The organism is Brevundimonas sp. SPF441 (assembly GCF_009661015.1).
GTDB classification, from domain to species: domain Bacteria; phylum Pseudomonadota; class Alphaproteobacteria; order Caulobacterales; family Caulobacteraceae; genus Brevundimonas; species Brevundimonas vesicularis.
Map to the genome: position 1 here is coordinate 169,095 of NZ_WJWX01000002.1, position 55,463 is coordinate 224,557.

60 protein-coding genes and 1 tRNA gene (2 of these 61 cut by a window edge) are annotated in these 55,463 nt (G+C 66.9%); 39 read left to right on the plus strand and 22 right to left on the minus strand.

Annotated elements, in window-relative coordinates:
- Positions 1-132, minus strand: the 5' portion of a protein-coding gene (locus GGC30_RS02435) for a response regulator (protein WP_369796268.1). It extends 600 nt beyond the left edge of the window; only the first 132 of its 732 coding nucleotides appear in the window; the start codon lies at positions 130-132; the stop codon falls past the left edge of the window.
- A gap of 88 nt (positions 133-220) precedes the next feature.
- On the opposite strand from GGC30_RS02435, the gene GGC30_RS02440 reads away from it, so the two are divergent.
- Together GGC30_RS02440 and GGC30_RS02445 are read left to right on the plus strand one after the other, a co-directional pair.
- Positions 221-1,099, plus strand: a complete 879-nt coding sequence (locus tag GGC30_RS02440) for a branched-chain amino acid aminotransferase (protein ID WP_045810405.1) — start codon at positions 221-223, stop codon at positions 1,097-1,099.
- A 133-nt stretch (positions 1,100-1,232) separates the two neighbouring features.
- The gene (locus tag GGC30_RS02445) at positions 1,233-2,504 is read left to right on the plus strand and encodes a NupC/NupG family nucleoside CNT transporter (RefSeq protein ID WP_055803812.1); all 1,272 of its coding nucleotides are present in this window, start codon (positions 1,233-1,235) and stop codon (positions 2,502-2,504) included.
- Positions 2,505-2,511: 7 nt separating this feature from the next.
- On the opposite strand, the gene GGC30_RS02450 is transcribed toward GGC30_RS02445, so the two are convergent.
- Positions 2,512-2,943: a PaaI family thioesterase gene (locus GGC30_RS02450; protein WP_153922571.1), complete on the minus strand. Its 432-nt coding sequence runs from the start codon at positions 2,941-2,943 to the stop codon at positions 2,512-2,514.
- Between the two features lie 47 nt (positions 2,944-2,990).
- Between GGC30_RS02450 and GGC30_RS02455 the strand changes: the two genes are divergently transcribed.
- From GGC30_RS02455 to GGC30_RS02525, 15 genes are all read left to right on the plus strand, one after another.
- Positions 2,991-3,293: a DUF3253 domain-containing protein gene (locus GGC30_RS02455; protein ID WP_153922572.1), complete on the plus strand. Its 303-nt coding sequence runs from the start codon at positions 2,991-2,993 to the stop codon at positions 3,291-3,293.
- A complete protein-coding gene (locus GGC30_RS02460) occupies positions 3,283-3,924 on the plus strand; it encodes a uracil-DNA glycosylase family protein (RefSeq protein ID WP_153922573.1) in 642 nt (213 codons plus the stop codon). The genes GGC30_RS02455 and GGC30_RS02460 overlap by 11 nt, the downstream gene beginning before the upstream one ends.
- 22 nt (positions 3,925-3,946) lie before the next feature.
- Positions 3,947-4,966: an alpha/beta fold hydrolase gene (locus tag GGC30_RS02465; protein ID WP_228763549.1), complete on the plus strand. Its 1,020-nt coding sequence runs from the start codon at positions 3,947-3,949 to the stop codon at positions 4,964-4,966.
- Between the two features lie 88 nt (positions 4,967-5,054).
- Positions 5,055-6,695, plus strand: a complete 1,641-nt coding sequence (gene fliF, locus GGC30_RS02470) for a flagellar basal-body MS-ring/collar protein FliF (RefSeq protein ID WP_370451840.1) — start codon at positions 5,055-5,057, stop codon at positions 6,693-6,695.
- Positions 6,695-7,729, plus strand: a complete 1,035-nt coding sequence (gene fliG, locus GGC30_RS02475) for a flagellar motor switch protein FliG (RefSeq protein ID WP_039246914.1) — start codon at positions 6,695-6,697, stop codon at positions 7,727-7,729. The genes fliF and fliG overlap by 1 nt, the downstream gene beginning before the upstream one ends.
- A gap of 1 nt (position 7,730) precedes the next feature.
- Positions 7,731-8,393: a flagellar assembly protein FlbE gene (locus GGC30_RS02480; protein ID WP_153922575.1), complete on the plus strand. Its 663-nt coding sequence runs from the start codon at positions 7,731-7,733 to the stop codon at positions 8,391-8,393.
- A complete protein-coding gene (gene fliN, locus GGC30_RS02485; protein ID WP_039246916.1) occupies positions 8,393-8,725 on the plus strand; it encodes a flagellar motor switch protein FliN in 333 nt (110 codons plus the stop codon). The genes GGC30_RS02480 and fliN overlap by 1 nt, the downstream gene beginning before the upstream one ends.
- Positions 8,726-8,765: 40 nt before the next feature.
- Positions 8,766-10,178, plus strand: coding sequence for a sigma-54-dependent Fis family transcriptional regulator (locus GGC30_RS02490; protein ID WP_153922576.1), 1,413 nt, complete (start codon positions 8,766-8,768; stop codon positions 10,176-10,178).
- Positions 10,179-10,182: 4 nt separating this feature from the next.
- Entirely contained in the window at positions 10,183-11,088 is a 906-nt protein-coding gene (bla, locus tag GGC30_RS02495; protein WP_153922577.1) for a class A beta-lactamase, read from the plus strand.
- A gap of 13 nt (positions 11,089-11,101) precedes the next feature.
- On the plus strand, positions 11,102-13,198 hold the full coding sequence (gene flhA / locus GGC30_RS02500) for a flagellar biosynthesis protein FlhA (protein WP_153922626.1): 2,097 nt from the start codon (positions 11,102-11,104) through the stop codon (positions 13,196-13,198).
- A gap of 62 nt (positions 13,199-13,260) precedes the next feature.
- Positions 13,261-14,787 carry a CHASE3 domain-containing protein gene (locus GGC30_RS02505; RefSeq protein WP_228763550.1) on the plus strand — a complete coding sequence of 509 codons (1,527 nt, stop codon included), beginning with the start codon at positions 13,261-13,263 and terminating at the stop codon, positions 14,785-14,787.
- Positions 14,784-15,206: a response regulator gene (locus tag GGC30_RS02510; protein WP_231868686.1), complete on the plus strand. Its 423-nt coding sequence runs from the start codon at positions 14,784-14,786 to the stop codon at positions 15,204-15,206. Before GGC30_RS02505 ends, GGC30_RS02510 begins: the two co-directional genes overlap by 4 nt.
- 35 nt (positions 15,207-15,241) lie before the next feature.
- The gene (locus GGC30_RS02515; RefSeq protein ID WP_370451844.1) at positions 15,242-16,246 is read left to right on the plus strand and encodes a sensor histidine kinase; all 1,005 of its coding nucleotides are present in this window, start codon (positions 15,242-15,244) and stop codon (positions 16,244-16,246) included.
- Positions 16,247-16,260: 14 nt separating this feature from the next.
- Positions 16,261-16,704, plus strand: a complete 444-nt coding sequence (locus GGC30_RS02520; RefSeq protein WP_153922579.1) for an NUDIX domain-containing protein — start codon at positions 16,261-16,263, stop codon at positions 16,702-16,704.
- A gap of 84 nt (positions 16,705-16,788) precedes the next feature.
- Positions 16,789-16,968, plus strand: coding sequence for a CsbD family protein (locus tag GGC30_RS02525; protein ID WP_055803844.1), 180 nt, complete (start codon positions 16,789-16,791; stop codon positions 16,966-16,968).
- A 66-nt stretch (positions 16,969-17,034) separates the two neighbouring features.
- On the opposite strand, the gene GGC30_RS02530 is transcribed toward GGC30_RS02525, so the two are convergent.
- From GGC30_RS02530 to GGC30_RS02540, 3 genes are read right to left on the minus strand one after another with little or no spacing between them, the layout of a single operon-like run.
- The gene (locus GGC30_RS02530) at positions 17,035-17,532 is read right to left on the minus strand and encodes a hypothetical protein (RefSeq protein ID WP_153922580.1); all 498 of its coding nucleotides are present in this window, start codon (positions 17,530-17,532) and stop codon (positions 17,035-17,037) included.
- A 44-nt stretch (positions 17,533-17,576) separates the two neighbouring features.
- The gene (locus GGC30_RS02535; RefSeq protein ID WP_153922581.1) at positions 17,577-18,755 is read right to left on the minus strand and encodes a VWA domain-containing protein; all 1,179 of its coding nucleotides are present in this window, start codon (positions 18,753-18,755) and stop codon (positions 17,577-17,579) included.
- A gap of 20 nt (positions 18,756-18,775) precedes the next feature.
- Entirely contained in the window at positions 18,776-19,303 is a 528-nt protein-coding gene (locus tag GGC30_RS02540; RefSeq protein WP_153922582.1) for a GNAT family N-acetyltransferase, read from the minus strand.
- A gap of 73 nt (positions 19,304-19,376) precedes the next feature.
- Here GGC30_RS02540 and GGC30_RS02545 point away from each other — a divergent pair, with 73 nt between their 5' ends.
- From GGC30_RS02545 to dxs, 5 genes are all read left to right on the plus strand, one after another.
- On the plus strand, positions 19,377-20,267 hold the full coding sequence (locus GGC30_RS02545; protein ID WP_153922583.1) for a histone deacetylase family protein: 891 nt from the start codon (positions 19,377-19,379) through the stop codon (positions 20,265-20,267).
- Between the two features lie 41 nt (positions 20,268-20,308).
- Positions 20,309-20,971, plus strand: coding sequence for a histidine phosphatase family protein (locus GGC30_RS02550; protein ID WP_153922584.1), 663 nt, complete (start codon positions 20,309-20,311; stop codon positions 20,969-20,971).
- A 48-nt stretch (positions 20,972-21,019) separates the two neighbouring features.
- Positions 21,020-21,271, plus strand: coding sequence for an exodeoxyribonuclease VII small subunit (locus tag GGC30_RS02555; protein WP_017504472.1), 252 nt, complete (start codon positions 21,020-21,022; stop codon positions 21,269-21,271).
- A 79-nt stretch (positions 21,272-21,350) separates the two neighbouring features.
- Positions 21,351-22,226: a polyprenyl synthetase family protein gene (locus GGC30_RS02560; protein ID WP_038293630.1), complete on the plus strand. Its 876-nt coding sequence runs from the start codon at positions 21,351-21,353 to the stop codon at positions 22,224-22,226.
- Positions 22,227-22,283: 57 nt separating this feature from the next.
- A complete protein-coding gene (gene dxs, locus GGC30_RS02565) occupies positions 22,284-24,197 on the plus strand; it encodes a 1-deoxy-D-xylulose-5-phosphate synthase (protein ID WP_153922585.1) in 1,914 nt (637 codons plus the stop codon).
- 5 nt (positions 24,198-24,202) lie between these two features.
- On the opposite strand, the gene GGC30_RS02570 is transcribed toward dxs, so the two are convergent.
- Complete coding sequence (locus GGC30_RS02570; RefSeq protein ID WP_055754124.1) at positions 24,203-24,934, minus strand: NYN domain-containing protein; 732 nt, start codon at positions 24,932-24,934, stop codon at positions 24,203-24,205.
- 46 nt (positions 24,935-24,980) lie between these two features.
- Positions 24,981-25,910, minus strand: a complete 930-nt coding sequence (gene gcvA / locus GGC30_RS02575) for a transcriptional regulator GcvA (RefSeq protein WP_066626336.1) — start codon at positions 25,908-25,910, stop codon at positions 24,981-24,983.
- 124 nt (positions 25,911-26,034) lie between these two features.
- Here gcvA and cysG point away from each other — a divergent pair, with 124 nt between their 5' ends.
- Genes cysG through GGC30_RS02600 form a run of 5 tightly spaced genes read left to right on the plus strand, consistent with a single transcriptional unit; the run spans position 26,035 to position 31,457 of the window.
- Positions 26,035-27,420 (plus strand): siroheme synthase CysG, encoded by a 1,386-nt coding sequence (gene cysG, locus GGC30_RS02580; RefSeq protein ID WP_153922586.1) that lies wholly within the window; start codon positions 26,035-26,037, stop codon positions 27,418-27,420.
- Positions 27,417-27,692 carry a DUF2849 domain-containing protein gene (locus GGC30_RS02585; protein WP_370451841.1) on the plus strand — a complete coding sequence of 92 codons (276 nt, stop codon included), beginning with the start codon at positions 27,417-27,419 and terminating at the stop codon, positions 27,690-27,692. The genes cysG and GGC30_RS02585 overlap by 4 nt, the downstream gene beginning before the upstream one ends.
- Positions 27,692-29,359, plus strand: a complete 1,668-nt coding sequence (locus tag GGC30_RS02590) for a nitrite/sulfite reductase (RefSeq protein ID WP_153922587.1) — start codon at positions 27,692-27,694, stop codon at positions 29,357-29,359. The genes GGC30_RS02585 and GGC30_RS02590 overlap by 1 nt, the downstream gene beginning before the upstream one ends.
- Positions 29,346-30,422, plus strand: a complete 1,077-nt coding sequence (locus GGC30_RS02595; RefSeq protein WP_153922588.1) for a phosphoadenylyl-sulfate reductase — start codon at positions 29,346-29,348, stop codon at positions 30,420-30,422. The genes GGC30_RS02590 and GGC30_RS02595 overlap by 14 nt, the downstream gene beginning before the upstream one ends.
- A gap of 36 nt (positions 30,423-30,458) precedes the next feature.
- Entirely contained in the window at positions 30,459-31,457 is a 999-nt protein-coding gene (locus tag GGC30_RS02600; protein WP_153922589.1) for a cysteine synthase A, read from the plus strand.
- Positions 31,458-31,467: 10 nt separating this feature from the next.
- On the opposite strand, the gene GGC30_RS02605 is transcribed toward GGC30_RS02600, so the two are convergent.
- The 7 genes from GGC30_RS02605 to flgF all read right to left on the minus strand — a co-directional run bounded on the left by GGC30_RS02605 (position 31,468) and on the right by flgF (position 37,284).
- Complete coding sequence (locus GGC30_RS02605) at positions 31,468-33,255, minus strand: DUF885 family protein (protein WP_194943507.1); 1,788 nt, start codon at positions 33,253-33,255, stop codon at positions 31,468-31,470.
- Between the two features lie 49 nt (positions 33,256-33,304).
- Positions 33,305-33,805 (minus strand): hypothetical protein, encoded by a 501-nt coding sequence (locus GGC30_RS02610; RefSeq protein WP_228763552.1) that lies wholly within the window; start codon positions 33,803-33,805, stop codon positions 33,305-33,307.
- Between the two features lie 11 nt (positions 33,806-33,816).
- Positions 33,817-34,245 (minus strand): hypothetical protein, encoded by a 429-nt coding sequence (locus GGC30_RS02615; protein ID WP_153922590.1) that lies wholly within the window; start codon positions 34,243-34,245, stop codon positions 33,817-33,819.
- A 141-nt stretch (positions 34,246-34,386) separates the two neighbouring features.
- Positions 34,387-35,109 (minus strand): flagellar basal body L-ring protein FlgH, encoded by a 723-nt coding sequence (flgH, locus tag GGC30_RS02620; protein WP_153922591.1) that lies wholly within the window; start codon positions 35,107-35,109, stop codon positions 34,387-34,389.
- A gap of 12 nt (positions 35,110-35,121) precedes the next feature.
- On the minus strand, positions 35,122-35,730 hold the full coding sequence (locus tag GGC30_RS02625) for a flagella basal body P-ring formation protein FlgA (RefSeq protein ID WP_153922592.1): 609 nt from the start codon (positions 35,728-35,730) through the stop codon (positions 35,122-35,124).
- A 10-nt stretch (positions 35,731-35,740) separates the two neighbouring features.
- Positions 35,741-36,529: a flagellar basal-body rod protein FlgG gene (gene flgG / locus GGC30_RS02630; protein WP_055754135.1), complete on the minus strand. Its 789-nt coding sequence runs from the start codon at positions 36,527-36,529 to the stop codon at positions 35,741-35,743.
- A gap of 14 nt (positions 36,530-36,543) precedes the next feature.
- Positions 36,544-37,284, minus strand: coding sequence for a flagellar basal-body rod protein FlgF (gene flgF, locus GGC30_RS02635; protein ID WP_370451842.1), 741 nt, complete (start codon positions 37,282-37,284; stop codon positions 36,544-36,546).
- A 180-nt stretch (positions 37,285-37,464) separates the two neighbouring features.
- Between flgF and GGC30_RS02640 the strand changes: the two genes are divergently transcribed.
- The 8 genes from GGC30_RS02640 (at position 37,465) to GGC30_RS02675 (ending at position 42,901) form a co-directional block, all read left to right on the plus strand.
- A complete protein-coding gene (locus GGC30_RS02640) occupies positions 37,465-38,139 on the plus strand; it encodes a flagellar basal body-associated FliL family protein (protein ID WP_153922593.1) in 675 nt (224 codons plus the stop codon).
- A gap of 2 nt (positions 38,140-38,141) precedes the next feature.
- Positions 38,142-39,185, plus strand: coding sequence for a flagellar motor switch protein FliM (gene fliM, locus GGC30_RS02645; RefSeq protein WP_017504455.1), 1,044 nt, complete (start codon positions 38,142-38,144; stop codon positions 39,183-39,185).
- On the plus strand, positions 39,185-39,766 hold the full coding sequence (locus GGC30_RS02650; RefSeq protein WP_153922594.1) for a DUF6468 domain-containing protein: 582 nt from the start codon (positions 39,185-39,187) through the stop codon (positions 39,764-39,766). The genes fliM and GGC30_RS02650 overlap by 1 nt, the downstream gene beginning before the upstream one ends.
- A 17-nt stretch (positions 39,767-39,783) precedes the next feature.
- Positions 39,784-40,704: a MotE family protein gene (locus tag GGC30_RS02655; RefSeq protein ID WP_194943508.1), complete on the plus strand. Its 921-nt coding sequence runs from the start codon at positions 39,784-39,786 to the stop codon at positions 40,702-40,704.
- An 86-nt stretch (positions 40,705-40,790) separates the two neighbouring features.
- Positions 40,791-40,931 (plus strand): hypothetical protein, encoded by a 141-nt coding sequence (locus GGC30_RS02660; RefSeq protein WP_153922595.1) that lies wholly within the window; start codon positions 40,791-40,793, stop codon positions 40,929-40,931.
- Positions 40,932-41,027: 96 nt separating this feature from the next.
- Complete coding sequence (locus tag GGC30_RS02665; RefSeq protein ID WP_045810378.1) at positions 41,028-41,267, plus strand: DUF3297 family protein; 240 nt, start codon at positions 41,028-41,030, stop codon at positions 41,265-41,267.
- A gap of 43 nt (positions 41,268-41,310) precedes the next feature.
- Entirely contained in the window at positions 41,311-42,756 is a 1,446-nt protein-coding gene (locus tag GGC30_RS02670) for a M20/M25/M40 family metallo-hydrolase (RefSeq protein WP_153922596.1), read from the plus strand.
- A gap of 58 nt (positions 42,757-42,814) precedes the next feature.
- A tRNA-Leu gene (locus tag GGC30_RS02675) sits at positions 42,815-42,901 on the plus strand.
- 23 nt (positions 42,902-42,924) lie between these two features.
- Here the strand turns inward: GGC30_RS02675 and GGC30_RS02680 are convergent.
- Genes GGC30_RS02680 through GGC30_RS02705 form a run of 6 tightly spaced genes read right to left on the minus strand, consistent with a single transcriptional unit; the run spans position 42,925 to position 47,773 of the window.
- Positions 42,925-43,554, minus strand: coding sequence for an isoprenylcysteine carboxylmethyltransferase family protein (locus GGC30_RS02680; protein ID WP_153922597.1), 630 nt, complete (start codon positions 43,552-43,554; stop codon positions 42,925-42,927).
- Between the two features lie 11 nt (positions 43,555-43,565).
- Positions 43,566-44,213 (minus strand): lipopolysaccharide assembly protein LapB, encoded by a 648-nt coding sequence (locus GGC30_RS02685; RefSeq protein ID WP_153922598.1) that lies wholly within the window; start codon positions 44,211-44,213, stop codon positions 43,566-43,568.
- Positions 44,214-44,237: 24 nt separating this feature from the next.
- Entirely contained in the window at positions 44,238-44,990 is a 753-nt protein-coding gene (locus GGC30_RS02690; RefSeq protein WP_153922599.1) for an SDR family NAD(P)-dependent oxidoreductase, read from the minus strand.
- The gene (locus GGC30_RS02695; protein WP_153922600.1) at positions 44,980-45,657 is read right to left on the minus strand and encodes a TenA family transcriptional regulator; all 678 of its coding nucleotides are present in this window, start codon (positions 45,655-45,657) and stop codon (positions 44,980-44,982) included. The genes GGC30_RS02690 and GGC30_RS02695 overlap by 11 nt, the downstream gene beginning before the upstream one ends.
- 8 nt (positions 45,658-45,665) lie before the next feature.
- Positions 45,666-47,090: an AMP-binding protein gene (locus GGC30_RS02700; RefSeq protein ID WP_153922601.1), complete on the minus strand. Its 1,425-nt coding sequence runs from the start codon at positions 47,088-47,090 to the stop codon at positions 45,666-45,668.
- Positions 47,087-47,773: a thermostable hemolysin gene (locus GGC30_RS02705; RefSeq protein ID WP_153922602.1), complete on the minus strand. Its 687-nt coding sequence runs from the start codon at positions 47,771-47,773 to the stop codon at positions 47,087-47,089. The genes GGC30_RS02700 and GGC30_RS02705 overlap by 4 nt, the downstream gene beginning before the upstream one ends.
- Before the next feature lie 122 nt (positions 47,774-47,895).
- Here GGC30_RS02705 and GGC30_RS02710 point away from each other — a divergent pair, with 122 nt between their 5' ends.
- From GGC30_RS02710 to GGC30_RS02725, 4 genes are all read left to right on the plus strand, one after another.
- A complete protein-coding gene (locus GGC30_RS02710; RefSeq protein ID WP_370451843.1) occupies positions 47,896-48,459 on the plus strand; it encodes an RNA polymerase sigma factor in 564 nt (187 codons plus the stop codon).
- A gap of 85 nt (positions 48,460-48,544) precedes the next feature.
- The gene (locus tag GGC30_RS02715) at positions 48,545-49,516 is read left to right on the plus strand and encodes a FecR domain-containing protein (protein WP_153922603.1); all 972 of its coding nucleotides are present in this window, start codon (positions 48,545-48,547) and stop codon (positions 49,514-49,516) included.
- 21 nt (positions 49,517-49,537) lie between these two features.
- Positions 49,538-51,913, plus strand: a complete 2,376-nt coding sequence (locus GGC30_RS02720; RefSeq protein ID WP_153922604.1) for a TonB-dependent receptor — start codon at positions 49,538-49,540, stop codon at positions 51,911-51,913.
- 85 nt (positions 51,914-51,998) lie between these two features.
- A complete protein-coding gene (locus GGC30_RS02725) occupies positions 51,999-52,736 on the plus strand; it encodes a helix-turn-helix domain-containing protein (protein WP_153922605.1) in 738 nt (245 codons plus the stop codon).
- Here the strand turns inward: GGC30_RS02725 and GGC30_RS02730 are convergent.
- Both GGC30_RS02730 and cydD read right to left on the minus strand, forming a co-directional pair.
- Positions 52,733-54,379: an amino acid ABC transporter ATP-binding/permease protein gene (locus tag GGC30_RS02730; protein ID WP_153922606.1), complete on the minus strand. Its 1,647-nt coding sequence runs from the start codon at positions 54,377-54,379 to the stop codon at positions 52,733-52,735. The two genes, GGC30_RS02725 and GGC30_RS02730, sit on opposite strands and share 4 nt — an antisense overlap.
- Positions 54,376-55,463, minus strand: partial view of a thiol reductant ABC exporter subunit CydD gene (gene cydD / locus GGC30_RS02735; RefSeq protein WP_153922607.1) — the 3' portion only. 517 nt of this gene lie beyond the right edge of the window; 1,088 of the gene's 1,605 nt are visible here — the last part of the coding sequence; its start codon lies off the right edge, out of view — the gene reads right to left on this strand; it ends in the stop codon at positions 54,376-54,378. Before cydD ends, GGC30_RS02730 begins: the two co-directional genes overlap by 4 nt.

Below are 55,463 nucleotides of genomic sequence, written 5' to 3' on the forward strand. Positions count from 1 at the left end.
ATAGCCTTCGCGCGCCAGGAATTCCTTCAGCAGTTCGCGGATGCGATCGTCGTCATCGACAATCAGCAGATGGCGGCCGACGCCGGGGCCGGCGATGGGGCCTGAGCGGCCATGCGAGCGCGATTCCGTCATGCTCATGCGACGTTTCCCCCGCTTGCGGCGTTGACCTGAGCGATTCGTGCGGCTCTAAGACCGTCAGTTTCGCGGGAGACGTATTTCAATGGCCTTCGTTCCTTTCGACGATCGTGACGGCTTCATCTGGGTGAATGGCGATTTCGTCCCCTGGAGGGAAGCGAAAACGCACGTTCTGACCCATGCCCTTCACTATGGCTCGTCGGTCTTTGAGGGTGAGCGTATGTACGGCGGCGAAATCTTCAAGCTGACGCAACATTCCGAGCGCCTGAAGCGGTCCGCCAACCTGCTCGATTTCGAGATACCCTACAGCGTCGCTGAAATCGACGCCTTCTGTAAGGAAACCTGCGCCAAGAACGGTCTGACGGACTGCTATGTGCGTCCCGTCGCCTACCTCGGCCCGGAACAGACCAGCGTTTCGGCCCTGAACAACAAGGTGCACCTGGCCATCGCCGTGTGGGACTGGCCCAGCTATTTTGACCCGGAGGTCAAGGCGCGCGGCCTGCGTCTGGAATGGTCCAAGTGGCGTCGTCCCGATCCTGCGACAGCCCCGACGACGGCCAAGGCGGCGGGTCTGTACATGATCTGCACCATGTCCAAAAACGCCGCCGAGCGTCGCGGTTTCGCCGACGCCCTGATGCTGGACTGGCGCGGCTATGTTGCCGAGGCGACCGGCGCCAACGTCTTCTTTGTCAAGGACGGCGTCATCCATACGCCGAACGTCGAGCACATCCTGGACGGCATCACCCGCCAGACCGTGATCGAGATCGCTCGTGAGAAGGGCATCGAGGTCGTGGTGCGTGAGATCAAGCCGGAAGAGCTTTCGGACTTCACCGAATGCTTCCTGACCGGCACGGCCGTCGAGGTGACCCCGGTCGCCGAGGTGGGCGAATATCGCTTCACCCCCGGCGCGCTGTCGCTGGATCTGATGGATCACTACGGCAAGCTGGTGCGCGGCCAACTGTAAGCCGGGGCGCGACGACAGGATGAGGGCGGTCCCTTAAGGGGCCGCCCTTTTTCGTTTCGCTTGCCAGCCGCGTCACTTTGTCCTTGAAGCGAATAAAGACCGGCAGGCGCGCCGGGTGCGGGGATCGTTTTCCATGTTCAGCCTCCTGAACCTCCAGAGCCTTCTGGGTCTGGTCGTCATCGTCGCGGTCTGCTGGGCGATCTCGGAAAACCGCAAGGCCTTCCCCTGGCGGCTGACCATCGGCGCGATCCTGGTGCAGGCGGGGCTGGTGTTGGCCCTGTTCGCCATTCCGGGCTCGCAGGCGGTGCTGGCGGCGGTGACCGGCGCGGTGGATGGTCTGGCGGTCGCGACGACCGAGGGGACCAAGTTCGTCTTCGGCTATCTGGCCGGCGGGGACCAACCCTATACGGTCTCGAACCAGGGCGCGCTTTTCACCTTCGCCTTCCAGGTTCTGCCGCTGATCCTGGTGATTTCCGCCCTGTCGGCCCTGCTGTGGCACTGGAAGATTCTGAAGTGGATCACGCTGGGCTTCGGCTTTCTGTTCCAGAAAACGATGGGTTTGGGCGGCGCGTCGGCCCTGGCGGTCGCGGCCAACATCTTCCTAGGCATGATCGAAAGCCCGATCGTGATCCGCGCCTATCTGGATAAGCTGACGCGGTCCGAGATCTTCCTGATGATGGTGGTGGGCCTGGCGACGGTCGCCGGTTCGACCATGGTGGCCTATGCGACGATCCTGTCGCCGGTGCTGCCCAATGCGGCAGGCCACGTGCTGGTGGCCTCGATCGTTTCGGCGCCGGCCGGCGTGCTGCTGGCGCGGATCATCATTCCCGAGAAAGAGGGGATGGGCGGCGCGGTCGCCGACTATGACTCGGCGCTGAAGTACGACAGCGCCATCGACGCCATCGTCAAAGGCACATCCGACGGCCTGATGGTCGTGTTGAATATCTCGGCCGTGCTGATCGTGTTCGTGGCCTTGGTCGCTTTGGTCAACGTCATGCTGGGCGGGTTCGTCGTGTTCGATGCGCCCCTGACCGTCGAGCGGATGCTGGGCTGGATCTTCGCGCCGGTCGCCTGGCTGATCGGGGTCGAGTGGAAGGACGCCGATGTCGCCGGCTGGCTGCTGGGCGTGAAACTGACCCTGACCGAGTTCGTCGCCTTCATCGACCTGGGCAAGGTGCCGGCCGCAGACATGACCGAGCGCACGCGGATGCTGATGACCTACGCCCTATGCGGCTTCGCCAATATCGGCTCGGTCGGCATCACCGTCACCGGCCTGTCTGTCCTGATGCCCGAACGCCGTGAGGAGGTGCTGGGCATGGTCTGGAAGGGCCTTTTCGCCGGCTTTTTAGCCACCTTGATGACCGCGGCCATCGTCGGCGCTATGCCCAGCGTTGTCTTCGGCTAGGACACGCTCAGCGCGGCGTGAACTTGCGGATGACGCCGGAGAAGGTCATCAGCAGGCGCTCGCCGGTATTGATCTGGCCCCGCACGAAGATCAGGCTCTTGCCAGCCTTGGTGACCTGGCCGGTGGCTTCGATCAGTTCGCCGACATATCCGCCGTCGATGAAGGTGGAGTCCAGCTGGACCGTGACGCCGGAGGCGCCTTCCATTTCCTGATAGGCGATCTGGAACATGGCGATGTCGGCGAAGGTCATCAGACAGCCGCCGTGCATCCGCCCGCCGGCGTTCATATGCTTCTGCTCGGCGCGGAAGGCGCAGCGCATGTGCCCGTCGGGGTCCGGCTTGCCGTAGAAGGGGCCGACCACCGTGTCGAAGGTGTCGTGCAGATCGTAGGTCTGCCAGCCGGCGAACTCGCCTTCGCTGATGGTGATTTTCTTGGGCATGCAGACTCGGCCTTACTTATGGGCGTGCGTTGCAGCATATAGGCGCAATGAGCGACCCGATCGAAACCGCAATCCTGAACAAAATCGCCGCGCTTGAGGCCGGCAAGAGCATTGAGCCGGCGGAAGTGGCCAAAGAGCTACAGCCCGAGCAGTGGCAGCGCATGCTGCCTAAGGTTCGCGCGACCGCTTTGGGCCTGATGCGCCAGGGCAAGCTGACCATCACCAAGAAGGGCAAGGCGGTCGATCCGGATAACTTCCGAGGCGTCACACGCCTGCGTCAGGCGACCGAGGAAGAAACGGCCCTGGCGTTGAGTCGCCGTCCGCCGGTCGTCGAGGGCGATGACGACTGATCTCGACGAGATCCTGAGCGACATCCGCGCCTGCCGCGCCTGCGCGGGCGTCCTGCCGCACACGCCGCGCCCGGTAGTGCGGGTCTTTCCCGAGACGCGGCTGCTGATCTGCGGCCAGGCGCCGGGACGACGCGTCCACGAGAGCGGCCTCCCGTTCACGGATCCTTCAGGCGATCGTCTTCGTGACTGGATGGGCGTGGACTATGAGACCTTCTACGCCGACCCGCGCATCGGGGTGGCGGCCCAGGCCTTTTGCTATCCGGGCACCGCGCCGAAAGGCGGCGACTATCCACCGCCGACACGCTGTGCGGAACTGTGGCGACCGCAGTTGCTGGACGCCCTGCCGCAGATGGAGCTGACCCTGCTGGTCGGCGGCTATGCCCAGGCGTGGGCGCTGGGCGATGACTCCAAGCGGACCATGACCGAAACGGTCCGAGCGTGGCGGGAGTATGCGCCGGATCTGCTGGTGTTGCCGCATCCGTCTTGGCGCAATACGGCCTGGCTGAAGAAGAATCCGTGGTTTGAGGCGGAGGTGCTTCCCTATCTGCGGGAACGCGTTCGGCGCATTCTGACTTCTGCAAATCCGGCGGCCGTTCGCTCCAGCGAGAACGAATTGCCGGTGGTATCGTGAGCGCTGCTTGGGACACATGGCCTTGATCGCCTCCAGACTTATGCCGCTGACCGCCGCGCTCATTCTGTCGGCCTGCGCCGCACCCCACATTCAGCCGCCGTTGACGCCGCCGCCGGGCTTTGTCGGCGCCCATGTCGAGGATCGGGCGCTGGTCATGTCGGACGGCGCGCGCCTGCCGTATCTGCATTGGGGGCCAAAGGATGGGGCGCCTTGGGCGGTGATCGTGGCTCTGCACGGCATGAACGACCACGACGCCAGCTTCCGTCTGGCCGGCCCCTGGTGGGCCGAGCAGGGGATCGAGACCTGGTCCTACGACCAGCGTGGCTTCGGCGGGGCGCCGGGGCGGGGCGAATGGGCCGGGCAGCAGCGGATGACGGATGATCTGCGCGAGATCACCGCGATGGCGCGGGCCCGCTATCCCAATGCCGTCATCGCTGTGGTGGGCGAGAGTATGGGCGGGTCGGTGACGGCGGCGGCGTTCGGCTCCGACAATCCGCCGGATGCGGACCGGATCGTGCTGCTGGCGCCCGGCGTATGGGGCTGGTCGACGCAAGGACCGTTGAACAGCACGGCGCTGAACATCGCAGCTCGAGCGCTGGGCGACGTGGCGCTGGAGCCGCCGGAGTTCATCACGCGCGACATCCACGCCTCTTCGAATACGTTGGAGCTGATCCGCAACGGGCGCGATCCGATGAGCATCCTCGCGACCCGGTTCGACACCGTCTATGGGCTGGTCGATCTGATGGAGGCCTCGTCGCGCAGCCTGGGCCGCATCCGGGGCGACGCCATCCTGATGTATGGCGCCCACGACGAGGTGGTGAAGAAGGGACCGATGAAGGCGGCGCTTGAGCGGACCGAGCGGGAGGGCGGGACGCTGCGGACCGCCTGGTATCCGAACGGCTGGCATCTGCTGAACCGCGATCTGGACGCCGAGATCGTCTATCGCGACGTCGTCTCGTGGTTGAGAGACCCGAAAGCCCCTCTGCCGTCCGGTGCGCCGGCGGTTTTGCCGCAGCTTCAGGCGGGCGGGGCGCGCCCTTAAGCGGGTCTTAACGCGACGTTTACCATCCAGGCGGCATTTTCTGCCTAGCGGGGCGTTCGTGTCTCCCGCGAGTAGGGGGCGGGGACGCGTGGGCGGCTTCACAGCGGCGTTGCAGAAGTTCGGGATCGGCCGTCTGGCTGCGGTCCTCGGCGTCGCCGCAGGCGTGGCCGCCGTGCTGGTCGCCGTCATGCTGCGCATGGGCCAGGCGCCGGACGCCCTGCTTTATTCCAACCTGGATCTGCGCGAGGCCAGCGAGATCAGCGCCGCCCTGGATCAGGCCGGCATCAAATATTCGTCCAAGGGCGACGGCTCGACCATCATGGTCAACCGCGACGAGGTCGGCACGGCGCGGATGCTGGTCGCGGGCAAGGGTTTGGTCACGTCCGGATCGGTCGGTTACGAGCTGTTCGACAGCCAGTCGGTGCTGGGCCAGACCGAGTTTCAGCAGCAGCTGAACGAGCAGCGCGCCCTGCAGGGCGAACTGTCGCGCACCATCATGTCCATGCGCGGCATCACGGCCGCCCGCGTCCACATCACCATGCCGCGCCGCGAGATGTTCACCTCGGCCGCCGGCGAACCGACCGCCGCCGTTCTGGTGGGGCTGGGCGGGCGTGACCTGACCAGCGACCAGGTGCGGGCGATCCGCAACCTGGTGGCCTCGTCCGTGCCGAACCTGAAGCCCGATCGCGTCACCGTGGCGGACCAGACGAACCGAACCCTGGCGGCCGGCAGCGACGACGGAACCTTCACCTCGGCGTCCGCCGCCGAGGCCAAAGGCAATACCGAGAGCCAGCTTCAAGCGCGCATCAAGGACATCGTCGAAGGCGTCGTCGGCGCCGGCGCCGCCCGCGTCCAGGTCACGGCCGACATCGACCAGAGCCGCGCCACGACACAGGAAGAAAAGTTCGATCCCGACGGTCAGGTCGTCCGCTCGACCACGACCAACGGCTCGCAATCCGCAGACAACAGCGCCCAGCCCGACGGCGGCGTGACCGCGACGAACAACATCCCCGGCGGGGCTGCACCCGGCGCGACGCCGGCCGGTTCGACCAACTCGGAAAACGGCGAGACGACCAACTACGAAATCTCCAAGACCACCACGACCACGACCAAGGAGCCGGGCGAGGTCAAGAAGCTGGCCGTCGCCGTCGCGGTGGACGGCAAGTGGACGCCGGCCAAGGACGGCAAGGGCGAGCCGACCTATGCGCCCCGCACGGCCGAGGAGATCGCCCAGATCAAGTCGCTGGTCGCCGCCGCCGCCGGCATCGACGAGACGCGCGGCGACAAGATCGAGGTCATCAACGTCCGCTTCAATCACGACACGGGCATCGAGGGTGGTCTGGACGGCAAGTCGTCGCTGCTGGACTTCTCCAAGAACGACATCATGCGTTTCGTCGAGCTGGGCATTCTGACGGTCGTCGCCCTGCTGCTGATCTTCTTCGTGCTGCGTCCTCTGCTGAAGACGGCCGCCGGTGGCGGGGCCAATCTGCCGGCGCTGGCGGGCGCCAACGGCGTGCCGGTCACCACCGTGGCGACCACGGTGATCGGCCCGGACGGCCAACCTCAGCTGGTTCAGCTGCCGGCGCCCAGCGAGATGGAACAGAAGATCGACATCGCCCGCATCGAGGGTCAGGTGAAGGCGTCGTCGGTCAAGAAGGTCGCCGACTTCGTTCAGTCGCATCCCGATGACGCGGCCGGCATCCTGCGGACCTGGGTGGCCGAAGGCTGATGGCGAAGCTGGTCAACAAGAAAGCCTCGATCGACGATCCCAACAAGCTGTCGGGACCGGAGAAGGCCGCCGTCATCCTGCTGGCGCTGGGCGAAGAGCATACCGCCCTGTGGGAGCGGCTGGACGACGACGAGGTCAAGGAAATCTCCCAGGCCATGGCGACCCTGGGCAACGTCAGCGCCGAGGCCGTCGAGGCCCTGATGATCGAGTTCGTCTCGGGCCTGTCCGGTTCGGGCTCGGTTATGGGGAGCTACGAGCAGACGCAAAAGCTGCTGGCCGCCTTCCTGCCCAAGGATCGCGTCGATGGCCTGATGGAGGAGATCCGGGGGCCGGCCGGTCGCACCATGTGGGACAAGCTGGGCAATGTGAACGAGGCCGTTCTCGCCAACTATCTGAAGAACGAATACCCCCAGACCGTCGCCGTGATCCTGTCCAAGGTGCGCTCGGACCACGCCGCGCGCGTCCTGACCAGCCTGCCGGAAGACTTCGCCCTGGAATGCGTCCAGCGGATGCTGCGCATGGAGCCCGTTCAGCGCGAGATTCTGGACAAGATCGAGGCGACGCTGCGCACCGAGTTCATGTCGAACCTGGCGCGGACCTCCAAGCGCGACAGCCACGAAATGATGGCCGACATCTTCAACAGCTTCGACCGTCAGACCGAGGCCCGCTTCATCGGCGCCCTGGAAGAGCGCAATCGAGAGTCAGCCGAACGCATCCGCGCCCTGATGTTCGTCTTCGAAGACCTGTCCAAGCTGGACCCGGGCGGGGTGCAGACCCTGCTGCGCGCCGTGGACAAGGATTCGCTGGGCCTGGCGATGAAGGGCGCGTCGGAAGGGCTGCGCGAGATGTTCTTCTCCAACATGTCCGAGCGCGCGTCCAAGATCATGCGCGAAGACATGGAGTCGATGGGGCCGGTGCGTCTGAAGGACGTGGACGCCGCCCAGATGGCCATGGTCCAGGTCGCCAAGGATCTGGCCGCCAAGGGCGACATCATGCTGGCCGGTCAGGGCGCTGACGACGAGTTGATCTACTGATATGACCCAGTCCCCGGAAATCCGACGCCTCTTCGCCTTCGACACCGAGTTCGACGCGGACGGCACGGTCGTGCGCCCCGGCGCCTGGACGCCGGCCAAGCGCTCCTATCTGCCGGCCGAGGTCGAGGCCCTGGTCGCCCAGGGGCGTCTGGAAGCGCGCGAACAGGCCCTCGCCGAGGTCGAGAACATCCGCGCCATGGCCCTGAGCAATATCGCCCAGGCTGTCGCATCGGCTATGCCGACCCTGAAGGCTGTGGCCCAGGCGCACCGCGAACAGGCCGCTGACCTGGCCCTGGCTGCTGCGCGCACCATCGCAGGGGCCGCTCTGGACCAGTTTCCGCGTGCGCCGCTGAAAGCCGCTTTGGAACTGTTGGCGCAGGAAATCGACGCCTCGCCGCGTCTAGTCGTTCGCGCCTCGGGCCTGGATGACGAGGCGCGCGGCCTGATCGAGCGCGCCTGCGCCGACAGCGGATTCACCGGCGTGGTCGCCTTCCGCGAAGAACCGGGCATGGCCCAGGCCGCGTTCCAGCTGGAATGGGCCGACGGGCGCGCTGATCACGATCCGCAAGGCTCGGCCGACCGCGTCGCTGAGGCCCTGACCGCCGCCCTGGCCGCCGAGGCCGGACACGCCGAAACCCTTCCCGTCGACAGGAGCATGTTCTGATGGCATCCGACGACCTGGCGCTGGAGGAATTCTCCGGCCTTTCGGGCCTGCCGCCCCTGGACGACAGCGGCGAAAAGAGCGCCGCCGACCTGGCCACCGTCTTCGACGTGCCGGTCAACATCTCGGCGGTTCTGGGCAAGTCGCACATGTCGGTGGCCCAGCTGCTGAAGCTGAACAAGGGCTCGGTGCTGGAGCTGGACCGCAAGGTCGGCGAGGCGATCGACATCTTCGTCAACAACCGCCTGATCGCGCGCGGCGAGGTCGTCGTCGTCGACGACCGGCTGGGTGTGACCATGACGGAAATCATCAAGACCGAGGATAGCGGCGCCTGATCGGCGACGCGCTCGAAACAGGGATTAGAGGAGAAGAACGATGCGTCTTCTGGTGGTAGGCAGACTGAGCGGCCAGCTCGCTTCGGCGGTGAAGATGGCCATGGCGCACGGCGCCAAGGTCAATCACGTCGAGCGCGCCGACCAGGCGACCGAACAACTGCGCCGGGGGCAGGGCGCCGACTTGCTGATGGTCGACTATCAGTTGGACATCGCCGCCCTGATCGCCGCCAACGAGGCCGAGCGGATCACCATTCCGGTCGTGGCCTTCGGCGTCGACGCCGATGCGCGAGAGGCGGCCGCCGCCATCAAGGCCGGCGCCAAGGAGTTCATTCCGCTTCCGCCCGACGCCGAACTGATCGCCGCCGTCCTGTCGGCTGTCGCCGACGACGAAAAGCCGATGATCTCGGCCGACCCGTCGATGAAGGCGGTGCTGCAACTGGCCGACCAGGTCGCGCGCTCGGAAGCCTCGATCCTGATCACCGGCGAAAGCGGCGTCGGCAAGGAGGTGATGGCGCGCTATCTGCACGAGCACTCGCGCCGGTCGGAACGCCCCTTCATCAGCGTCAACTGCGCCGCCATTCCCGACAATCTGCTGGAATCCGAACTGTTCGGACACGAGAAGGGCGCCTTCACCGGCGCGGTCGCGCGCCGCATCGGCAAGTTCGAAGAGGCCGACGGCGGCACGCTTCTGCTGGACGAAATCTCCGAGATGGACGCCCGGCTTCAGGCCAAGCTGCTGCGCGCCATCCAGGAGCGCGTCATCGACCGCGTCGGCGGGTCCAAGCCGGTTTCGGTCAATATCCGCATCATCGCCACCTCGAACCGCGATCTGGCCAAAGCCGTGGCGGAAGGCACCTTCCGTGAGGACCTGCTGTATCGCCTGAACGTGGTGAACCTGCGCCTGCCGTCCTTGCGCGAGCGGCCCGGCGACATCGTGGTTCTGGCCGACCACTTCATCAAGAAATACGCCGCCGCCAACGGCGTGCCGGTGCGTCCGATCTCGGCCGCCGCGCGTCAGGCCATTTCGGCCCATCGCTGGCCGGGCAACGTCCGCGAGCTGGAAAACGCCATGCACCGCGCAGTGCTGCTGGCGACCGGCCCCGAGATCGACGTCGACGCCATCCGTCTGCCGGACGGTCAGCCGCTGGGCGGCATGGGCGCGGGCATGATGGCGGGACAGGCCTATGCGGCGCCGCAAGCCGGGGTGGCCGCCCGCGCCGCCCAGGCAGCCGACGCCGTGACCCGCAGCTTCGTGGGCCAGACCGTGGCGGCGATGGAAAAGACGCTGATCCTGGACACCCTGACCCACTGCCTGGGCAATCGCACCCATGCGGCCAACATCCTGGGCATCTCGATCCGCACCCTGCGCAACAAGCTGAACGAATACGCCGACGAAGGCACGGCCATTCCGGCGCCGATGAGCGGCGTCTCCGCCTCGGGCTACGCGGCCTGAACCCATGCGCGCACCCGTGGAGCGCCGATGCGTCCTGACGGGGCTGGCCGCCTTGAGCGCGGTCGGCTGTTCGCCGCGCGCGGAATCACACCCTGTCGCGCCCGCCCGTCTGTCAGACGAGGCTATTGACCTGGCCGACCTGGAAGCGCGCAATGGCGGCCGTCTCGGCTTCGTCGTTCAGGACGCGGCGACAGGGCGTAAGCTGGTTTGGCGCGGCGACGAACGCTTCGTCTATTGCTCGACCTTCAAGATGTATCTGGCCGCCGCAACCCTGTTGCGGGTGCAGGCCGGGCAAGAGCGCTTGGATCGTCGCATTCCGATCACGACGGCGGACATGATCAACCACGCTCCGGTGACCGAGCGCGCCGTTGGCGCCAGCCTGACGATCGAGCAGTTGATAAAGGGCGCGGTGGAGGTCAGCGACAACCCCGCCGCCAATCTGTTGCTGAAGGCCATGGGCGGCCCGTCGGCGATGCAGACCTTCTATCGCGGCATCGGCGACGGCAGCACCCGCTCGGACCGTTTCGAGCCGGAGATGAATCGTCTGGACGGCGACAAGGATACGATCCTTCCCAACCAGTCGGTCGCCAACCTCCAACGTCTTTTTCTCGATCCGGCCTCGCCCTTGACGGCGGCGTCGCGCGCCCTGTTGCTGCAGTGGATGACCGATACGCCCACGGGTCAGAATCGTCTTAGGGATGGGACGCCCGCCAATTGGCGGGTGGCGCACAAGACGGGGACGGGGGGCTATGGGCCGACCAATGACATCGGCCTGCTGTATCCGCCGAACGGCCAACCTGTGATCGTCGCCGCCTATTACCACGCCACCCGGGCGACGTCGGACGACGCGAATGCGGCCGTGATCGCCGAGGCGACTCGTCGCGCACTGAAGGTCTTGGGTCGTGGCTGATGCGCCGATCCTGATGAAGGACGGCATGGCGCGCCCGACGGGACGCGACGTGATCGGATGGTTGAACCGCGGCGAAGTCCTGATGGCGGTGGGCGTGATCGGCGTGATCATGCTGCTGATCCTGCCGGTGCCCAAGTTCCTGCTGGATCTGCTGCTGGCCTTCTCGCTGGTGTCCAGCGTGCTGATCCTGATGACCGCCGTGATGATGAAGCGGCCTTTGGACTTCGCCATCTTCCCGACGGTGTTGCTGGTCTCGACCCTGTTCCGTCTCGGTCTGAACCTGGCCTCCACGCGCCTGATCCTGACCCACGGCCAGGAAGGTCACGATGCGGCGGGTCAGGTCATCAACGCCTTCGGCCAGCTGATGATGGGCGGCAACTTCATCATCGGGGTGATCATCTTTGCGATCATTCTGGTGGTGAACTTCGTCGTCATCACCAAGGGCTCGACCCGGATCGCTGAAGTGTCCGCCCGCTTCACCCTGGACTCCATGCCGGGCAAGCAGATGGCCATCGACGCTGATCTGTCCTCGGGCCTGATCACCGAGGACCAGGCCAAGCTGCGCCGCAAGGAGCTGGAGCAGGAATCGACCTTCTTCGGCGCCATGGACGGCGCCTCCAAGTTCGTACGCGGCGACGCCGTCGCGGGTCTGATCATCACCTTCATCAACGCCATCGGCGGCATACTGATCGGCACGCTGCAACACGGCATGCCGGCGATGGAGGCCGCCAACACCTATGTCCAGCTGACCATCGGCGACGGTCTGGTGACGCAGGTGCCAGCCATCATCATCTCGATCGCCGCCGGCTTCCTGGTGTCCAAGGCGGGCGTCGAAGGCACGGCGGACAAGGCGATGGTCACCCAGCTGGCGACCAATCCGGTGTCGCTGGGCGTGGTCTCGGGCGCCGCCGGTCTGATCGGCCTGATCCCCGGCATGCCGCTGATCCCGTTCGCGGCCCTGGCCATCGGCTCGGGCTTCATGGCCTGGCGGCTGGGCCGCAATCGCCTGAAGCCTCAGCCGACAGAGGCGGAGATCGCGGCGGCGGCGGCGGCGGCAAAACCCAAGGAAGACGTCGAAGAGCCGATCGCCAATGTGCTCACCATCGACGAGGTGAAGATCGAACTCGGCTATTCGCTTCTCAGCCTGATCAACGATCTTGAAGGACGCCGGCTGACCGATCAGATTCGCGCCCTGCGGCGGTCGCTGGCCCAGGAATACGGTTTCGTCATTCCCCAGGTGCGCATCCTCGACAACATGCGCCTGCCGACCCAAGGCTACGCCATCCGCATCAAGGAGATGGAGACGGGCGCGGGCGAGGTGCGGCTGGGCCACCTGATGGCGATGGATCCGGCGGGGCGCCAGGTCGAACTTCCGGGCGAGCATATGCGCGAACCCGCCTTTGGTTTGCCGGCGACCTGGATCGAGGAAGGTCTGCGCGAGGAGGCGACGTTCCGGGGCTATACGCTTGTCGATCCGTCGACGGTCCTGACGACGCACCTGACCGAGATCCTGAAAGACAATATGGCCGATCTGCTGTCCTATGCGGAGGTGCAGAAGCTGCTGAAGGAACTCGGCGCCGAAGAGAAGAAGCTGGTCGAGGAACTGGTGCCCAGCGTGGTCACCGTCACGACGCTGCAGCGGGTGCTGCAGTCGCTTCTGCGCGAGAAGGTGTCGATCCGCGACCTCCCGGCGATCCTGGAAGGCCTTGCCGAGGCTGCGCCGCACAGTTCCAGCGTCACCACCCTGGTCGAACACGTTCGCGCGCGCCTGGGCCGCCAACTGTGCTGGCAGAACAAGGACGGCGAAGGGGCCCTGCCCATCGTAACGCTGTCGCCGGAATGGGAAAACGCCTTCGCCGAAAGCCTGATCGGCAATGGCGAGGACAAGCAGCTGGCGATGGCGCCGTCGCGCCTTCAGGACTTCATCCGCGCCGTTCGCGACACCTTCGAGCGGATCGCCATGACGGGCGAGAACCCGGTGCTGCTCACCGGCCCGATGACGCGGCCCTATGTGCGCTCGATCATCGAACGCTTCCGCGGCCAGACCGTCGTGATGAGCCAGAACGAGATCCATCCCAAGGCTCGGTTGCGGACCCTTGGCCAGGTCTGATCCCGCCGACTTGGCAGTTTGACGTTTGACGCGGCGACGCACCCCGCTAAAGCTCCGCCGTCATGAGTCCGAACCCCCGATCCCAATGGTCGCGCCTGCGCGACTTCATGCGTACGCCGTCGTTGGCCCGGTCGATCTCGGCCATGCTGATCCTGGCGTTCGGACTGCTGATCGTGGTCAATGCGACGACCTTCGTGATGATCCAGCGCACTGTCGCATTGAACAAGACCATCGAGCATGCTCAGCAGATGCGGCGCGCCGCGCGCACGGTTCTCATTGCGAGCCTGAACGCCGAAACGTCGCAACGCGGTTTTTTGCTGACGGGACGAAGCGATTTTCTACAGCCCTATCGTGACTCCAGGGCCGACATGGAGCCCGCTCTGGCGTTTCTGGATGAGGGCGCAGCCCTCGATCCGACGCTAAAAGACACCGTCGAACCCATTCACCGTCTGGGTGACAAGAAATGGGACGAGATGGAGCGCACCGTCGCCTTGGCGCGGCAGGGTCGGATCGGGCAGTCGATCCAGGCCGTGCGGTCTGGCGAAGGCAAGCAGTATATGGACGAGCTCCGAGCCGCCATCGAGAAGTTCGACAAGCTGAAGTCCGACAGGATCGACAGCCGACGCCGGGCCTCGGAGCGTTTTGGCTTCCTGACCGTCACGATGAACGCCATCGCGGGGCTTCTGGTCCTCGTTCTGGCTCTGCTGTCGGCCTGGCTGGTGCGGCGTTACGTGGCCGAGATCCAGTCCGCCCGCGCGACCCTGGACGCCGCCAACGCGAGCCTGGAGGACAAGGTCCGCGAGCGCACCGGCGACCTGATGCGCGCCAACGAGGAAATCCAGCGCTTCGCCTATATCGTCAGCCACGACCTGCGCGCGCCGCTGGTCAACGTGATGGGCTACACCTCAGAACTGGAGCAGGCGGGCAAGATCGTCGACAAGGCGATCTACGAGGCGGAAAAGACGCGCGTGGTCGATCCCGAGATCGTCACAGCCGTCCGCGAGGAAATGCCCGAGGCCATCGGCTTTATCCGCGCCTCGACCGAGAAGATGGACCGGCTGATCAACGCCATCCTGAAGCTGTCGCGCGAAGGTCGCCGCAACCTGCTTCCAGAACCGCTCGACATGACGACGATGGCCCAGAACATCGCCAACAGCGTCCATCACCAGACCGAAGCCTCGGGCGCACGCATCAATGTGCAGTCGCTGCCCGAGATCGAAAGCGACCGTATTTCGATGGAGCAGATCGTCGGCAATCTGATCGACAACGCCGTCAAATATCTGGATCACGACCGGCCGGGCGAAATTGTCGTGTCGGGCGAAGACGTGCCGGGCGGCTGGGTCGTCTACCGGGTCGCCGACAACGGCCGGGGCATCGCCCCGCGTGACCATGAGCGGATCTTCGAGCTGTTCCGCCGCTCGGGAAAACAGGACCGTTCCGGCGAAGGTCTGGGGCTGGCGTTCGTCAGAAACAGCGTGCGTAGACTGGGCGGGACCATCGACGTCGAGTCCGAACTGGGCAAAGGCTCGACTTTCCTGCTGAAATTCCCCAAACGACTGATCTTGTCTGAACCCGGAGGCGCGCTGTGACGCAACCCGTCAAAATCATCATGGTCGAAGACGACCACGGCCACGCCAAGCTGATCGAAAAGAACATCCGCCGGGCCAACATCAACAACGAGATCAAGCATTTCGATGAGGGCGGTGCGGCGCTCGACTATCTGTTCAGCGACGAAATCCTCGCCAATGGCCCGCTGCTGATCCTGCTCGACCTCAACCTGCCCGATATGTCGGGTACGGACATTCTGGAAAAGGTGAAGGCCAACGACCGGCTGAAGCGGGCTCCGGTCGTGGTGCTGACGACCACGGACGACAAGGTTGAAATCCAGCGTTGTTACGACCTGGGTTGCAACGTCTACATCACCAAGCCGGTGGATTATGAATCCTTCGCCGGCGCCATCCGTCAGCTGGGTCTGTTCCTGTCGGTGATCCAGGCACCGGAGATCTGACGATCGACGCGCCAAAGCCTATTCGCCTGCTCTACATCGACGATGATCGAGGTTTGTCCCGACTGGTCGAGAAGGAGCTGGGGCGTCACGGCTACGCCGTCACCTGCGCGCCGGATGGCGATGCGGGGCTGGAGCTGTTGCAGCAGGATGAGTTCGACGTCTGCGCGCTGGACCACTATATGCCGACGCGAGACGGGCTGGATGTCCTGCCTGACATTCTGGCCCTGACGGCGCCGCCGCCCGTCGTCTATGTGACGGGTGCGCAGGATGGGCGGATCGCCGTCGCGGCCCTTCGAGCGGGCGCGGCGGACTACGTGATCAAGGACGTCTCGGAGGACTTCACGTCCCTGTTGCGCTCGGCGCTCGAGGACGCCCTGTCGCGCCGTCGGCTGGAGCGCGAGAACGAACTGGCGCAGGAAGAAATCCGCCGGGCGCGCGATCGGGCCGAGGCGATGCTGCGTGAGGTGAACCACCGCGTCGGCAACTCGCTGCAGCTGGTGTCCAGCTTCATGTCGTTGCAGATGCGCCACGTCACCGATCAGGGGGCGAAGGACGCGTTGCGCGAATCGCAGGCGCGCATCGAGGCCGTCGCCCATGTTCACCGCCGCCTCTACACGTCTGGCGACATGAGCCACGTGGCGATGGACGAATATCTGGTCGGGCTGATGGACGAACTGTCCAAGTCCATCGGACCGGATGAAGGATCGCCCAAACTGACGCTGGACGCTGAGCCCTTGTCGGTCACGACCGATCAGGCCGTCTCCATCGGCGTCATCGTCACCGAACTTGTCACCAACGCGGTCAAATACGCCTATGCGCCGGGGCAGGGGGGGGAGATTCGCATCCATCTGCGCCGCGAGAGCGACCATCGCGTGATGCTGACGGTTGAGGACGATGGCCCCGGCATGGGCGATGGAACGCCAAAGGGCACGGGGCTCGGTGGCAAGATCATTTCCGCCATGGCGTCTGGCCTGCGGTCGGCGGTCGAGTTCGACGGCGCCCACAAAGGCGTGCGCGCCAGGTTGTCTTTCGACCTCTAGGGTCGGTTTTCATCATGTTGCAGTTCGGCGTTCGCAAACCCGCTTCGGATTATCGTCACCGCGCCACCGCGTTCGGCATCGTCGAGCGCGACGGCCTGATCGCCTGCGTGCGCGTCGAGCGCGAGGCCGGTCCTTATTTCGACCTTCCCGGCGGCGGCGTGGATATGGAAGAAACCGAGGTCCAAGCCCTGATCCGCGAATTCGTCGAGGAAACCGGCCTGACGGTCGCGCCGCTGAACCGCATCGCCGAGGCCAGCCAGTATTTCGTGCGGTCCACGCGCGAGCCGGTGAACAATGTCGGCGGCTTCTGGACAGCGACCGTGGCGGCGGAAAATCCCGATGCGAAATGCGAGGACGATCATACGCTGGTGTGGCTGGATCCGACGTTCGCCATTTCGCGCTTGCGTCACGATTCTCACGCCTGGGCTGTCGCCGTCTGGCTGCGTCGTCCAAGCTGAGCCTTACGGAACAGGCCATTAGCGAAGTCGTTTATTTTTCGAACCGCAACGTTACGTCGCGGCGATGAAAATTAGGAGATTTCCATGGCTGACCATGACCGTATAGAAGGCGCCGCCAAAAACATTGGTGGCAAGATCAAAGAAGGCGTCGGTAAGGTGACCGGCGACACGAAGATGCAGGCCGAAGGCAAGGCCGATCAGGTCGAAGGCAAGGTCCAGAATACTGTCGGCGGCGTCAAGGACAGCCTGCGCGACAAGGCCTAAGCTTCCCTAGAATGCGCGAAGATGCGAAGCGCTGTCCGCAAAAGCGGGCGGCGCTTTTCTTTTCGATCAATCCTTGTCGCCCCACAGGGTCAGCGACAGCCCCTTCTTGTCGGCTCCATCGACCGGGCGGCACTCAGAGCTGAACCCGCCCTCGACCGGACGCGGACGACAATCCATTTCTCGCAGGCTGGAGGGCGCGGCCGCCGTGCGAGACTGCGGGCCGCACTGGACCGCATAGTCCGAGCCTGCGGCGCTGGCCCGGATCATCTGGCAGTCGCCGACCATGCCGCTCGGGCGCAGAGCCTCGGGCAGGTCGGACCCCATGGCGATGGCGAGTTGTTCGCGCACATCGGTCTGGCATTCGGCCATGGACGTCTGGCCGCGCACCAGCGGACTGCACCGTGCGCGCTCGAAGCCAAAGGGATCAGCCAGGCCCCAGGCAGGCACATTGTGCTCGAGCGGCGGCGCCGGCGTTTCAACGACCGCCTCCGGCGCGGTGGCATCCCACACGACGGTCGGCGCAGCTTGTTGGAGGATCAGCAAGGCGAAGGCGGCGGCGATCATGGTCGGACCCTTCGTGAAGTCGCAGGCGGTCGCTTGAACGTCTCCTACCTTGTCAGGGCCCGCATTGCCTTGTCGAGGCCTTCGAGCGTCAGCGGGAACATCCGCTGCTCCATCACCTCGCGCAACAGGCCGACGGACGCGGTATAGTCCCAGTACCGCTCCTGAACGGGATTGAGCCAGACCGACTTCTCCCACTGCTGGCGCGCCCGCTTCATCCAGACGGCGCCGGCCTCCTCGTTCCAGTGCTCGACGGAGCCGCCGGGCATGGTGATCTCATAGGGGCTCATCGTCGCATCGCCGACGAAGATGGCGCGCCAGTCGCCGGGGTATTTGTGCAGCAGATCCCACGTGGGGATACGCTCGGTGTGGCGCCGGCGATTGTCCTTCCAGACGCCTTCGTAGAGGCAGTTGTGGAAGTAGAAGAACTCCAAATTCTTGAACTCGGTCTTGGCCGCCGAGAACAGCTCCTCAATCAGCTTGATGTGACCGTCCATCGAACCGCCGATGTCGAGAAACAGCAGCACCTTGATCGTATTGCGCCGCTCGGGCCGCATCTGAATGTCCAGCCAGCCCTGACGCGCGGTGCCGTCGATAGTGCCGTCGATATCCAGTTCGTCTGGCGCTCCCTGTCGGGCGAAACGGCGCAGACGACGCAGCGCCACCTTGATGTTGCGGGTGCCCAGTTCGACCGTGTCGTCCAGGTTCTTGAACTCGCGCTTTTCCCAGACCTTGACCGCCCGGCCATGCTTGGCCGGACCGCCGATGCGAACGCCTTCGGGGTTATAGCCGCCGTGTCCGAAGGGGCTGGTCCCGCCCGTGCCGATCCATTTGGAGCCGCCGGAGTGCCGCTCCTTCTGCTCCTCCAGACGCTGCTTCAGCGTCTCCATCAGCTTGTCGAATCCGCCCAGCGCCTCGATCTGGGCCGTCTCCTCGTCGGTCAGGTATTTTTCATTCAGCAGCCGCAGCCAGTCCTCGGGAATGTCGGTGGTCAGGTCTTCGCCCGACCCGACCGACTCGACGCCCTTGAACACCGTCCCGAACACCTGATCGAACCGATCATAGTGTTTCTCGTCCTTGACCAGCACCGCGCGCGACAGGTGATAAAAGGCCTCGACCTCGCGCCCGGCCACGTCGCGATCCATGGCCTCCATCAGATGGAGCCATTCCTTCATCGACACCGGAACCTTGGCGTCGCGCAGCGCGGTGAAGAAGGGCAGGAGCATGGGAGGGATGTGAACCCGGATCAGCCGCGCCGCAAGATGAACTCGTGGTCGCGCCAGGCGCCGACGGGATAGTCGTATTCTCCCGCCTTCTCGAAGCCGTAGGCGGCATAGAGGCGCTGGGCCTTGTTGTTGCCGCTCCAGACGCCGATCCACAGCGGTCCGTCCGTATGGGTTTGCATCCAGTCCAGAGACAGCTTCAGCAGTCTGGTTCCAAGGCCCAGACCTTGCGCCGCCTTGGACACATAGAGCCGGCGCAGTTCCATGTGTGACGATCTGGCCTCGGGGTGGGGCAGGCCATTGGGGCCGGCGTTCGCGAAGGCCAGAAGCTCGCCGTCTCGGTCAGCCACCCACCAGGCGCAGTCGGGCTCCGCCAACTTCTTCAGCGTCGGCTCCAGATCGAAGCTGGCGTCCAGAAACGCGTTCAGATCGGCCGGCGGATAGGGGATGCCGAACCCCTCGACGAAGGTGTCGATGAAGGTCTGGCGCCCCAGGGCGCCCAGGGCGGCGGCGTCTTCGGGGCGGGCAGGGCGGATCGCGATCTCAGTCATGCTTCGGCTCTAGCGCGCGCCTTGGTGCGCGTCACGGGCGACAAGTCCGAAAGCCCGTCGTATCGTCGCTTCAATGTCTCTGCCGATCTTCACCCATCCGTCCATGCTGTCCCACACGCCGGGCGCGGGCCATCCCGAAAGTCCCGAGCGGCTGAAGGCGGTGCTGGATGCTCTGGACGACGCAGGCCTGGCCCGCGACCGGCGCGCCGCGACCCAGGCCGAGGTTGCGGATCTGGAGCGGGTGCATCCCGCCGCTTATGTCGCACGCCTGCTGGACGCCTCGCCGGTCGCAGGCATGGTTCAGTTGGATGCCGACACCGTCCTTTCACCTGGCAGCGTGCCGGCGGCGCGGCTGGCTGCCGGGGCGGCTATCGATGCGGTGAGGGCCGTGGCGCGGGGCGAGATGGACCGCGCCTTCGCCGCCGTGCGCCCGCCGGGTCACCATGCCGAACCGGATCGGGCAATGGGCTTCTGCCTCTTCTCCTCCGTCGCCGTCGCGGCACGGGTCGCGCAGGCCGAGGAAATGGCGCGGGTGGCGGTGACCCAGGCGGCGTTTGAGGACGACGACAGCCTCTTCCTGGCCTCCATCCACCAGATGCCGCTGTATCCCGGCACGGGCGCGGCGTCAGAGACGGGCGTCGGCAATATCGTCAACGTCCCCGTCGCGCCCCATGCGGCGCGCGAGAACTGGCGCGCGACCTTCGCCGGCGGATTGATGCCGGCGCTGGAATCGTTCCGGCCGGACCTGATCCTGATCTCGGCCGGTTTCGACGCTCACCGGCGCGATCCGCTGGCGCATCAGTCGCTGGAGGCAGAGGATTTCGCCTGGGCGACGCGCGCGATTCTGGAGGTCGCGCGTCGGACCTGTTCGGGCAAGGTTGTGTCGGCGCTTGAGGGCGGTTACGACCTTGAAGGACTAGGCCGCTCTGCGGTCGCCCACGTCGCTGCGCTCGGGGAGGACTGAGGACGCTTAACGCCTTGAAACCAAAGGCCCGTCCGTTTGTCATGTCAGCCCCCGCCCTGTCCCTCGATTCGACCGAACCGTCCGTGTCCCCGCCTGACGCTGCGCCATCCGTCGGCGCGCTTGTCGCTGTCCGTCCCGGCGCCATCATCCTGACGCGTCACGGCGAGCCGGCCCTGTCGCGCAAATGCCTGATCTCTGCGCGCGAGTACGGCGACTGGTGGGCGAAGTATGAGATCGGCGGCCTGCTGGCCGGTCAGACGCCGCCGCCTGAACTGGTTGCGGCCGCCCAAGGGGCTGGGGCCATCTACGCCTCGACCCGTCAGCGCGCCCAGGAAACCGCCGCCGCGGTCGCGGCGGGGCGCGAGGTCATGGCTGATGTCATGTTCATCGAGGCGCCCTTGCCGCCGCCGCCGATTCCAGAATGGATAAAGCTGTCGCCCAAATGGTGGGGCGTGGTGTCGCGTTTCTGGTGGCATGCTTTCGATCATCACGGCGGCCAGGAAACCCGCGCCCAGGCCGAGGCGCGCGCCGATCAGGCGGCGCAAAAGTTGATCGCGCGAGCCGAGAGCGGTCAGGACGTGCTGGTCTTCGCCCATGGCTATTTCAACCATATGGTCGGGCGCGCGCTGAAGGCCGACGGCTGGAAGCTGGTCCAGAACCAGGGCTTCAAATACTGGTCGCAGCGTCGCTACGAGAAACGATAGCCGCTTCTGACGTTGATGCGCCCCGCGCTCGCCTCTAGGGTCCGCGCCATGACCGATACCGCCGCCGCCATCCCCGCCGATCTCAGCTTCGAAGACGCCCTGAAGCGCCTGGAGACCATCGTGTCTCGCCTGGAATCCGGCCAGGCGCCGCTGGAAGAATCGATCGCCCTCTATGAAGAGGGCGCCAAGCTGAAGGCGCATTGCGAGGCACGGCTGAAAGCGGCTCAACTGCGTGTGGAAAAGATCGTGGTCGGCCCGGACGGTCAGGCCAAGGGCGTCGAGGCGGCGTCGTTCGAATGATCCCCGTGTCGTCTTCGAGCCTGGTCTGGAGCCGGTTTTCGTGAACCGGGTCATCGCCGCGAACTCGCCGGAACAGGCGGTGATCGATCGCGTGGCCGAGGTCGCGGATTTGGTCACGGTCGCGCTGGATGAACTGCTGCCACGCGCCGAGGGCCCGGAATCCCGTCTGACCGAGGCGATGCGCTATGCGGCGCTGGGCCCCGGCAAACGCTTGCGGCCGTTCTTCGCGTTGGAGGCCGCACGCCTGTTCGACATCGATGAGCGGTCGGTGCTCCGCGCCGCCTGCGCGCTGGAATGCGTGCACGCCTACAGCCTGGTTCACGACGACCTGCCGTGCATGGACGACGACGATGTGCGCCGGGGCCGGCCGACCGTTCACCGGGCCTATGATGAGGCGACGGCGGTGCTGGCCGGCGATGCGCTGCAGACGGCCGCCTTTGACATCATCCTGCACGAAGACACCCATGAGGATGCGGCCGTGCGCTGTGAACTGGCGGCGCGGCTGTCGCTGGCGTCCGGCGCGCGGGGCATGGCGGGCGGTCAGATGATCGATCTGCTGGGCGTGCGCGACGACCTGGGCGGCGTGGCGCGTATGCAGCGCCTGAAGACCGGCGCCTTGTTCGCCTATGCCTTCGAAATTCCTCTGATCATCGCCGACGCCTCTGCCCAGCACCGCCATGCCCTGATCAGCTTCGCCCACGATGTCGGCCTGGCCTATCAGATCGTCGACGACCTGCTGGATGCCGAAGGCTCGGCCGAGGAAATGGGCAAGGCGGCCGGGGGCAAGGACGCAGCGCTGGGCAAGACCAACTTTGTCACCCTGTTGGGTCTGGAGGCGGCGCGGCAAAGGGTCGCGCATCTCGCCAACCAGGCCCGTTCGCATCTGGAGCCGTTCGGCGACGAGGCCGAAATCCTCAGGGCCAGCGTGGACTTTGTGCTAAAGCGCCGGTCCTGATACGAAACGTTGAACCGACCTGCGGGTTGATCGACCAGACTTTCCAAGGTTTTACGGCTGATGCCCGACACCCCGCTACTCGACACCGTCAAGACGCCCGCCGACACGCGGGACTTCGATATCGCCCAGTTGAAACAGCTGGCGCAGGAGGTGCGGGCCGAGACAATCGACGCCGTGTCCGTCACCGGCGGCCATCTGGGCGCGGGGCTGGGCGTGGTCGAACTGACCACGGCGCTGCACCATGTGTTCGAGACGCCCAAGGACATCCTGATCTGGGACGTCGGGCATCAGTGCTATCCGCACAAGATCCTGACCGGACGGCGCGACCGCATCCGCACCCTGCGCCAGGGCGGCGGCCTGTCGGGCTTCACCAAGCGCAGCGAGAGCGAATACGATCCTTTCGGCGCGGCCCACGCCTCGACTTCCATCAGCGCCGCCCTGGGCTTCGCCGCCGCGCGCGATCAGAAGGGTGAGAAGAACCGCGTCGTAGCGGTCATCGGCGACGGCTCCATGTCCGCCGGCATGGCCTATGAGGCGATGAACAACGCCGCCGAGGCGACCAGCGGCCAGCTGATGGTCATCCTGAACGACAACGACATGTCGATCGCGCCGCCGGTTGGCGGGATGAGCGCCTATCTGGCCGGCCTGGTGTCGGGCGGCGCCTATCAGAACGTCCGCCGCCTGGGCAAGACGGTGGCCCAGCACCTGCCGCGCCCCTTCCGCAAGGCGGCCAAGAAGGCCGAGGAATACGCCCGCGGCATGGTCACCGGGGGCACCTTCTTCGAGGAGTTAGGCTTCTATTATGTCGGCCCGATCGACGGCCACGACATGGACAATCTGGTCCCGATCCTGAAGAAGGCGGCCGCCATCGAGGACCGCCCGGTTCTGGTTCACGTCGTGACGCAGAAGGGCAAGGGCTATGCCCCCGCCGAAAGCAGCGCCGACAAACTCCATGCGGTCGTCAAGTTCGACGTGGTCTCGGGCAAGCAGGCCAAGGCCATCTCCAACGCCCCCAGCTACACCAAGGTGTTCGGAACCGAGCTGATCAAACACGCCAAGGTCGATCCGTCGATCGTGGCAATCACGGCGGCCATGCCGTCCGGCACGGGTCTGGACCTGTTCGGTCAGGCCTTCCCCGAGCGGACCTATGACGTCGGCATCGCTGAACAGCACGCGGTCACCTTCGCGGCCGGTCTGGCGGCGGACGGCATGAAGCCGGTCTGCGCGATCTATTCGACCTTCCTTCAGCGCGGTTACGACCAGGTGGTCCACGACGTGGCGATCCAGTCGCTGCCTGTCCGTTTCGCCATGGACCGGGCGGGCCTGGTTGGGTCGGATGGCGCCACGCACGCGGGATCGTTCGACATCGGCTTCATGGGCGCGCTGCCCGGCATGGTGCTGATGGCCGCCGCCGACGAGGCCGAACTGGCGGCGATGATCTCGACCAGCCTGGCCATCGACGACCGGCCTAGCGCCTTCCGCTATCCGCGCGGCGACGGCGTGGGAGTGGAGATCCCGGAACTCGCTGCGCCGCTTGAGATCGGCAGGGGTCGGATCGTGCGCGAGGGCACGTCAGTCGCCATCCTCAGCCTGGGCACGCGCTTGCAGGAATCGTTGAAGGCGGCGGACATGCTGGCCGCCAAGGGCGTGTCGGCGACGGTTGCGGACGCCCGTTTCGCCAAGCCGCTGGACGCCGACATGATCCTGCGCCTGGCGCGCGAGCACGAGGCGCTGATCACGGTGGAGGAAGGCGCCATGGGCGGCTTCGGCGCCTTCGTGCTGCAGCTGCTGGCCGAGAAGGGCGCGCTGGATGCGGGTCTGAAGATCCGCACCCTTAATCTGCCCGATGTCTTCCAGGACCAGGATGCGCCCATGGCGATGTATGCCCAGGCCGGCCTGAACGCCGAACACATCACCGCCGCCGCGCTTCAGGCCCTCGGCGTTTCCGCGAGCCAAGCCGTCCGCGCGTAAACGCGTCAGGCGCGGTCGCGAATTCGCATCGCGCCGCGTTCGCCGGTCTCGACCTCGAACCGGCCGGTCGCGCGGATCAGGTCTGACAGCTTGGCGTAGCCATAGGTGCGCTGGTCGAAGTCGGGATGGGCGTTGCGCAGCCGATTGCCGATGCCGCCCACCGCCACCCAGCCGTCGCCGTCCTCGTCCATGTCGGCGATGATGGCCGCGATCAGGCGCGCGGCCTCGGACGGCTTGCGCTTGGTCGCCGGCGCTTCGGCGACTGGCGACTTGGCGCCTGCGTCGACCGGAACCGGCGCGATCAGGTTCTCGGTATAGATGAACCGGGTGCAGGCCTGACGGAAGCTTTCGGGCGTTTTCTGCTCGCCGAAGCCATAGACATCGACGCCTTCCTCACGGATGCGGGCCGCCAGTCGGGTGAAATCGGCGTCCGACGACACCAGGCAGAAGCCGTCGAATCGCCCTGAATGCAGCAGGTCCATCGCATCGATGACCAGGGCGATGTCGCCCGAGTTCTTGCCCTTTGTGTTGGCGAAATTCTGCTGCGGCTGGATGGCGAAACGGGCCAGGACCCGAGTCCAGCCGGCGATCTGCGGGCTGGCGAAGTCGCCGTAGATCCGTCGTGCCGAGGCCTCGCCCAAGGTGGCGATTTCGCTGAATAGCGCCTCTGCGATTCGAGCGGAAGCATTCTCCGCATCGATCAGGACCGCGAGACGAGGGGCCTTGTCGTCAGCCATGGCGGATGTCCTTTTCCTGCGCCGCCAATCTGCGGTGCAACGAACCCTACAACTGACCCATCGTATTGTCGTGATCCACGGCCTGTTTCTTCAGCCAGCCGACAAAAGCGGTCGCGCTGGGCGAGGGCGGCCGGTCGCGGGGCTGGACGACGTAGTAGGCGAAGCCGACCGCCTCGGACCCGTCAGGGAAGGGCGCGACCAGTCGCCCTGACGCCAAGTCCGCCTGGGCCAGAGTGCGTTTGGCCAGGGCCACGCCGCGCCCCGATATGGCGGCCTCGATCAACAGACCCGACTGGTTGAAACGCGAGCCTCGACGCGGGTCGGGGTGACGGATGCCCCGCGCCTTCAACCACATGGCCCAGTCCGGGCGGCTGGGATCGCCATCGTTGGACATGTCGTGCAACAGGGTGTGTCCGATCAGGTCGGCCGGTTTGCGGATCGGCTTTTCGCCATCCATCAGCGATGGGGCGCAGACAGGCAGCACCGTCTCGGTCATCAGCCGATCGACCGTCAGGCCCGGATAGTCGCCGGGACCGTAGCGCACCGCCAGATCGACCTTGCCCTCGCTCAGGTCCGCCGGCTCCATGTCTGCCGAGATCCACAGTTCGATCTCGGGATGGGCGGTATGGAAGTCGTCCATGCGCGGCATCAGCCATTTGGAGGCGAAGCCGGGCGCTACGCTGATCGACACCTGTTTGCGACGCGGGGGTTCGCGCAACAGGGCCGAGGCGTCCATCAGCCGCTCGAACCCCTCGCGCAGCAGCGGCACGGAGGAACGGCCCAGATCGGTCAGTTGCAGGCCCCGCGCCTCGCGCACGAACAGCGGCCCGCCGACGATGTCTTCCAAGAGGCGGATTTGCTGGCTGACCGCGCCGGGCGTCACCGACAGTTCGTCGGCGGCGCGCGAGAAGTTCAGATGCCGCGCGGCGGCTTCGAAGGCGCGTAGGGCGTTGAGCGGGAGCAGGGGACGGGCCATCGCGGATAGAAATCCTATCAGCGAGACAAAGGCAATCTGGTTTGCGGCTCTGGACGGGGAAGACGAAGGTTCGCGCCCTGCCGTCGTCCCTGTTTCCTCTCCCGACGGCCCAGAAAGCAAGACGATGCGTGTATTTCTCGCCTCCATTCCGCTGGAGGCCGCAAAGATCGTGATCATCGGCGGCGGCGAGCCGGCGCTGGCCAAGCTGCGACTGTTCCTGAACACGCCCGCCGAGGTGATGTGGTTCGCGCCCGACGGCGCGCCCCCCAAGATCGAGACGCCGTTGACGGCGCCGGAGCCGGTGCCGCGTGCGCCAGAGACTGACGAACTGGCCGGCGCACGGCTGGTGTTCATGGCGCTGGACGACGCGGATGAACTCGTGCGGCTGGGCCATCTTGCACGGGCGTCGGGGGCTCAGGTCAATGTGGTGGACAAGCCGCATCTGAGCGATTTCCAGACCCCTGCCCTGATCGACCGCGACGAGGTCGTGATCGGCGTGGCGACCGGCGGATCGGCGCCCATTCTGGCGCGGGATATCCGCACCGCCATCGAGGGCGTGCTGCCCGCCGGACTGGCGAATGTGGCGCGGCTGGCGCGCGAGTTGCGCGATACGGTCAAGGCCAGCGTGCCGGACTTCATGGCGCGCCGTCGCTTCTGGGAGAAAGCCTTCCGCGGTCCGGCCGCGACGCTGGCGGCGGAAGGTCGGACGGCCGAGGCCCGGCGCGAGATGCTGCGGCTGCTGAATTCGGCCGGGCCGGAGCAGGGCGTCGTCCATATCGTCGGGGCGGGGCCGGGCGACCCCGAACTGCTGACCCTGAAGGCGCTGCGGGTGCTGCAGGACGCCGACGTCATCATCCATGACCGTCTTGTGCCCGAGGCGGTGCTGGAACGGGCGCGGCGCGACGCCAAGCGGCTGTATGTGGGCAAGGCGCGCGGCGAGCATTCGGTGCCTCAGGACCAGATCGAGGCCCTGATGATCGAGGAGGCCCGCGCCGGTCATCGGGTAGTCCGACTGAAGGGCGGCGATCCCTTCGTCTTCGGGCGCGGCGGCGAGGAACTGGACGCCATGCGGGCGGCCGGAGTCCCAGTCTTCGTCGTGCCGGGCGTGACGGCGGCGCTGGCCTGCGCGGCCTTGGCGGGCATCCCCCTGACCCATCGCGATCACGCCCAGGCGGTCACCTTCGTGACGGCCCAGGCCAAGCCAGGCGGCGTCGAGGCCGACTGGACGCGACTGGCCAGCCCCAACCACACCTTGGCCATCTACATGGGGTCGGACCGTGCCGAGGAGACGGCTGCGCGCCTGATCGCGGCGGGGCGTTCGCCCTCGACGCCCGTCGCCATTGTCGAGAACGGCAGCCGCCCGGACGAGCGGGTTCTGACCGGGCGACTGGATGGGCTGGGCGCCTTGGTGCGCGGCGCCGACCTGACCGGCCCGGCCCTGCTGTTCGTCGGCGAAACGGCGGCGTTGTCGGCAGCTCAACTGGATGTTCGAGCGGAGGTCGCGGCGTGAAGATCGTCACCGCAAACCGCCTGTCGGACGGTCGCGTCATCTATGCAGGCGTCGACAACCAGCCGGTCGAGCACATTGATCAGGCTTTGGTGCTGGACGATACGGCGGCCGAGGTCGTGCTGGCTGATGTCGCTGGGCGTCCGGACGTCTTTGTGAATCCCTACCTGTTCGAGGTTCAGGACCGCACGCCGTCAGGGCGTGACCGACTCAAGGAGCGCATCCGCTCGGCCGGGCCGACTGTCGGTCACAGCGTCGTCGGAGGCGTGGGCTGATGTATCGCTATGACGAGTTCGACCACGCCCTGGTGCGTGAACGGGTTGAGGAATTCTCAGACCAAGTGGCGCGGCGCGCATCCGGCGCCCTGACCGAAGACGAGTTCAAGCCGCTGCGGCTGATGAACGGCGTCTATCTGCAACTTCACGCCTATATGCTGCGGGTCGCCATTCCCTATGGCGTGATGAGCAGCCGTCAGATGCGCCGGCTGGGCCATATCGCCCGGACCTACGACAAGGGCTACGGTCACTTCACCACCCGCTGCAACATCCAGTACAACTGGCCGGCTCTGACCGACCTGCCGGCGATCCTCAGCGACCTGGCCGAGGTCGAGATGCACGCCATCCAGACCTCGGGCAACTGCATCCGCAACACCACCACCGACGTCTTCGCCGGGGCCGCCGACGACGAGATCGAGGATCCACGCCCCTGGTGCGAGATCATCCGCCAGTGGTCCACCATTCACCCCGAGTTCTCCTTCCTGCCGCGCAAGTTCAAGATCGCGGTGATCGGCGCCGAGAAGGACCGGGCGGCGATACGCACTCACGATGTGGGCCTCCAGATCGTCAAGGGCGAGGACGGCGGAACCGCCTTCCGCGTCTTCGTCGGCGGCGGGCAGGGGCGGTTGCCGCATATCGCGCAGGAGATCGCGTCCGCCGTGCCTGCGGCGGATCTGCTGGCCTATCTGACCGCCATCCTACGGGCCTGGAACCTGCTGGGGCGGCGCGACAATATTCATAAGGCGCGGATCAAGATCCTGGTCGCGTCGCTGGGCATCGAGGCCTTCCGCGAGGAGGTGGACAAGCACTACGCCACCCTGCGCCGTGAGGATCTGAAGATCCCGCAAGATGAGGCCGCACGCATTCAAGCCTATTTCGCCCCTCCGCCGTTCGAGGTCTTGCCTAAGGCCAGCGCGCCGTTCGACCGCGCCCTGCTGGCCGATCCCGATTTCGCCCGGTTCGCGCGAAACAATGTGCGGCGTCATCGCCAGGCGGGCTATGCCTCGGTGGTGGTCTCGCTGAAGCCGGTCGGCGGCGTGCCGGGCGACATCACGGCGGACCAGATGGACGCGGTGGCGGACCTGGCCGAGCGCTATGCGTTCGACGAACTGCGCGCCGCCTATGAGCAGAACCTGGTCCTGCCGCATGTGAAGCTGAACGACGTGCCGACGGTCTGGCGGGCGTTGCGGGAGGCGGGGCTGGCGACGGCCAACGCCGATCTGGCGACGGACGTGATCGCCTGTCCGGGCCTGGACTATTGCAGCCTCGCCAACGCGCGCTCGATCCCGGTGGCCCAGGCCCTGTCGAAGCGGCTGGCGGACATGGACTATCAGGAGAAGCTGGGGCCGGTCCGCATCAATATGAGCGGCTGCATCAACGCCTGCGGCCACCACCACGTCGGCCACATCGGCGTGCTGGGCGTCGATCGCAAGGGCGAGGAATATTACCAGATCACCGTCGGCGGCGCGCCCGACGAACAGGCGGCTCTGGGCGACATCGTGGGCAAGAGCCTGCCGGCAGACGAGGTCGCGCCCGCCATCCAGCGGACCCTCGACCGCTATCTGCAAATCCGTACGGACGGCGAACGGTTCATCGACACGGTGCGCCGTGTCGGTCCCGACCCCTTCCGTGACGCCATCTATGAGACGCTCGATGCAACGGCTTGAGGGCATTCAGAACGGGCTGCGCCTGTCGGTGACGACCCCGCTGCAGCAGGTCGAGGCCGCCGCCGCGAGCGAAGACACATTGGTGCTGGAGTTCGACGCCTTCCGCGACGGGCGCGGCTTCTCGCTGGCGTCGGTGCTGCGAGAGCGGGGTTACGCCGGGCGTCTGATCGCGGCGGGCAAGGTGCTGCCGGATCAGGCGCGGCACCTGCGGCGTTCGGGCTTCGATGCGGTGGAGCTGGCCGAGGGCGCGGATGCGGCGGCCTGGGACCGGATGGATCAGGCGTTCAGCGCCGCCTACCAGCCCGCCGTCGATCCCGCGCCGACCATCTGGCAGCGTCGGCGTGCGACGTCGAGCGACCGCGATCTGAACGCGCTGGCCGAACGGCTGAACCGCGAGACGGCGGGCAAGGACGCGTCCGAAATCTTGAAGGCGGCGCTGGACCCGGCGCTGGGCCTGCGGGTCGGCGCCATCTCGTCCTTCGGCGCAGAGTCCGCCGCCTTGCTGGACATCGTCGCCAACGAGGACAAGACCGTGCCGGTGGTCTTTCTGGAGACCGGCCAGCATTTCCTGCAGACCCTGTCCTATCGCACCCAACTGACCAAAGCCCTGGGCCTGACCGACGTGCGGCTGGTCACGCCGGATGCGGGCGAGAAGGCGACGTTGGATGCGCGCGACGACCTGTGGAAGACCGACGCGGACGCCTGCTGCGACCTGCGAAAAGTGCGGCCGCTGGCGCGGGCGACCGCCGGGTTCAATGCTCTGATCACCGGGCGGAAACGCTATCAGGCCGCGACGCGGGCAAAGCTGAAGCCGTTCGAGGTGTTGGACGGGGTGCTGCGGATCAATCCCCTGGCGAACTGGGACGCCGACGACGTCGAGGCCTGGCTGGAGGAGAACGATCTGCCGCGTCACCCGCTGGTCGAGCAAGGCTACCGATCCATCGGCTGCTGGCCCTGCACCCGCGCGGTCCAGGACGGCGAAGACGCCCGCGCCGGACGTTGGTCGGGCATAGACAAGGTCGAGTGCGGCATCCACTTAGGGCAACGCCAAGCCGCCGCCTGATCCGCCCTGTTTCGACCTTCGCCTGAAAGCCTGACCTTGTCCGCTACGTCATCCGTCATCGACCTGATCGGCAATACGCCGCTGGTGCGCCTGAACCGCCTGTCCGACGCGACGGGCTGCGATATCCTGGGCAAGGCCGAGTTTCTTAATCCCGGCGGTTCGATCAAGGATCGCGCGGCCCTGTCGATCGTGCAGGGCGCGCGGGCGTCCGGCGCGCTAAAACCCGGCGGGACGATCGTGGAGGGCACGGCCGGCAACACCGGCATCGGCCTGGCCCTGGTCGGCGCCGCCTTGGGGCATCCGGTCGTCATTGTCATTCCCCGCACCCAGTCGGAAGAGAAGAAATCCGCCATCCGTTCACTGGGCGCGCGCCTGGTCGAGGTGGACGCCGCGCCCTTTTCCAGCCCGAACCACTTCGTCCACTATTCCGGGCGTCTGGCCGCCGAGCTGAACGACAGCGAAGAGGCCGGCGCCATCTGGGCCAATCAGTTCGACAACACCGCCAACCGCGAGGCCCACTACAACACGACCGGCCCCGAAATCTGGACGCAGACAAACGGTCAGGTCGACGCCTTCGTTTCGGCCGTCGGCTCAGGCGGGACCATCGCCGGCGTCGGCGCCTATCTGCGCGAACAGAAGCCGGATGTGACCATCGCCCTGGCCGATCCAGCGGGCGCGGCCATGTTCAACTGGTTCACCAAGGGCGAGATGACGGGCGAGGGATCGTCGATCACCGAGGGGATCGGAGTGGCCCGCATCACCGGCAATCTGGAAGGCTTCAAACCCGACTACGCCTATCGGATCGAAGACGCGGAGTTCCTGCCGATCCTGTTCGACCTCGTGAAGCACGAAGGCTTATCGCTGGGCGGATCGGCGGGGGTGAACATCGCCGGCGCGGTGCGGCTGGCGCGCGAGCTTGGGCCAGGTAAGACCATCGTGACCTGCCTGTGCGATCCCGGCTCGCGCTATGCCTCCAAGCTGTTCAACCCGGAATTCCTGCGGTCGAAGGGTTTGCCGGAGCCGGACTGGGCGTAAGCCGCCCAGCCTATTTCGCCTTCTGCTCCGCGATCCAGGCGTCCATCCGCTGGTCCAGCAGCGCCAGCGGCAGCGGGCCCTCGACCAGCAGGGCGTCGTGGAAGATGCGGATGTTGAACTTCGGCCCCAACTCCCGCTCGGCCCGCGCGCGGATTTCGCGCAGGCGGATTTCGCCGATCTTGTAGGCCGTGGCCTGGCCGGGCCAGCCGATATAGCGCTGAAGCTCGGTCTCGATGTTGTGGGGCGCGAGGGCCGAGTTGTCGCGGAAACAGGCGCGGGCCTGTTCCTCGGTCCAGCCCATCCAGTGCAGGCCGGTGTCCGCGACCAGTCGGCAGGCGCGCCACATCTCATAGGACAGGCGGCCGAACCGTTCGTAAGGCGTGCGGTAGAAGCCCATCTCCTCGCCCAGATATTCGGCATACAGGCCCCAGCCCTCGGTGTAGGCGCTGACATTGGCCTGACGTCGGAAATAGGGTTGGCCGGGCGCCTCCTGCTGCAAGGCGATCTGGAGATGGTGGCCCGGAACGGCCTCATGCAGGGTCAGGGCGGGCAGTTCGTACAGCGGACGCTGATCCAGCTTGGACGTGTTGACGATGTAATGGGCTGAAACGCCGTTCTGCATCGAACCGCCGTTGTAGCGGCCGGTGGTGTAGTTTTCCTCGATCTGCGGCGGCACGGGCTGCACGTCGTAGGTCAGGCGGGGCAGGGTGGCGAACAGAGGGGGCAGGCCGCCATCCGCGCGCTTGGCCATCTCCGACGCCTGCTGCAACAGGGCCTCGCGGCTGGTCGCATAGAACTGGTGATCGGTGCGCAGGAAGTTCAGGAAGCCGGCGAAGTCGCCGGTCCAGCCCGACGCCGTCATCTCCACATCCATACGGGCGCGGATGCGCGCGACCTCGTCCAAGCCGATCTGGTGGATCTGGTCCGGCGTCAGGTCGGTCGTCGTGTGGCCGCGCACCAGATAGGCGTAGAGTTCCTTGCCGCCGGGCCGATTGCCGATGCCCGGCTGGACCGGCGCCTTGGGCAGATAGTCGCTCTCGAGGAAGGCCAGCCAGGCCCGGCGCGCCGGAAGGATCGTTTCTGAAACCGCCGCCGTCGCCTCCGCAGTCAGGCGATCCTTATCAGCCTGAGACACGGTGGACGGCAGGGTGGTCAGGGGCTTCAGCAGCGGCTCGGCGTCCGGCTTGATCGCCACATCGTTTCGCGCCAGCGTCAGGGCGCTTTCGGTTACCGATCGGGCCTGGACCAGACCGGTGTCCAGGCCGCGCCGGGCGTTGGCGGTCGTCTGGGCGTAGATTTGGCCGAAGCCTCGGATACGCCTGATGTAGGCCTCGGCCTCCGCGACCGAGTTCAGGCGCGTGCTGCCGCCGACATAGAGCGCCCAGGTTCCGGGGCCGCCTTCGGAGTCGAACGCCAGGCGGCTGGTGTCGTAGTCCAACCCTTCCAGGCTGCGGTTAAGAGTATAGAGCAGGAAGGCGTGGTTGATGCCGCCGGCGTGGGAAAGACTTGGCGGGTTGATGGCCGTCAGCCGCCGCACGAACCCTTCCAGCGGTACGCGCTGGGCCAGTTCAAACTCACGCGACAGGTCAGGCACGCGGCCCATCGCCTCGACATCGCCCTCTCCGCCGGCCGAGATCGGATCGACCGACTTCAGATAGGTCTCGTAGTCGGCGATGACGGCGTTCAGCGCGGCGTCTGCCGGCGCGGTTGCGACGGCGGCGGGCGGCGTTTGCGCGACGGCCATGATCGGCGACCCGGCCGCAAGCATGGCTGCAACAGCCAGATAAGAAATCTTCATGACGCCCCTCCTGTCAGGAGGGGCACGCAAGCCGAGCAGCGCCGATGCGTCAACCGCAGACGGTGAAGAACCGCTCGATTTGCACCTTTGCGGCGGGATGGGCGGCGTAGACGTGACGTTCGTCGTCAGCCCAGGCGGCGATCCAGCCCAGACGTCGGAAGCGCTGGAAGACCGGATCCTTGGTCTTGGCCTGCGCCGTCAGCAGTTCGCCGTCATGCACGACGGCCGGCTCAGATGCGGCGCGATAGCGCTCGGTGTCGCCGCCGGATTCCAAATAGATTTCGCGGCCCGGCTTGTCGCTCGAGGCCGTCAGTTCCAGTGCGCTTGATCCGGCCTGACAGGCCAGTTTCAGCTTGATCTCGTCGCTGTTGGCGACGCCGTAGGCCAGCATGGCCTCCTGACCATCGGTGTTCAGGAACCAGTCGTAACCGGGCGTGGGCGCGGGCGCTGATGCGGTCGCTGCCGAGCTGGCTGCGGGCATCGGGGCCTGGGTCGCGCAAGCGGCGAGCGCCGACACGGCGATCAAGGCTGATATCAAGCGAAGACGCATGCGTGAGTTCCTCAGCCGGCGCAGCGATCGGCGAAGCGACGCAGCTTGGCCATGTGCGGACGTTCGACGGTGATCGTGTTGGCGTCGTCGCCGACGGCGATTGTCATCCGGCCGTTCGCGACGAAGGCGGAAAAGGCGGGGTGATCGACGGGGATCGCCGTCTCCAGCTTGCCGCCACGCCCGATGCGCGCCTCGCTGGTCGCCGTCGACCCGCCTGAGGTGATACGCGCAAATCCGGCGGACGCATCCTCGCCATAGACCGCGACCGAAACCGCGCCCGAACCCGGTAGGCATTGCAACGTGGCGCGCAGGCTGGCGGTGTCGGGGATGTCGTTGGCCAGCACCATCGGTCCCTCGCCCTCGTACAGGCTCCAGGTCCAGCCTGCGCCGGGCGCAGTCTGTATCGCGGCCGCCATCAGGGCGGAGAGTATCAGCATCATGTGTCAGCCCCCGCCGACGACGCGCAGCGCCGCGTCGTCTTCAATGTCGTCAGACGCGGCTGGAACCGCAAGAGATCAGACGACCGCATTCACTCTGAACGCGGTTATCCGTCCGCAGTTCACCAGCAGGGTCGGCTCACGTCAGAACGGGCTGAAGCGCTCCGCCAGCGCCTGACCTACGGGCGGAGCCTGGACGCGGCTGACGTCGCCACGACCGCCGTAGGAGATGCGCGCCTCGGCGATCTGGGTGTGGTTGATGGCGTTGGCCGATGAGATGTCTTCGGGGCGGACGATGCCGGCGACGGTCAGTTCGCGGACCTCGCGGTTGGTGCGCACTTCCTGCCGACCCTGGATCACCAGATTGCCGTTGGCCAGGACGTCGGTGACGACGGCGGCGATGGTCAGCGACACCTTCTCGGCGCGGGTGACCGAACCATTGCCCGACGACTTCAGATCGCCTTCCATGCCGACCATCTTCGACGGATCGAAGCCGCCGGGGAAAGCCCGGCCCAAGCTGCTTTCCAGGCCGAACAGGTTGCTGACGCCGGCATTGATCTCGTTGGAGCGCGAGCGCTGGGTCGAGTTCTGGGTCTGGGCGCGATCGTCGATGTCGATCTTGACCGTCAGGATGTCCCCGATATGGCGCGCGCGCTGGTCGCCGAAGAAGGTGCGGGCGCCCGTGCGCCACAGGCTGTTGGCGCTGGCCGGCGCGGTCTCGCGCGCAGGCAAATAGGCTTGCTGCGCCGGGATCAGGGCAGCGGGATAGCCGATGGGTGCCAGTTCCGGACCGCGCACCGTTTCGGCGACGGTCGAGCAGGCGGCGAGCGGGGCGAAGGCGGCGAGGATCAGGACGGCTTTACGCATGACTTGAATTCCCTAGCGGGCGGCGAACTGTTGGGGATTGGCGCGGGCCATGTCGGCGCCAGGGCCGGCGATGGCCTGGCCGGGACCGGAGGCGACCGCATCGATGACGCGGTTGGACGTGGTGTTCATGATGGCGACCGGCTCGCCCAGACCGGCGCTGCGCATGGCCTTACCCATAACGGCCAGGTTCACGCCGCCGACCTGATAGGTGACGCGCACCATATCGTTGCGGGCAATGACCTGCGGCGCGGCGCCGGGACGATAGGCGGCGCGGGCGATGGGTTGGGCAGCCTGGACAGCGTCCGTCGGCGCGGCCTCGGCCACGGTCTGAACCGGTCCGGCCGAACGCCGCACGGCGACGCGGCGCAGGCCGTTGGGATTGCTCCAGTCAAGGCCCGCCTGACGCGCTTGGGCCTGAAGCTGACCGGCGTCCAGCACGACAGAAGGACCGACACGCTCGGCGACGGCGACATTGGCTGCGGTGCCCGCGCCCTCGAAGATATCGCCCAGGGTGACGCGACCGTCGTCATCCACGGGGTTTGCGCGCAGCACAACCGGATTTGCGACGGCGGCGCCGGCGAAGGCGCTGACGGCGGCGGCGAGCAGCAGGGAACGGATCATGGTCACGGCCCTAGCCCTTCACTTGCGAGGCGACCGACAGCATCTGGTCGGCGGTGCTGATGACCTTGGAGTTCATCTCATAGGCGCGCTGCGCCACGATCAGGGCGCTGATCTCTGCCACCGCATCCACGTTCGACGCCTCGGTGTAGGACTGCATGATCTGGCCGTAACCCGCGTCGCCGGGCGTCCCGACGATCGCAGGCCCGGACGCAGCGGTTTCCAGCAGCAGGTTGTCGCCGATGGCTTCCAGGCCGGCTTCGTTGAAGAAGCTGGCCAGTTCGATCTGACCGACCGTGGTCGGGGCGGGCTGTCCGGCCTGGGTCACCTGAACCAAGCCAGTCTTGGAGATCGATACCTTGGTCGCGTCCTGCGGGATGGTGATCGCCGGTTCCAGCAGATAGCCGTCGTCCGTCACCATCTGGCCTTCAGGATTGACCTGCAGATTGCCAGCGCGGGTGTAGGCCTTTTCGCCAGAAGGCAGGCTGATCTGGAAATAGCCCTTGCCGTCGATGGCCATGTCGTACGGGTTGCCCGTCGCCTGGGGCGTGCCCTGTTCGGTGATCCGATAGACGGCCCCGGCCTTGACGCCTGCGCCGATCTGGATGCCGGTTGGAACCACGGTGCCGGAGGCCGAGGATTGGGCCCCCATGCGTTCGACGTTCTGGTACAGCAGGTCCTGAAACTCGGCGCGCTGCTTCTTGAAGCCCACCGTGTTCATGTTGGCGATGTTGTTGGAGATGACCTCCACGTTCAGCTGTTGGGCGGCCATGCCCGAGGCTGCGGTTCTCAGAGCGCGCATGTTCCGGCTCTCCCTTAAGCGGCCTTGCCGAGGCGCTCGACGGCGCGACGGCTCAGGTCTGTGGTGTTTTCGATCAGCTTGGAAATGCTCTCGTAGGCGCGGCTGATCTCGACGAGATTGGTGATTTCGATCAACGGATTGACGTTGGAGGACTCCAGCGAGCCTTGATGAACCTGGGCGTCGACGGCCTCGATCGGCTGGGCGTTGGACTTATTGCGGTAGAGGCTGTCGCCGCCCTTTTCGAGCACGCCCAGCGTATCGAAACGCACGACCGACAGCCGGCCAGTGACCTGTCCGTTCTGGGTGATGGTGCCGTCGGCGCCGACGCTGGGCGCGCCAAGCGCGGGGTCCAGCACGATCTCCGCGCCGCCGCCAAGGACGGCCTGACCCTGTTTGGTGGTCAGACGCCCTTCCGGGTCCAGGGTGAAGGCGCCGTCGCGGGTGTAGGCCTCGCCGTTGGCGCCATCACGCACGGTGAAGAAGGCGCCCTCGCCGGAAATGGCGAAGTCCAGCGAGCGGCCGGTCTGCTGCATCGAGCCCTGGCCGAAGTCGCGGCCGACCCCATTGTCCAGCACGAAGCTGGCCGACGGGCGGATCGAGTCGTTGCGCGCTCGCTGACCGATCTCGGTCCCCAGCATCAACTGCTCGACCTTGAAGCCGGTCGTGTTGGCGTTGGCGACGTTGTTGGCCACGATGTCGAGTTCGCGACGCAGCGTCATCTGGCGTGACAGTCCGATATAGGCGGCATTTTCCACGAGAGGCGTGCTCCTTCGCCTCAGCCTCTCGCAACGGTCGTGCCAACAGGGTTAATTCAGGCGCGATGCGGGTTTGAGCGCGATCGGATCGCTTCCAACCCGGCAAATCCTGCCCATTGTAAACGTCGCGTTAACCAAACCGGACGATCCTCGTCATGAGAAAGTCTCCGGGGCGCGCGCATGTTCAAGTTCGGCAAGAAGAAGGGTGCGCCTGCGGCCGACGCCGACGCCAACCTGCCGGCCGTGACCGAAGGCGAGGCCGCCGACGGTGACGCCGCCGCGCCCAAGAAAAAGAAAATCCCGCTGCTGTTCATCATCGCGCCGGTCGCCTTGCTGGTGCTGGGCGGCGGGGGGGCGGCGGCCTTCTTCATGCTGAAGCCCAAGCCTGCCGAAGCGCAGGGCGCCGAAGCCGAAGCCGGCCACGGAGAAGAGAAGGCCGACAAGAAGGCCGAGGGCAAGGAAGAGAAGAAGGAAGGCGGCGGTCACGGCGGCGGCGGCAAGGAAGGCGAGGCCGATCCCGCGCTGGGCGTCATTTCTGAAGGGCCGGACGGCGTCACCTTCTACACCCTGCCCGACATGGTGATGAACATTCAGTCGGACGGTCCGCGTCCGGCCAATATGAAGTTGAAGCTGACGCTGGAGATGCAGGACGCTGAGGTCGCGAGCCATCTTCAGGAGGAAATGCCGCGTCTGCAGGACATGTTCACCAGCTTCATGCGCGAACTGCGCCCTGAGGACCTCAGCGGCTCGGCCGGCACCTATCAGCTGCGCGCCGAGATTCTGCGCCGCGTCAATCTGATCGCCGCTCCGGGCAAGATCGACGCCGTGCTGATCGAAGAAATGCTGGTGCAATAGGCATGACGGACGCGGCGCAACTCGATCCGTTCGGCGGTCTGGGCGATCCCGGCGACGCCCTGTCCGAACGCGTCCTGAACCAGGATGAGATCGATAGCCTGCTGGGCTTCGACCTAGGCGACGACGACGGTTCCGAACGCTCGGGCATACGCGCCATCATCAACTCCGCGCTCGTCAGCTACGAGCGTCTGCCGATGTTGGAGATCGTGTTCGACCGCCTGGTGCGTCTGATGACGACCAGCCTTCGCAACTTCACCTCCGACAACGTCGAAGTCAGCCTGGACAATATCTCCTCCATCCGGTTCGGCGACTATCTGAACTCAATCCCGTTGCCGGCCATCCTGGCGGTGTTTCGCGCCGAAGAGCTGGACAACTACGGCCTGCTGACGGTCGATTCCAACCTGATCTATTCGATCGTCGACGTGCTGCTGGGCGGTCGTCGCGGCACGGCGGCGCTGCGCATCGAAGGCCGGCCCTACACCACGATCGAGCGGGTGCTGGTGCAGCGGATGGTCGAGGTCGTGCTGAACGACGCCCGCCAGGCGTTCGAGCCGCTGACCCCGGTCCACTTCAACCTGGACCGGCTGGAGACCAACCCGCGCTTCGCCGCCATCGCGCGTCCCGCCAACGCCGCCATCCTGATCAAGCTGCGGATCGACATGGAGGATCGGGGCGGTCGTATCGAGCTGCTGCTGCCCTATGCGACGCTGGAACCGATCCGCAAGATGCTGCTGCAGCAGTTCATGGGCGAGAAGTTCGGCCGCGACAACATCTGGGAAGGCCACTTGGCCACCGAGATCTGGACGACCGAAACCGAAGTCCGCGCGGTCTTGGACGAACAGCAAATGCCCCTGTCCAGCGTGCTGAACCTCAAGGTCGGCGACACGATGATGCTGAACGCCACGCCGGATTCCGAGGTTTCGATCCGCGCCGGCTCCATCCCGCTGACCACAGGCCGCATGGGTCGCAAGGGCCAGCATATCGCCATACGCGTCGAAGGGCCGGTCAATCCGGAAGTCGCCGCCCGCCTGGGAGTGAACGTCTGATGGCCGGAATGATCATGGACGGCGTGCTGATGGTGCTGCTGATCGCGGCGGTTGGTTACGGCATCAAGCTGGAACGCAAGCTGGCCGCCCTGCGCTCCGGACAGCTGGCTTTCGCCCAAGCCGTGACCGAACTGAACGCCGCTGCGGGGCGCGCCGAAAACGCCCTGGCCACCCTTCGCGCCTCGGGTCAGGAAACGGATCTGCTGCACGACCGGATCATCAAGGCGCGTGAGGTCAAGGCGCAGCTGGAAACCCTGATCGCCCGCGCGCCGGCCATGGCGCCGGTGCGGATCGTCGAGGAAGAACCCGCCCGTCGCTCGACCCCGACCGCCCTGGCTCCGGCGCCGGCCGCGACCGAAGACGAGGAGCGGGCCGAGCGCATGGCGGCCCTTGCTCAACGAATCCAGGGACTGGCCAGTCCCGCTTCGAACCGTCGCAATGAAGCGGCTGCGCCCGCCGGGCGCGACAATGTCGCCGCCATCGTTCAGGCCCTGACGGCCGGACGCTCCGCTAACCATTCCGCCAAACAAAGCCTCAACGCCGCGCGTCGTAATCTCGACGACGACCTGTTCGCCGCCTGAGTTCGGAACCCCATTTCATGGCCCGCCTTCCCCGCATCCTGCCCCTGATCGCCATCGCCATCGGCGGGGTCGTCGCCGTGCGCGCCGTCGGCGTCGCGCCTGGCCTGTTCGACGGGGCCAAGGCCTGGGCCGAGGAGGCGGTCCCATCTGCGGCCGGCGCGCCGCCCAAGCCGGTTCTGCCCGGCACCTGTTCCGCCCTGTCTCCCGAACAGCTGGCCCAGCAGGCCGGGATTTCGCCAGCCGAGCTGAAGATCATCCAGTCGTTGTCGCGGCGCCGCGCGGCGCTGGATGCGCGTGACCAGGACTTCGCAACCACACTGCCGCTGATGGTCGCCGCCGAGCAGAAGCTGGACGCTAAGGTCAAGGCGCTGGAAGCCTTGAAGGCCGAGATGAAGCAGATGCTCGGCCAAGTCGACGAGCGCGAGAAGGCCGAGATCGATCGTCTGGTTCAGGTCTATTCCGCCATGCGTCCCAAGGAGGCCGCCCCGGTTATGGCCGCGCTTGAGGACCGGGTGCGCCTGCCGGTCGCCGCCGCCATGCGCCCGCGCACCCTGGCCGCCATCATGGCCCAGATGAGCGCTCCGCAAGCCAAGGAGCTGACCGAGAAACTCGCCGCGCGCTTCCAGGCCCAGCAGATGGCCGCTCGCGCCGCCGCCGCCGAGGCCACACCGCCTCCGGCCGCTACGCCTACCGCTGCTGCGCCAGCCGCGACGACCCCGCCTGCGACGCCGACGGCTCAGCCCACGGCCGCCCCAACGACCCGTCCGACGCCGCGCCCGGCCGCCAACCGTCCCGCTGCGCGACCGGCGGCTCGCCCGGCCGCGACCCCGGCGCGCCGTCCCGCCGCCACGCCTGCGGCTGCTCCCGCTCCGGCTGGCCCGCAGGCCTATCAGCCGTCAGCAGCCCCCAACGTCCAGCCCCGGCAAACTGTGCAGTAACCTTAAGTGTAATCTTGACGCTGACGTTTCGTCTCGACAGCGGGCGCTGTCCGACCAATGATCTTCGAATGCTCCGTCAGAGAGCGATGACATCGAGGATCCGCGCCATGATCGGCGAACTGCTTTACGTGGCGCACCGCACGCGCCGGGCCATCATACTCGCCGTTCCGGCGGTCGGAACCGTGATGATGGCCGCCGTCGCCCAGCACTATCACCTGCTGCCTTAGGGTCTTCGAAGCCCGTTTTCACCCGGTTTCGGATTGGCAGGGCGCGCCTGCGCGTCTATCACCGCGCCTTCCCGAGATCTGAGCCCGACCAACGCCATGTCCGACACGCCCCCCGATCGCCTCTCGGTCGACCCGTCAAGCCCGCATCACGACGCCGAGGTCCTGCAACGTGGCGTCGGCATTCGCTTCAAGGGCGAAGAGAAGACCAATGTCGAGGAATATTGCGTGTCCGAAGGCTGGGTGCGTCTGGCGCTCGGCAACCGCGTGGATCGCAAGGGCAAGGCCCTGACCGTGAAACTGCAGGGCCCGGTCGAACCCTATTTCCAGAACGACTGAACCTACCTAGGGTCCGGCTCTCATCTGAGTCCGGAGCCTGCTTATGTCCATCCGTCTGCTGACCGCCAGCGCCGTCGCCCTGGGTCTTGTCGCGTTTACCCCCGCGGCCCATGCTCAGGATGCGGCGACGGTGCAGCAGGCGATCGTGGTGCGCGACGCCGCGATGCGCTCGAACATCGCCATGGACTATGTCACCCAGCTGACGACGCGGTTCGGCGCGCGCCCGGCGGGTTCGCGCTCCGAGCAGCAGGCCGCCGCCTGGGCCGCCGACTATCTGCGCGCCAACGGCTTCCAGAACGTCCGCATCCAAGAGTTCCCGCTGGTCGGCTGGGAGCGAGGCGAAAGCTCGGCGGCCATCGTCGGTGACAACGCCCAGGCCCTGGTCGCTGCGGCACTGGGCCACTCGCCGGCCACGCCGAGGGGCGGCGTCGAGGCGGAGATCGTGCGCTTCTCCACCTTCGAAGACCTGCAGGCCGCGCCCGAGGGCGCTGTCCGCGGCAAGATCGTCTATGTCGACCTGGGCCAGATGCACCCGATGCAGGACGGTTCGGGCTATGGTCCCCAGACCCGCGTCCGCGGCGCCGGCCCCGGCGTGGCGGCGGCCAAGGGCGCGGCGGCCTTCGTCATGCGTTCGGTGGGTTCGGACGAAGACCGGATGCCGCACACCGGCACGACCCGCTATGTCGACGGCAAGCCGACCATTCCCGCCTTCGCCCTGGCCGCGCCCGACGCCGATCAGGTCAGCCGTCTGGTCGCCCTGGGTCAGCCGGTGCGCATGCGCCTGACCTCGACCGCCCGCACCTATCGCACCACCAGCCAGAACGTGATCGGCGATCTGCCGGGCGCCACGCGCCCCGACGAGATCATCGTGCTGGGCTCCCACATGGACAGCTGGGACCTGGGCACTGGCGCCATCGATGACGGGGCAGGGGGCGCCATCACCATCGCCGCCGCCAAAGCCATCGCCGACAGCGGCCGCCGTCCGGCCCGCACCCTCCGCGTCATCTTCTACGGTTCGGAAGAAGTGGCACAGCCGACCGCCCAGACCGGCAATGGCGGCGGCGTCTACGCGCGCGGCCAGGGCCCAGCACTGGACAAGCACATCATCGCCGGCGAGAGCGATTTCGGCGCCGATCGCGTCTATGCCCTGCGCTTGCCCGCCGGCGCCCAAGGCTCGGACTTCCAGAAGGCCGCAACCCGCGTCCTCTATCCGATCGGCGTCTTGGCCTCGGATCGGGTCGAGACCGAAGGCGGCGTCGATGTCGGACCGATGGGCCCGCTGGGCGTGCCCTTCTTCGGCCTGGCTCAGGACGGAACCCGCTATTTCGACCTGCACCACACCGCCAACGACACGCTCGACAAGATCGACCCGGCGCAACTGGACCAGAACGTCGCCGCCTGGGCGGGCCTGCTCTGGCTGATCGCCGATTCCAACGTGGACTTCCGGGCGATGAAGCCCGCGACCATGCCGGCAACCCCGACACGCTGACGACTTGGAGACCCGGCCCGGTTCCGTCTATAGGAGCCAAACCGGGCCAGACCGGGCTGCGGGCGTGGCGAAACTGGTAGACGCAGCAGACTTAAAATCTGCCGGACGAAAGTCCTTGCCGGTTCAAGCCCGGCCGCCCGCACCATTTCAAGTCGATCACGGACTGGATCAGAACAGACTGATCGGAAAGCCGATCAACCCTGATGACTGCAGGTGCTCGATGCCTTCCATCACGGGGATGGCGGCGAGGAAGACCAGGCCGTCGCGCAGGGTGCGGACGAAGAAGGCGGGACGGACGATCAGTTCGTCGGCGTCGCGCCAACGGGCGGGATTGGGCAGGAAGCGCGGCGTGCGGGCGCAGTAGGCGGCATAGGGCGCGCCGAAATGTTCGGCCAGCCAGGCCTCTTCGCGACCGACCGTGCGCAGGAAGACCAGGAAGGTCGCCACGGCGAAGATCGCGCCGATGGTCACGCTGCCGGTCTGGGCGCCGACGCCGAAGGCGCCGATGAAGCTGAAGACATACAACGGGTTGCGCGTCATGGAATAGGGGCCGCGATCGACGATTTCCGCCTTCTTGCGTCCGCCGATATAGAGCGAGCACCAGGCGCGGCCGACGATGGCGACGATGATGGCGGCCAGGCCCAGGCCTTCCACCCCTTCATGCCATTCGCCGTCGAGAGCGGCGACCGAGCGAACGCTGGCGGTCAGGACGATGAGGGCCAGCAGAACAAGACCGGCGAACCATTTGCGACGCCGCTGAACGACGTCGAGCGACAGGGCGGGGGGAACAGGGCTCATGGCGGGTCTATTCAGTGGTGCTGCTGGGCGCGGACGAGCAGGGCGCGGGCCTCGGCCTTGCGACCACGGTCGGCGACGGCGCGACCGGGACGGGCGGGGGCGTCGATGGCCTTTTGCAGGTAGCGGGCAGCGCCGTTCCAATCGTGTTCACGCACCAGCAGATCACCCATGAAGAAGTTGGCGTCAACGTCGTTGGGCGCCATGGCCAAGCCGCGCTGGAGGTAGTCGCGGGCGCGCTGGCGGTTGCCGAAACCGATCGGGGCGCCCGGCACCTGGGCGTAGAGCGAACCGAGGCTGACATAGACCGAGCCGTTCAGCGCGCGCGGGTTGATCCGCTCGGCCTGTTCCAGTTCGGTGCGCGCCTCACGCACGAGGCCCAGCGCGCCGATGCCGCCCTTCAATCCCGCTTCCGAAGCGGTGATGATGGCGTCCCAGACCAACGGTTCGGCGCGGTTGGGGCACTGGGCCACGACGGCGTCGGCCTGGGTGTTCAGCCGCGCCATTTCCGCCATTCGAACGCCTTGCGGGACCTCGAAGTTCACATGGTCCCACGACTGCTGAAGACCGCGCGCGCGGTCGTCGCAGGCGTCGGCATGGGCGACGGAGGCGACCGTCAGGGGGGCGGCCATCAGGGCCAGGGCGAACAGAGCGGTCTTCATGGCGTTTCTCTCCTTTATTGTGGTTCAGCCGGCGAAGAGGGCGCGGGCCTTCAGGTCGTTGGATTTCAGGGCCCCGTCGATCAGGCCAGGCGCCAGAGCGTTGAGGCGGACGAACAGGCTCTCAGGGAAGCCGAGATAGACGTCGCGGCGATCGCTGCGGATGGCGGCGACGATGCGGTCGGCGATCGCGTCCGGATCGTCGACAGCCATGCCGGTCAGGCGCGCATATTCATCGACCTTGGCGGAGTTGAACGGCGTGGCCACCGCGCGGGGCGCGACATAGGTTACGCCGACGCCCGTACCGGCCAGTTCGCGACGCAGCGATTGGCTGAGCGCCCGCATCCCGGCCTTGGCGCTGGAATAGCTGGCGAAGTGGGCGAAGTTGATCGAGCCGAAAATGGAGCCGACGTTTGCGATCTGGCCGTGTCTGCGCGCCTTCATGCCGGGCAGGACGGCCTGGGCCAGACGCGCCGGCGCGACCAGATTGACCATATAGGTCGCCAGCAGGTGCTCGGGCGTCTGCTGCTCCAGCGGGCCGAAATGCTGGATCCCGGCGATGTTGATCAGAATGTCCCAGGCGCGGACGCCGGCCTGTTCGGCGACGCCGTCGAGGCCCTGCGGGGTGGACAGGTCGCCTACCAGGGTGTGATGGCCTGTCACCGGCCCGCGGGCGACGATCGTGACCCGACCGCCCTCGCGCTCGATCCGCTCGACTACACGACGCCCCAAGGCGCCGGAGCCGCCGGTGACCAGGATGTTGCGATCCTCAAACTGCATCGACCGTCTCCCGCGCTGCGATGTGGGGGATGGAGGCGAAGACCCCGCCGAACAGGCCGAACATCACCTTGGCCATGTGGACGATGGCGGCGCGGTCGTCGGCGTCCGACACCCCGTCCAGCAGTTGCTTGAGGAACAGGATATGATCCTGATCCAGAGCCCCGTGGGAAATCAGATAGGTGAAGGCGGCGGGCGGCAGGCCGAGGCTCTGTTGCACGGCCTCCGCCCCGACGCTGGCCAGCTGGATGCTGGTGCCCTCCAGCACATAGACCATGCCGAAGAAGGCCATCGGATTGACGCGATGAATGGTGTCATAGGCATAGGCCACCATCAGTTCGGTCGCGACGTTCGGGCCGTTATGCACGGTCTGATCGGGGTCGCCGCCGGCGGCGCGGATGTCGTTCAGGATCCACTGCTCGTGGCCGGTTTCCTCGGCGATATAGTCGTCGAGCGCGGCCTTGAAGACGGCGTGGTCATCGTCCAGCCGCGCCCGGGCGGCCTGCATCAACGGCACGGTGTGGCGGACGTGGTGATAGGCCTGGGCCAGATAGGCGACGTAGGTGTCGCGGCTGATGCGGCCGGCCAGACCGTCCCTGATCTGGGGGATGGCGGCGAAGGCGGCCCGCTCGGTTGCGGTCGCGGCGACCAGGGTTTCAAAAAACGACATGCGAACTCTCAGGCGGCTTGCGAGGGGGAGGAGGCGTAGGTGCGCAGCAGGGTGTCGCGACGCGGACGACCGTTGGCGGTGACCTGACCGGCGGCGGGATCGAACGGCGGGACCAGACGCCAGTCGCCGATGCGGGCATAGTCGGGCAGGCGGGCGTTGGCGCGCGCGACGGCGGCCTCGACCTGGGCCGGCTCGGCGCCGGGCATCGCCACGATCAGGGCCGACAACGATGCCTGCGCCTCGCCCATCGCCATGGCCTGAAGGATCTGGGGTTCGGCCAGAAGCTCGCTCTCGACCCATTCAGGCGCGACGTTGCGGCCGAAGGCGGTGATCAGGGTGTTGGCCTTGCGACCTTCGATGCTGAGCCGTCCATCGGCGTCGAAGCGGCCGATGTCGCCTGTGTGCAGACGCTCCGGCGCAGGCGCCTGGCCGACGTAGCCGAGGAAGGGATGGGGCGAAACCAGGATTTCGCCGTCGTCGGCCAGATGGACTTCAAGGTGAGGCAGGGGTCGGCCGACCGTGCCGGGACGGGCGTCGTCCGGACTGTTGAGCGCCACGACCGAGGCGCATTCGCTGAGGCCATAGCCCTCGACCACGGGCAGGCCGGCCTTGGCGGCGGCCTCCAGCAGGGCCGGGGACACCCGGGCGCCGCCGACCGCGATCATCTCCAGCCGATGATCCAGCCGCATTGCGCCTTGGGCGCCGATCAGGCCGCGCAGCAGTTCGGGAACCAGGATCAGGGTTGTGGCGCCGGTCTGGACAATGGTGGTCAGCAGGCGCGCAAAGTCGGGGCGGAAGGCCTCGCCCATCCCGGCCTCGCCCAGGCTGGCGGCGTGATAGCGGCCGCCGGCCAGAAGCGTCGCATAGAGGCCGGCGACATTCTCCAGCAGCACCGCCAACGGCAGCACCGGCAGATGCAGCCCGGCGCGGTCCCGGCCCAGGACCTGAACCAGAGAGGCGGCGACCGCCTCCATCTGATCCTGCGACAGGCAGACGCCCTTGGGCGCGCCGGTCGAGCCGGAGGTGTAGGTGATCTTGGCCGTGCCGGGATGCAGATCGCGCACCGGCAGCCCTGTCGGCGTCAGCCGGATGGGCGCGCCGCCCGCCGTCATTTCGCCCGGTGCGCCCGGCACGATCAGCAGCCCCGCGCCGGCATCGGCCAGGGCGTGATCGCGTTGAGCGGCCGTGAAGAAGGGCGGGATCGGCACGCTCGGCCGCTGGGCGAGGATCAACGCCAGATCGACGACGACCCAGGCCGGCCCATTATCGAGCAGGACCCCGACGGGAGACCGGTCGTCGGCCAGGACGGCCGCCAGTTGCCCGACCTGCGCCAGAAGTTCGGCCGCGGTCAGCGAACCTTCGGCCCACTGGATCACCACATCATCAGGCGTGGAGCTGGCGCGACGCGACAGGGCGTCCAGAACGGCGCTCATGAGCGATCCTCGTAATGCAGGCGGGTGCGGACGGCCCGTCCGACCGGCGCCGTTTCGGAGAAGTGATCCAGCGGCGCGGTCGCTGCGTCGATCGAGCCGGCCAGCACCACCGGATCGGTCTGATAGTAGGCGCCCCAGCTGCCGCCGCCGTCGTCCAGGCGGCGCGGGTCGGCGCGCGCAAGTTGAAGCGCGCCCAGACCGGCCTTGTGGAAGATGCGGCGCAGTTCGTCGGTCGCGGTGGCGACGGCGAACCTGAGACCTTCGGACTGCAGATGATGGGCCATGGCGGCGAACAGGAAGACGGTCGCGCCCTGTCCGCTGGAGGCCAGGCTGCCGATCTCGACAACCTGCGCGCGGTCAATGACGGCGCCGATGGCCTGGCTCAGCACCGTTTCGATGGAGCCGTCCAGATATTGCTCCAGATACAGGGGCGCCTCGGCGGCGTGCCGGAAGCCGACAGCGGCGTAGATGACGCCCGCCTCGTCCTGAACGCTCATCAGGGTCGGGAAATGGGCCTGGATCTGGCCGCCATAGGCCTCGGCATACGCCGCCTCGATGAACTGCTCCACGCGGCGACGTTCGCCTCGGCACGGATCGTCGAACCGGATGATGCGCGACGACAGCGTGCGGCGCGCGCGCGGGCGAACCGGATCGGCGTCTTCGGGCAGGCGGAGTGGAAACATGCGGGCCTCGGGCCAGGGGGACTTCGGGCCAGAGACGACGCGGTGCGGCGACCCCCACAAAAAAATCTTTCGCCGTCGCAATCGCGGTTGCCGCAGAGGGCGCAGCAACCCACGATGGGGTGGTGAACGCCTCTTCCGGTCCCCCTCAGCACGACCCGAGCCGACCGGCGCGGCAAGCCTTGGCGGACGCGTGGCTGGACAGCCGCCCGGCCCTGGTGCGCTTTCTGACGGCGCGCACGGGATCGTCGGCTGCGGCCGAAGATCTGGCGCAGGATGTCTGGGTGCGGCTGCAATCCATGACCGAGGAGGCCGCCGCCGAGGTTCGCCACCCACAGGCCTTCCTCTATCGCATCGCCGCCAATCTGGCCCTGGATGCGTCCAAGGCGCAGCGTCGTGCCGGCGCGCGCGACTTGGAATGGCGGCGCGCTTCCGCTATCGATGATGCGGCCGAAGCCCAGGATGCGCCGTCGGCCGAGGACGCCGTCTGGGCCAAGCTGAAACTGGAAAAGGTGGTCGCCGCGATCGACCGGATGCCGCCCAAGGCCGCAGAGGCCTTCCGTCTGCACAAGATGGCCGGGCTCAGTCATGCCGAGGTGGCCGAGCGGATGGGCGTCTCGCGCAGCGCGGTCGAAAAATACGTTTCCGCCTCGCTGAAGGAACTGCTGCTGCGGGTCGGTTGGCCATGACGACCGGATTTCGCCATTTTTCATTGAGGATGCGGCGCGGCCGCGTCGTCTCTCCACCAAAGCCCGCTCGGACCCGGACCGGATCATGACCCAGGACGACGTCATCAAGGACGAGGAGATCGCCGCCCAGGCCGCCGCCTGGGTCGTGCGTCTGCGCGCCGATGACGTGACGATTGCGGACATCGACGCGGCGACGGTATGGCTCGATCAAGACCCGGCCCATCGGCGCGCCTTCGACGAGGCCGAGGGGCTGTGGGCGGCGTCGGGCCACCTGTCCGACCTTCAGCCGGCGCCAGTCATCGACCTGTCGGCGCACCGCGAGCGGCGTAAGGGACTGGGGCGGCGATGGATGGTAGCGGTCCCGGCGATGGCTGCGGCCCTCGCCGCGGCGATCTTCCTGGGGCCGATGCTGCAAACCGCGCCGACCGTGGTCTACAGCACCGCGCCCGGCGAAACGCGGTCGGTGACGCTGGACGACGGATCGAGGCTGCAGATCAACGGCGGCTCGACCCTGTCGGTGAAGATGGAGCGGGGACGGCGTCTGGTGCACATGGATCAGGCCGAGGCGAGCTTCGACGTCGCGCATGACGCCAGCCGACCCTTCCTGATCGATGTCGGCGAAAGCCAGGTGCGTGTGGTCGGCACGGCCTTCAACATCCGCAGATCCGCCGGCGACACCCAGGTTGCGGTGCTGCGGGGCGTGGTCGAGGTCAGCGACCTGCACCAGCCCGCGCGCCGTGTGCGTCTGACGGTCGGTCAGTCGGTCCAGCGCGACGACGCCGACGACCGGATGACCGTGGCCCCAGTCGATGTCCGCACCGCCGCCGCCTGGACCCAGGGGCGACGGGCCTATGACGATCGACCGCTACGCGAGATCGTCGCCGACCTCAGCCGCGCCTTCGCCACGCCGGTTTCTGTGGCGCCGAACGCGGCGAACCTGCGCTTCTCCGGCACGCTGGTGCTTGATGACGAAGCGGCTGTGATCGGCCGGCTGGAACGGTTCCTGCCGATCAAGGCCACTCGCGGGCCGCAAGGGGTTCGTCTAGAACGGCGCTGAACCTGTTTCGGACGTCGCCTTTTGGTACGAGCCTTCCTCTGCGCCCTGGTCGTCGTTTGCGGTGTGACCACGCCGTCGATCGGCATGGCCCAAGGCCGTTCCGCGCTTCAGGTGTCGGTCTCGCCTCAGCCGTTGCGGAGCGCCGTTCTCGATTTCGGCCTGCAGGCGGGCGTCAGCATCGACGCCGCCGGAACCGATCGATGCGGCCCCACGCGCGGGGTGAGGGGGAGGCTTTCTGTCGATGTGGCCCTGTCCAGATTGATGCTGGGCACACACTGCGTTGCGACCCGTGTCGGCGAAGGCGCCTACAGGATCATACGGGTCGCCGCCTCGCCGCCTGTCGTCGCGCGAACGATCGCAGCGCCGCCTGCGCCCGTGACCCCGACGACCCTGGATGAAATCGTGGTGACGGCGTCACGCACGGACAATCTGCTGCTGTCGCGCGCGCCCTATGGCCTGTCGTCGCTCGACGGAGTGACGCTGGAACGGGCCGGGGTCAGCGACCTCGACGGCGTCGCTGCCCGCGTCTCCGGCCTGACAGTCACTAACCTGGGGCCGGGACGCGACAAGCTCTTCATTCGCGGCCTGGCGGACGGACCCGTTGCGGGACAGGCGCAAAGCCTGATCGGGCTCTATCTCGACGATGTGCGCCTGACCTATGACGCGCCCGACCCGGCGTTGCGTCTGGCGGATATCGAACGGGTCGAGGTTCTGCGCGGGCCGCAGGGGGCGCTGTACGGCGCCGGCTCGATGGGCGGCGTCGTTCAGATGGTCAGCCGCGCGCCGGACCTGGACGGCGTCTATGGGCGCGTGACGGCGGAGGGGGCTCTGACGGCCGGCGGCGCGCCGGGCGACGCCGTCGAGCTGATGATCAACGCCCCGATCCTTCGCGATCGCCTGGCGGTCCGGATCGTCGGCTATGACGAGACGGTCGGGGGCTACGTCGATGATGAGGCCCTCGGACTGAGCAATACCGGCGGCATGCATCGACAGGGGCTGAGGGCGGCGGCGCTGCTGCGTCTGACCCCCGGCTGGACCTTGAAGACGGGCTTCCTGGCCCAGACCATCGATGTCAACGACAGCCAGTACGCCAACCTGGGCGCCGACGACCCCTATGCGCGTCGTCGCAGCCTGATGGAGCCCAGCCGCAACGATTTTGACGGCGTCTGGGCCTCGGTGGACGGGAATCTGGGCTGGGCGCGGCTGCGGGCCTCGTCCAGCGTTCAGTCGCATGGCCTCGATGCGCGATACGATGCGACGCCTGCGGCCGGACTGTTCGGGCTTACGGGAACAGCGGCGCTGGACCAGGCCGACGACCTGTCGGCTGCGGTGCATGAGGTGCGGTTGAACGGCGACTTCGGCGCGCGGCTGAAATGGAGCGCCGGGCTGTTCTTCTCGGAATACACCCACACCCGCACCGTTGCGATCTCGGACGGGCAGGGCGGGCCGGGGGGCTATCGACAGCACAGGCACGACCATGTGGACGAGGCGGCTCTGTTCGGCGACGCCGCCTATGCGCTGACCGACCACCTGAAGATCACGGCCGGCGCGCGCCTGTTCCGCATCGGGGTCGAGCATCGCAGCGAAACCGACGGCGATCCGACGGAGGTTTCTGGAGAAGACGCTCTGGTCGATATCACCCCACGTCTGGTGATCGAATACGATCGCGGCCCCTTCGTCTTCTACGCCCTGGCGACCGAGGGTTATCGAGGGCCGGGCTTCAACGCCGGCACCGTGCCGGCTGGCGATCAGCAGCCCGCGCGACGTGTGAAGCCGGACGAGATCGTCGCCGGCGAGGCGGGCGCGCGCTTCACCCTGTTCGAAGGGCGCCTGCGCGGGCGAAGCGCGGTCTTCGTCGCCGATTGGCGCAACATCCAGTCGGACCGGTTCGACGCCCGGGGTCTGCCCTTTACCGCCAATCTGGGCGATGGCCGCAATCGCGGGATCGAGGGCGAGGTCGAATGGCGCGACGGCCCATGGACGCTGGATGCGCATGCCGTCGTCAATGATCCCGAATTGACCCGACCGGACCCCGGTTTTGCGCTGGGGACCGATACGCGCTTGCCAGCGGTCGCCGATTTCAGCGTGCAGGCCGGCGTCGTGCATGAGGCGCATCTGGCGCACGCGACGGTGCGTTCCGAGCTTCGCCTGGGCTATGTCGGTCCGACCGATATCGCCCTGTCGCCGACCTCGACCGGCGCCTCGGCCGGCTATCTGACCAGTTCGCTGGGCGTCGGCGTCGAGATCGATCGCTGGGCGATCAGGGCGTCGGTGGACAATCTGTTCAACCGCAGCGACGACACCTTCACCTTCGGCAATCCCTTCTACGCCTCGGGCGACATCAGCACGCCTCAACGACCGCTCACCGCCCGCCTGGCCCTGACGGCGCGGTTCTGACCATTCGATTCAGGCGGTCTGCCGGCCAGTGGCGATTGTGGTGAGCTTGCGATGGGCCTAGTCATGGCTGGATCATGGAGGCTGAATGCTTGAACTGCGTGCCCTGACCGCCGCCTGCGACAACAGACTGGAGAACTCCATCTGCGTGGGCTGCGGCGCGCGCGCCTTCAGCGTCTGCGCCAGCCTTCCTGGCGATGACCTCGTGCGGTTGGACGCCATCGCCGAGCGGATCGTTTTGGCGGCGGGCGATGTCATGGCGCGCGAAGATGAACCCGCCGCCAGCGTCTTCAACATCACCTCGGGCGCTGTGCGGATTTACAAGCTGCTGCCCGATGGTCGTCGCCAGATTACCGGCTTCCTGTTCGCAGGCGATTTTGTCGGACTGACCGCGGGGGAAACCTACGCATTCTCTGCGGAGGCGATCGAGGACACGACCGTGTGTCGGTTCCGCGCTTCTGAGTATCGCGCCCTGGCGCGAGAGCGGCCCAGTCTGGAAGCGGCCTTGCTGAGCCGGGCGATGCATGAGCTGACGGCGGCGCAGGATCAGATGCTTCTGCTCGGTCGCAAGACCGCGCGTGAACGCCTCGCCAGCTTTCTGGTGACGATGCTTTCGCGCGATCCCTTGCGTCCGTCCGGCGATAACGCTGTGCGACTGCCGATGACCCGATCCGAGATCGCGGACTATCTCGGACTGACGATCGAGACCGTCAGTCGCGAGCTGACCAAGTTGAAGACCAGCGGCGTCATCCATGCCGTCTCTCTGCACGACTTGCGGATCGAGCGCCCTGACCGCCTGAAAGACATGGCGAACGGCGCATCCTAGGCGGCCAAGTCATCCGGAGGGCAGGTCAGACGAAGATGTCCGTCGCTGTCCAGCCCTTCGACCCGGATGGAGCGGTTGCAGAGCGCCATCGGCGACGCCCGGTGGCTGACCAAGATCAGGCCTTGCCCCCGCGCGGCTAGGCGGTTCTGAAGGCGGCCCAGGACTTGGGCCTCCGTCGCGGCGTCCAGGCCTTCCGTCGGTTCGTCAAGCACCAGCCAGGGCGCATCGCGCAGATAGGCGCGCGCCAGGCCAAGACGCCGTCGTTCTCCGCCGGATAGCTGCTCGCTGTTCGGTCCGACGGGGGTGTCCAGCCCCAGCGATTCGGCGCGAATTCGGTCGCCCAGCGCGGCGTCGTCCAGCGCCGCCCACAGGGCCGCATCGTCGGCAGGTCCTGCAAGCAACAGGTTCTCGCGCACGGATCCGTTCAGCAGACGGACGTCCTGGGCCGCATAGGCGAACAGCTGGCGCCGATCCCCCGGCGCGATGACAACGGCGTCCAATCCACCGAGCCGCATCTCGCCGGTCTGGGGCGTTCGCAACCCGATCAGGCGTTCGATCAGCGTCGTCTTGCCAGCGCCGGAGGGACCGAAGATGCCGAGGCGGTAGGGCGGCGCCAGCTCGGCGCCAAGGTTTGCGAGACCGAGCACCGCACCGCTGAGCGGTCGACCGTGACGGGAGGACGCCGTGGGCATGGCGGCGTCGAGGCGAGACAGGGCCTGGGCGGCGGAGCCGTTCTGGTGCAGGGCGACGACCAGTCCTCCGGCGGATTCGACGCCCATGATCGCCGCGAGGGCTGCCAGCGCGATCAGAGGCAGATCGGCTGGCAATGCGGCGGGAATGACAACGCCGACCGCGAGGGCGCTGGCCGCCGCCTGCCACACGGCCATCCAGCCGCCCGATCGGGTCAGGGCGATCTGCGCCGCGTCGTGATCGGCGGCGACCTGCGCGACCTGCGCGCACGCCCAGTCGTCAAGACCGTAGGCCTTGAGCTCGGGCGCGGCGGCCTCCAGGGCGGCGAGGCGATCCTTCAGCGCGCCTGCGCCGGTCTGCACCGCTCGGCCGGCGGGATCGGAGAGGCGGCGGGCGATAAGGACGCCGCCCAGGACGGCTGCGATCATCACGGCGAACAGGGCCGCGCCGGCCCAGGGGGAGGCGAGGCCGGCCAGCAGAACGGCGGAAACGGCGCCGGAGCCCAGGCTCCAGAGCGCCGAGCGCCGCACGAACAGGGTTTGAACCGCGTCCACGTCCTGAACCAGCCGGGCCGAGACCTCGCCGCACGACAGGTTCAGGGCGCGCTCGGCCGGGCCTGTGGCGATGGCGTCGAACAACTGCGGGCGCAGGCGGGCCAACGCCTTCAAGGCAGCCTCATGGCCCGCGACGCGCTCGACATAGCGGCCGCCGGTGCGGACGATGGCCAGCAGGCGGATGATGGCGCTGGGCATCATGTAGTTGAAACTCTGGGCGGCCGCCGCGCCTGCCAGGCCCGCAAAGGCTGCGCCCGTGATGAACCAGCCCGACAGCCCCAACAAACAGACGGCCGCCACCGAGACGACAGCGCCGCCGGCCGCGGCGAGCCGAAGCCGGGCGCGCTGGGCCTGAGTTTGGGCACCTATCAGGCCGGCGATGCGTGACGGGCCTCTCATAGCGTCACCACGCGGTCGGCCAGCGCGGCGACGGCCGGCGAGTGGGTGGCGATCAGGGTGGTTCGGCCGCGCGCGGCCTGACGGATGACTTCCAGCATGGCGTGTTCCGAGGCCGGATCCAGATTGGCGGTCGGCTCGTCCAGCACCAGAAGCGGCGCCCGCTTCAGGATGGCGCGGGCCAGGCCCAGGCGACGGCGCTCGCCGCCCGACAGACCGCCGCCACGCTCGTCGATGGGGCGATCCAGATCGCCGGACAGGCCGGCCGTGCGCGCCGCCATGCCGATGCGGCCGGGGCAGGCGGTGCGATCCGCCAGGGCGATGTTCTTGGCCAAGGTTCCAGGCGTCACGATCGGGTGCTGGCTGGCCCAGGCGACCCGCCCGGCGATGTCGCCGCACTGGCTGAGCCGCGCGCCGCCCACCTCGACCTCGCCGCGCGTCAGGGGCGCGAGGCCGAGCAGCAGATGCAGAAGACTGGACTTGCCCGCGCCGCTGGCGCCCATCACCGCCACGATCTGGCCCGGCGCAATGTCGAGGTCGAACCCGTCGATGACAGGGGCCGAGCCTTTATAAGCGATGGCGACATCGCGAAAATGGATGGCGGGCGCCAGATCGCCGATGGGCGTGCGCTGGGCCGGGCGCGGGTCTGGCGTGATCAGGGATGGGGCCGCGGCCTCGGCGGCCTGGCGATCATGATAGGCGGCCGCCAGTCGGCGCAGCGGCGCATAGACTTCGGGCGCCAGGGCCAGCACGAAGAAGGCGCGCGACAGGTCCAGCGTCTCGGGAACGGGGAAGGGCAACAGCCGCAACAGGTTGAAGCCGCAATAGACGGCGATCAGCGCGACCGACAAGGCCGAGAAGAACTCCAGCACGCCCGACGACAGGAAGGCGATGCGCATGACGCGGGCGGTGCGGCGCTCCAGCTCGTCCGAGGCCTTGGCGATCTGCACCGTCGTGCGGCCCACGGCGTCGAAGGCGAGAATGGCGGGCAGGGTGCGGATACGGTCGATGAACAGACCAGACAGCCGCTCAAGCGCCTGAAACTGACGACGGCTTTCGCCCGCCGCAGCCGTGCCTGCCAGGGCCA

Coding starts and splice junctions, on each gene's coding strand:
- GGC30_RS02440 (WP_045810405.1), top strand. CDS start 221: ATGGCCTTCGTTCCTTTCGACGATCGTGACGGCTTCATCTGGGTGAAT.
- GGC30_RS02445 (WP_055803812.1), top strand. CDS start 1,233: ATGTTCAGCCTCCTGAACCTCCAGAGCCTTCTGGGTCTGGTCGTCATC.
- GGC30_RS02450 (WP_153922571.1), bottom strand. CDS start 2,943: ATGCCCAAGAAAATCACCATCAGCGAAGGCGAGTTCGCCGGCTGGCAG.
- GGC30_RS02455 (WP_153922572.1), top strand. CDS start 2,991: ATGAGCGACCCGATCGAAACCGCAATCCTGAACAAAATCGCCGCGCTT.
- GGC30_RS02460 (WP_153922573.1), top strand. CDS start 3,283: ATGACGACTGATCTCGACGAGATCCTGAGCGACATCCGCGCCTGCCGC.
- fliG (WP_039246914.1), top strand. CDS start 6,695: ATGGCGAAGCTGGTCAACAAGAAAGCCTCGATCGACGATCCCAACAAG.
- GGC30_RS02480 (WP_153922575.1), top strand. CDS start 7,731: ATGACCCAGTCCCCGGAAATCCGACGCCTCTTCGCCTTCGACACCGAG.
- fliN (WP_039246916.1), top strand. CDS start 8,393: ATGGCATCCGACGACCTGGCGCTGGAGGAATTCTCCGGCCTTTCGGGC.
- GGC30_RS02490 (WP_153922576.1), top strand. CDS start 8,766: ATGCGTCTTCTGGTGGTAGGCAGACTGAGCGGCCAGCTCGCTTCGGCG.
- bla (WP_153922577.1), top strand. CDS start 10,183: ATGCGCGCACCCGTGGAGCGCCGATGCGTCCTGACGGGGCTGGCCGCC.
- flhA (WP_153922626.1), top strand. CDS start 11,102: ATGAAGGACGGCATGGCGCGCCCGACGGGACGCGACGTGATCGGATGG.
- GGC30_RS02505 (WP_228763550.1), top strand. CDS start 13,261: ATGAGTCCGAACCCCCGATCCCAATGGTCGCGCCTGCGCGACTTCATG.
- GGC30_RS02520 (WP_153922579.1), top strand. CDS start 16,261: ATGTTGCAGTTCGGCGTTCGCAAACCCGCTTCGGATTATCGTCACCGC.
- GGC30_RS02525 (WP_055803844.1), top strand. CDS start 16,789: ATGGCTGACCATGACCGTATAGAAGGCGCCGCCAAAAACATTGGTGGC.
- GGC30_RS02530 (WP_153922580.1), bottom strand. CDS start 17,532: ATGATCGCCGCCGCCTTCGCCTTGCTGATCCTCCAACAAGCTGCGCCG.
- GGC30_RS02535 (WP_153922581.1), bottom strand. CDS start 18,755: ATGCTCCTGCCCTTCTTCACCGCGCTGCGCGACGCCAAGGTTCCGGTG.
- GGC30_RS02540 (WP_153922582.1), bottom strand. CDS start 19,303: ATGACTGAGATCGCGATCCGCCCTGCCCGCCCCGAAGACGCCGCCGCC.
- GGC30_RS02545 (WP_153922583.1), top strand. CDS start 19,377: ATGTCTCTGCCGATCTTCACCCATCCGTCCATGCTGTCCCACACGCCG.
- GGC30_RS02550 (WP_153922584.1), top strand. CDS start 20,309: ATGTCAGCCCCCGCCCTGTCCCTCGATTCGACCGAACCGTCCGTGTCC.
- GGC30_RS02555 (WP_017504472.1), top strand. CDS start 21,020: ATGACCGATACCGCCGCCGCCATCCCCGCCGATCTCAGCTTCGAAGAC.
- GGC30_RS02570 (WP_055754124.1), bottom strand. CDS start 24,934: ATGGCTGACGACAAGGCCCCTCGTCTCGCGGTCCTGATCGATGCGGAG.
- gcvA (WP_066626336.1), bottom strand. CDS start 25,910: ATGGCCCGTCCCCTGCTCCCGCTCAACGCCCTACGCGCCTTCGAAGCC.
- cysG (WP_153922586.1), top strand. CDS start 26,035: ATGCGTGTATTTCTCGCCTCCATTCCGCTGGAGGCCGCAAAGATCGTG.
- GGC30_RS02590 (WP_153922587.1), top strand. CDS start 27,692: ATGTATCGCTATGACGAGTTCGACCACGCCCTGGTGCGTGAACGGGTT.
- GGC30_RS02595 (WP_153922588.1), top strand. CDS start 29,346: ATGCAACGGCTTGAGGGCATTCAGAACGGGCTGCGCCTGTCGGTGACG.
- GGC30_RS02605 (WP_194943507.1), bottom strand. CDS start 33,255: ATGAAGATTTCTTATCTGGCTGTTGCAGCCATGCTTGCGGCCGGGTCG.
- GGC30_RS02610 (WP_228763552.1), bottom strand. CDS start 33,805: ATGCGTCTTCGCTTGATATCAGCCTTGATCGCCGTGTCGGCGCTCGCC.
- GGC30_RS02615 (WP_153922590.1), bottom strand. CDS start 34,245: ATGATGCTGATACTCTCCGCCCTGATGGCGGCCGCGATACAGACTGCG.
- flgH (WP_153922591.1), bottom strand. CDS start 35,109: ATGCGTAAAGCCGTCCTGATCCTCGCCGCCTTCGCCCCGCTCGCCGCC.
- GGC30_RS02625 (WP_153922592.1), bottom strand. CDS start 35,730: ATGATCCGTTCCCTGCTGCTCGCCGCCGCCGTCAGCGCCTTCGCCGGC.
- flgG (WP_055754135.1), bottom strand. CDS start 36,529: ATGCGCGCTCTGAGAACCGCAGCCTCGGGCATGGCCGCCCAACAGCTG.
- GGC30_RS02640 (WP_153922593.1), top strand. CDS start 37,465: ATGTTCAAGTTCGGCAAGAAGAAGGGTGCGCCTGCGGCCGACGCCGAC.
- fliM (WP_017504455.1), top strand. CDS start 38,142: ATGACGGACGCGGCGCAACTCGATCCGTTCGGCGGTCTGGGCGATCCC.
- GGC30_RS02650 (WP_153922594.1), top strand. CDS start 39,185: ATGGCCGGAATGATCATGGACGGCGTGCTGATGGTGCTGCTGATCGCG.
- GGC30_RS02655 (WP_194943508.1), top strand. CDS start 39,784: ATGGCCCGCCTTCCCCGCATCCTGCCCCTGATCGCCATCGCCATCGGC.
- GGC30_RS02660 (WP_153922595.1), top strand. CDS start 40,791: ATGACATCGAGGATCCGCGCCATGATCGGCGAACTGCTTTACGTGGCG.
- GGC30_RS02665 (WP_045810378.1), top strand. CDS start 41,028: ATGTCCGACACGCCCCCCGATCGCCTCTCGGTCGACCCGTCAAGCCCG.
- GGC30_RS02670 (WP_153922596.1), top strand. CDS start 41,311: ATGTCCATCCGTCTGCTGACCGCCAGCGCCGTCGCCCTGGGTCTTGTC.
- GGC30_RS02680 (WP_153922597.1), bottom strand. CDS start 43,554: ATGAGCCCTGTTCCCCCCGCCCTGTCGCTCGACGTCGTTCAGCGGCGT.
- GGC30_RS02685 (WP_153922598.1), bottom strand. CDS start 44,213: ATGAAGACCGCTCTGTTCGCCCTGGCCCTGATGGCCGCCCCCCTGACG.
- GGC30_RS02690 (WP_153922599.1), bottom strand. CDS start 44,990: ATGCAGTTTGAGGATCGCAACATCCTGGTCACCGGCGGCTCCGGCGCC.
- GGC30_RS02695 (WP_153922600.1), bottom strand. CDS start 45,657: ATGTCGTTTTTTGAAACCCTGGTCGCCGCGACCGCAACCGAGCGGGCC.
- GGC30_RS02700 (WP_153922601.1), bottom strand. CDS start 47,090: ATGAGCGCCGTTCTGGACGCCCTGTCGCGTCGCGCCAGCTCCACGCCT.
- GGC30_RS02705 (WP_153922602.1), bottom strand. CDS start 47,773: ATGTTTCCACTCCGCCTGCCCGAAGACGCCGATCCGGTTCGCCCGCGC.
- GGC30_RS02715 (WP_153922603.1), top strand. CDS start 48,545: ATGACCCAGGACGACGTCATCAAGGACGAGGAGATCGCCGCCCAGGCC.
- GGC30_RS02725 (WP_153922605.1), top strand. CDS start 51,999: ATGCTTGAACTGCGTGCCCTGACCGCCGCCTGCGACAACAGACTGGAG.
- GGC30_RS02730 (WP_153922606.1), bottom strand. CDS start 54,379: ATGAGAGGCCCGTCACGCATCGCCGGCCTGATAGGTGCCCAAACTCAG.